The organism is Pseudoduganella sp. GW821-FHT05F09 (genome assembly GCF_059419605.1).
The window spans coordinates 1-56,556 of the sequence record NZ_JBWKSD010000003.1 but is presented as its reverse complement, the minus strand read 5'-3'; the positions used below and the strand labels follow the sequence as shown (position 1 = coordinate 56,556).

Sequence of the window (56,556 nt, the reverse complement as noted above, 5' to 3'; positions counted from 1 at the left end):
GCAGCACCAGCACGTAGGATTCGAGCTTGCCGCCCGCAGTTTCAGCACCTGCGCCCACCGCCATCGCCACGCCGTCGGCGCCGCGCGCCACAGGCAGCACGGCGTTCAGCACGCCGTTGGCGATCAGGCGCTGCTTGCGCAGGGCCATGACGATGGAGTCCACCAGGTAGGGCATGTCGTCGTTCAGTATCAGCAACGCGGTCGCCTTGCCGCCACGGCCATCGGCGTAGCGTAATTTGGCGATCTGCACACCTGCCGAACCGCGCTTGGCCGCCTGCGTGAACCCTTCCCATAGCACCGGCACCAGGCTGTCCGGCGCAACGCCGGCCAGGTCCTCTTCGTCTATGGCCGCGAGCCAGGCGCCGATCAGGGCGGAGACTTGCCCGCTGTCGGCCGATTTGTTCGCGTTGATCAGGTCCAGCGTCTGTTTGCGCAGGTCTTGTGGCATTTGTGTCATCGTTGCTTCTCCAATACGTTGTAAGTATCCGTCTCACCGTGGGGCTTGTGGCTGGACGGCGGGGCGACGCTTTGTTCGGTGGCGGGGGTTGGCCCCGGCACCATATGGGGATGAATCCGGTTTTCTACAACTTACAGATCATACAGCCCTGGCAGGCCGAGGATGCGGCTCAGTTCCTCCAGCGCGGCGTGCACTTCCAGCGCCAGCGCAGGGTCGGCCAGGTCTTTCGGCTCCAGCTGGTCGCGGTAGTGTTTCTCCACCCACGCCACCAGCGTATGGTACAGCGCCTCGGTCATGATCACACCCTGGTGCATGGCCGACGACTCCTCGTCCGTCAGCGCCACGCGCAGGCGCAGGCACGCGGGGCCGCCGCCGTTGCGCATGGACTGGCGCAGGTCGAAGTGGATCAGTTCATTCACCGGGCCGCCGCTGGCCACCAGGCTTTCCAGGTAGCGCGCAACGGCGGCGTTTTCCTGGCATTCCTGCGGAATCACCAGCGCCATCTTGCCGTCGTGCTTGGACAGCAGCTGGGAGTTGAACAGATAGCTGTGCACCGCGTCCGCCACGGCCACGGCGCCGGTGTCCACGCGCACCGCCTGCAGCTCGGCGCCCGCATCCGCCATGGCCGCGCGCAGCGACGCCAGCGTGGCCGCTTCGTCGGCGAAGGCCTGCTCGTGGTAGAACAGCACGTTGCCGTTGCCGACCGCGATCACGTCGTTATGGAACACGCCCTGGTCGATCACGTCGGGGTTCTGCTGGATGTAGACGGTGCGCTCCGCGGCCAGGCCGTGCAGGCGGGCCACGGCTTGCGAAGCTTCCAGCGTCTGGCGCGCCGGGAAGCGCTTGGGCGCGGGCGCGGCGGCGTCGAACTCCACGCGGCCGTAGACGAACATCTCGACCGCCTCGGCGCCGTGCGCGGAGCACAGGCGGGTGTGGTTGGCCGCACCTTCGTCGCCGAAGGCCGGCGTGCCTGGCAGCGCGTCGTGCACGGCGAAGTAGCGCGGGTTGTTGAAGATGGCGCGCAGGCTGCGCGCCGACTGCGCGTGCTCGAACGCGCGGTGCAGCTTGTTGTTCAGGTTCGCCGGCGTGAAATGCACGCGGCCGTCGCCGGTGTCCGCAGACGGGCTGACGGTGGCGGCGTTGGCGGTCCACATCGGCGAGGCCGAGTAGGCGCAGGCCAGGATCACCGGCGCTTCCTTGTAGGCCTTGGCCAGCACGTCGGCGTCGCTGCCGGTGAAGCCCAGGCTGCGCAGCAGGCGGAAATTGGGACGGTCCTGCGGCGGCAGCAGCGCCTGCGCAAAGCCGCGCTGCGCCAGCGCACGCATCTTCGCCAGGCCCTGCAAGGCGGCCTGCTTCGGGTTCGACGCGCTCTTGACGTTGTTGAACGAAGCCACGTTGCCGAAGGAGAGGCCGGCGTAGTTGTGGGATGGGCCTACCAGGCCGTCGAAGTTGAATTCGCGTGCTTGCCGCATGTTGTCAATTCCTTAGAAGTTCATGCCTGGAGACAGCTTGGCCGGCATTTCAAGCACGCTGTTCTCGATCGATGCGACCGGATAGGCGCAGTAGTCCGCCGCATAGTAGGCGCTGGGACGATGGTTGCCGGACTTGCCCACGCCGCCGAACGGCGCGCTGCTGGCCGCGCCCGTGGTGGGGCGGTTCCAGTTGACGATGCCGGCGCGCGCCAGCACCTGGAACTTGTTCCACAGCGCCTCGTCGTTCGAGACCAGCGCGGCGGCCAGGCCGTATTCGGTGGCGTTGGCCACCTTGATGGCGCTGTCGAAATCGTCCACGCGGATAATCTGCAGCAGCGGGCCGAACCACTCCTCGTCCGGGATGCCCTTGGCGCTGGTGGTGTCCACGATGCCGGCCGAAACAAAGCCCGTGCCTTCCTGCAGCTGCTTCATTTCCAGCAGCAGCTTGCCGCCCTTGGCCACCATGTCGTGCTGGGCCTGCACCAGGCGCGCGGCGATGGGCGCCGAAACGACCGGCCCCATGAAGGGCTGCGGCTCGGCGTTCGACGCGCCCACCACCAGCTTGGACGCGACGTCCACCAGGCGCGCCACGAAGGCGTCGCCCGCCGGGCCGGTCTGCACCACCAGGCGGCGCGCGCAGGTGCAGCGCTGGCCGGCCGAGATGAAGGCGGACGACACGGCCATGAAGACGGCGGCGTCCACGTCCTTGATGTCCCACACCACCAGCGGATTGTTGCCGCCCATTTCCAGCGCCAGCAGCTTGCCGGTCTGGCCCGCGAACTGGCGGTGCAGCGCGGCGCCGGTCTGGCTGCTGCCGGTGAACAGCACGCCGTCGATATCCTTGTTCTGGCCCAGGGCGATGCCGGTGTCGCGGCCGCCGTTGACCAGGTTGAGCACACCGGCGGGCAGGCCCGCCAGCTCCCACAGCTGTACGGTTTTCACGGCGGTGCGCGGCGCGTATTCGCTGGGCTTGAACACCACGGTATTGCCCGCGATGAGGGCCGGCACGATATGGCCGTTGGGCAGGTGGCCGGGGAAGTTGTAAGGACCGAACACGCCGAACACGCCGTGCGGACGGTGGCGCAGCACGGCTTCGCCGTCCGCCACCTTGCTGCGCGTTTCGCCGGTGCGGGCGCCGTAGGCCTGCAGCGAGATGTCCACCTTGTTGGCCATGGTGGTCACTTCGGTGCGCGCTTCCCACAGCGGCTTGCCCACTTCCTCGGCGATCAGCAGCGCCAGCGCTTCGGCGTTTTCCTTCAGCAGGTCGCGGAAACGGGTGACGACGGCCACGCGCTGCTCCAGCGGCGCGAGCGCCCAGCCTTCAAAGGCGGCGCGCGCCGCGCTGGCGGCGGCGGCCACGTCTTCCGCCGTGGCTTCGCGGCTGGCCCAGGTCTGCTTGCCGTTGGACGGATCTATGGTCACCAGTTCGGCGCCATGGCCGGCCGACCACTGGCCGTTGATGTAGTTGCTCAGAGCTTGTTCAGACATGGGTGTTCTTCCTCACGTTGAGAGTCAGGGTGCGCACGACGTCGCCGGCGTGCACGCGCAGCAGCTTCTGGTCGTCGGCGGACAGGTCGATCTTGCCGTTCACCGCAGCGGCTTCGGACAGGACCATGCGGAAATCCTTCAGGTTGGTGTTCGACACCAGCACCGGCTCCATCTGCGGCGCGCAGGCATGCGTCATGTCGGTGTCGACGTCGACCACAGCCAGGGCGCTGTCGCGCACCGCGCGCAGTTCGGACACGCGGCCTTGCAGCACCGGCCCCGCGTCGAAGATGTCGACATAGCCTTCGAAGTGCATGCCCTCCTGCTCCAGCAGGCGGCGCGCCGGCACGGTGGACGTGTGCACCTTGCCCACCACGTCCTGCGCGTCCTGCGGCAGATAGGCCACGTACAGCGGCTGGCGCGGCATCAGTTCGGCGATGAAGGACTTCTTGCCCTGCGCGGTGAGCGCGTCGACATGGTCGAACTCCATCTTGAAGAAGTGGCGGCCCAGGCCTTCGTAGAACGGCGAGCGCCCGCTGGACTCCTGGTAGCCGCGCATTTCCGCGATCAGCTTTTCAGTGAACAGGTGCGGGAACTGGGCGATGAACAGGAAGCGGCATTTGGACAGGAACTTGCCGTTGTTGCCGTGGCGGTAGTCCGGGTTCAGGAACAGCGAGCACAGTTCGGTGCTGCCGGTCAGGTCGTTCGACAGGTACAGCGTTTCCATGCGCGTGAACACTTTCAGCTCGCGGCTGGAATGCACCAGGGTGCCGATGCGGTAGTTGTAGAACGGCTCGTCCAGGCCCACCGAGCCCTTGATGGCGCACACGCCGGCCAGGCGGCCGCTGTCGGTGTCCTCCATCACGAACATGTAGTCGCGCTTTTCGGGCGGGATGGTTTCGGCGAAGGAGGCGACGGCGATTTCCACGCGGTCGCCCAGCATCTTCATGTCCGGCTTGAGCGTGGTCATGCCGGAGCCGACCTGGCTGGCCATGTCATACAGGGCGTCCAGGTCGGTGGCTTGTATGGCGCGTACTACTAGCATAAAGGTCTCTTTTCAGATGCGTACACAAATCACGTTGCCGCCTTCGGCAACCTGCAGCACTTCCTGCACTTCCACCGGCAGGGCTATGGTGGCGCTGCTTTCAATCGCAGGCACGGCCACCACCACGGCGCGGAACTCCTGGCCCGCGTTGGCGGCCACCGCGTAAGCCACCACCGGCTCGCCGGAGCGCGAGGGGCGCGGCGTGGCCACGGTGCGCTGCAGCGACGAGGTGCAGGTGCGCAGCGCGTGCTTGTGCGCCTGCAGGATAGGGCCGCCGTCGAAGATGTCGATGTAGTCGTCGGCCTCGAAGCCTTCGGCCGTCAGCAGGCTGAAAGCCAGCTCGCCGGACGGGTGGATCTGGCCCATGACGGCCTGCGCGTCGCCCGGCAGCAGCGGCACGTAGACCGGGTAGTGCGGCATCAGCTCGACGATGAGGGTGCGGTTGCGGGCGCCGCCTATGGTGCGTTCGGCGTCGAGGAAATCCATCTGGAAGAATTTGCGGCCCACGGCGTCCCAGAAAGGCGACTCGCCGTTGGCGCCGGTGGCGCCGGCCAGGGGCACGAAGAAGCGGTCCGCAAAGCGCTGCGGCGCCATGGCGGCGAACAGCAGGCGCGCGCGCGACAGCAGCGCCGCTTCGGGGCGGTTCTGCACCGCTTCGTTGACGTAGAAACTGGACAGCTGCGAATACGCGGTCAGCTCGGAGCACAGCGTCAGGGCGTGCACGCTGTGGCTGATGTTCAGGTCGCGCGAGACCTGCTGGATCACGTCGTTCCGGAAGGAGAAGTAGGTGCCGTTGGAACCGGCCGACGCAAAAATGGCGGCGGTGCCGACGATGCCGTGGTCCGCCAGGGACTCCAGCACGAACAGGTAGGACTCCTCGCTGGGGATGTCTACGTGGGCGCTGAAGGATGCTATCGAAGCCTCGACCGCCTGCGCGATCTTGTCGCGCGTCTTGGGCAAGGTATGGACACCCGGCATGCTTACCGCAGCCAGCTTTTCCAGCGCTGCGATATCCGCAAGTTCTACCGGACGGACAACATACATGTGAACTCCTTTGTTTTTATACTTACGGATGCTGCAGGGACGGACCGGACGGTCCGTCCCTAAGGTATTACGCAGCCAGGCTGTCCAGCGCCGCGCGCAGCAGGCGGCCGGCTTCGGCGATCTGCTCGTCGGTGACGACCAGCGCCGGTGCGAAGCGCACCACGTCGGTGCCGGCGATCAGCACCATCAGGCCTTGCGCCTCGGCTGCCTTCTGGATGTCCTTGGAACGGCCCTTCCATTCATCGGCCACCACCACGCCCAGCAGCAGCCCGCTGCCGCGCACCGTCGACAGGATGGTCGGATAATCCTTGGCCAGGCCTTCGAGCAGCGCCACCATCTTGGCCGACGCTTCGCGCACGCGCGCCAGGAAGGCCGGCTGGTTGATCACGTTGACCACGGCCAGCGCCACGGTGGCGGCCAGCGGGTTGCCGCCGTAGGTGGTGCCGTGCGAGCCGACGCCCAGCGAGGCGGCCAGCTCGTTGGTGGTCAGCATGGCCGCCACCGGGTAGCCGTTGCCCAGCGCCTTGGCCGAGGTCAGAATGTCCGGGGTGATGCCGTAGCCCTGGTAGGCGAACAGGTGGCCGGTGCGGCCCATGCCCGACTGTACTTCATCGAAGATCAGCACGGCGCCGGTCTTGTCGCACAGGTCGCGCAGCTCTTGCAGGAAGGCTTTGTCGCCCGGCAGCACGCCGCCTTCGCCCTGGATCGGTTCCACGATCACGGCGCAGACGTCGTCGCCGATGGCGGCGCGCGCCGCGGCGATGTCGTTGTATTCAATGTGGTCGATGGCCGGCGGCAGCGGCTCGAAGCCTTCGGTGTACTTGGACTGGCCGCCGACCGACACGGTGAACAGCGTGCGGCCGTGGAAGGAGCTGAAGCAGGAGATGATGCGCGACTTGTGCGCGCCGAACTTGGCGTGCGCGTGCTTGCGGGCCAGCTTCAGGGCCGCTTCATTGGCTTCGGCGCCGGAGTTGCAGAAGAAGGCGCGGTCGGCGAAGGTGGCTTCGGTCAGGGCCAGGCCCAGGCGCAGCACCGGCTCGTTGGTGTAGCCGTTACCCAGGTGCCACAGGGTGTTGGCCTGCTGGGTCAGCGCTTCGACGATGACAGGGTTGCAATGGCCCAGCGCCGTCACGGCGATGCCGGAGGTGAAGTCCAGGTAATGCTTGCCGTTCTGGTCCCACAGGTCCAGGCCCGATGCGCGCACCGGCACCATCGCGGCTGGCGCGTAGGTTGGAACCAGTACTTCGTCAAAAGTCTGCCGGGTGACAGGGCGAGTGGTTACAGTCGAATCAAGCTTTGCGTTCATGGCATTCCCTATCAATGTATAGAGGTACGGCCGCAACCAGGCGGCTACGGGTGGTACGACATTATAAAAAGCGGGATGCTAAAACTCTTTTGCGGATGCGACAAGGATTTTCATAATTCAGAAGGTATGCAGGATGCCCGCTTGCGCGCCCCGGATGTCCCCGCCCGGCAGCGGCGAGCGCACTTGCGCCGCCGGCGCCACCACGGCGGCGCCCAGCAGCGCGAAGCTGCTGCGGCCCTCGTCCTGGCGCAGCTGCGCCAGCGCGCCATAGAGGGTGGTGCGGGGCGACAGCCAGTAGCGGTATAGCAAGCCCAGTTGCCGGGCGTCGCCGTGGCCGGCGACTTTCCTTGAGTCAACTTTATCGCGCAGGCCGGCCCAGCCGAAGCCGAGCGCGGCCTGGGGGCTGAAGCGGTACTGGGCAGACAATTGCAACAGGCGCGTGTCCTGCGCGCCGTCGGCGCGGCTTTCCCGGCCAGCAGAGGCGTACAGCGTCCAGCCCCGGCTGGCCCCGGCGCCTGCCAGCGCATAGGAGCCGCCCGCGCTGGCGCGGCGCGCCACCGTGCCCGAGGCCGCCGTGCGCACCGTCTGCCAGTTGGCGCCCAGGTACAGGCCTTGCCTCTCGTACTCGGCGGCCAGGTGCAGATTGCGGTTGGCCGCCGCTTCGTCCAGCGGCGCGGCCCCGCCGGTGGCGCCGCGCGCCAGCAGCGCTTGCAGCCGCACGCCGCCCATGCTGGGCGAAAACAGGCCGACCGCATTGTCCGCACGGGGCGGCGCGCCGAACAGATTGTTCCAGCCGGACGCGTAGGTGCCGCTGGTGAAAGCGTCAAACTTGCCGTTCATGTAAAACTGCGGCGTGTTCTGCCGTCCCAGGCGCAGCTCGCCCCACGGCCCGGACAGCCCGGCCCAGGCCTGCCGGTTGAACAGGCGGTTGCCGTCGGCCTGGCTGCCGTCGTCGCTGTTCAGGCCGGCCTCCAGCAGAAAATTGGCGGCCAGTCCGCCGCCCAGGTCTTCCCGCCCGCGCAGGCCAACGCGGCTGGCCAGCAGGCCGCTGGCGTCGGCGCGGCTGACGGCGGGCAGGCCGTCGGCCCGCACCTGCGCCACATAGGTGTCCGCCACGCCGAACAGGGTGACGGCTTGCTGCGCGCAGGCCAGGCTGGGCATGCATGAAAGCAATAACAGATACCGCATTGTGCACTCCCGGATACGATTCTGCGGCGGCGCTTGTTTCCGTCCCGCATACTCGGCTATGCTGTCCTGACGGCGTCTGCCCAAGGTTACTCCAATGCGAATAGGTCGAACACGTTTTGCCGGCTGGCTATGCGGCCTGTGGCTGCTGGCAGTTGCCAGTACGCTACACACCGCGCCTGCGCAGGCGCAACCGGTAGCGCTAACGCCCGCCGAACAGGCCTGGATGCAAGCCCATCCGCAACTGACGCTGGCGCTGGACCAGTACAACGCCCCACTCAACTTCCGCCGCGAAGACGGCAGCGCAAGCTCCTTTGCCGGCGCCTCCATCGAATACGCGCAGCTGGTGGCGCGCAACACCGGCCTGAAATTCCAGTTCGCCGGCTCCACCTGGGACGAAGCGCTGCGCAAAGGCATGGCGCACGAAGTGGACGGCGTGCTGTGCGCGCGCGAGCGGCCCGAACGCAAGACCCGCCTGAATTTCTCCGCGCCCTACCTGGAACTGCCCATCGCGCTGGCCACCCGGCCCGAGCACGCCGCCGCGCGCAGCCTGTCGGCCTTCGCCGGGCAGCGCATCGCCGTGGTGAGGAACACCGTGCGGGTGCCGGTGCTGCGCGAACGCTGCCCGGACTGCAAGCTGGTGGAAGTGGCGGACGTGCAGGAAGGCATGGCGCGCGTGCTCAAGGGCGAGGCCGACGGCCTGTTCGACGACCTGCCCGTGGTCCAGCGCGCCATGGGCAGCGCCGGCCAGCTCAAGATCAGCCTGCTGTACTACTACTCGGAAGCGGCCACGGTGCGCTTCGCCCTGCGCAACGACGCGCCCGAGCTGCTCTCCATCGTCAACAAGGGACTGGCCGCCATCACCCCGGCCGAGCACGAATTGATACGCTCGCGCTGGCTGGCCGCGGCCGACGGCGTGCACGTGCAGCGCGAGCTGCCGCTCACGCCGGCCCAGCGCGACTGGCTGGCCGCCCACCCGCTGCTGCGCGTGGCCATGGACGGCGGCCGCGCGCCCATCGAATGGCGCGGCGAGGACGGCCAGCAGCGCGGCATCTCGCTCGATTTCCTGCGCCGCATAGAGGAAATGCTGGGCGTGCGCTTCGAGCTGGTGCCCAGCAAGAGCGTGGCCGAGCAGCTGGCCAAGCTGCAGAACAAGGAAGTGGACATCGTCTCGGCCATCACCCAGTCGCCCGAGCGGCGCGCCTACCTGAACGTGACGCAGCCCTTCATGAGCACGCCCATCGTGATCTTCAACCGGGTCGGCACGCCGCCGCCGGGCGGACTGGGCGGGCTGTCCGGCAAGCAGGTGGGCGTCTCGGCCCGCACCAGCGTGGCGGGCTTGCTGCGGCATGACTGGCCCGGCATCCATACCGTGCAGACCGACAATTTCCAGCAAGCCGCAGACCTGCTGCGCAGCGGAAAAATCGACGCCTTTGTCGGCCCCCTGATCACCGGCACCCACCAGCTGGTGGAACAAGGCGCCAGCGACATCCGCGTGGCGGGCGAGACCGATTACCAGTACCACATCGGCTACGGCGTGCGGACCGACTGGCCGGAGCTGCTGCCTATCCTGGACCTGGCGCTCGACGCCATTTCGCGCACCGAGCGCGACGCCATCCGCCAGAAATGGGCCACGGTGCAGTACGCGCACGAGATCGACTACCGCCCGCTGGGCGCGCTGCTGGTGGCGGTGCTGGTGGCGGTGGTGTTCATCGTGCAGCTGCGCGTGATGGTCAAGCGCCGCACGGCCGAGCTGCAGCAGGAAGTGTCGATGCGGCGCGCGCGCGAGGACGAGATTCAATTGCTGAACGCGGCGCTGGAACTGCGCGTGGAGCAGCGCACCATGCAGCTGAGCCGCGCCAACGACGAGCTGCGCCTGGCCGCCGAGCAGCTGGTGCAGACCGAAAAAGTGGCCTCGCTGGGGCGGCTGGTGGCCGGCATGGCGCACGAGCTGAACACGCCGCTGGGCAGCACCCTGACCGCCGCCACCTCGCTGCACGACCTGGTGCGCGAGTTCGGCGGCGCCCTGGCCAGCGGGGGGCTGCGCCGCTCGCAGGCCGACCAGTTTGTGCAGCAGTGCCTGCAGGCCTGCGGCATTATCGAGCGCAACGCCTACCGGGCCTCGGCGCTGATCGACAACTTCAAGGAAATCGCGGTGGACCAGGCCAGCGTGCGGCGGCGCCGCTTCGGCCTGGCGCATATCGTGCGCGAAGTGGTGACCACCCACCACAACGCCTGGAAGGGAACGCCGCACCGCATCGTGGTCGAGATCGCCGCCGATATCGAGCTGGACAGTTACCCCGGGCCGCTGGCGCAAGTGCTGTCCAACCTGCTGGAGAACACGCTGGTGCACGGCTTCGCCGGCCATCCGGGCGGCACCGTGCGGATTGCGGCCACGCCGGCCGGCGAGCGCGTGCAGCTCAGCTATATGGACGACGGCGCCGGCATCCCGGCCGCGCACCGCAACAAGGTGTACGACCCCTTCTTCACCACCCGCATGGGCCAGGGCGGCTCGGGGCTGGGGCTGTACATCGTGCAGACGCTGGTGTCGGGCGTGCTGGGCGGCGCCATCGCGCTGCACAGCGAGGAAGGCAAGGGCACGCGCTTCGAGCTGACCCTGCCGCTGGTGGCGCCGGAGCCCACCCCGGGCACGGCCAGCGCGGCGCATGGCATAGTGGCGCTGCCGGTGGCGGCATCGGCGGGTTACGGCTCCGCCTAAGCCGCCAGCTCAGCCGTTGAGCTTGCGCTGCCGTTCTTCGCGCGGGGTATTGCCGAACAGGGTGCCAAAGGCGGTGGAAAAATGCGAGCCGGACGAAAAGCCGCACATCAGCCCCACCTGCACGATGGACGAATTGGTTTCCAGCAGCAGCTGGCGCGCGCGCTGCAACCGCAGCTCCAGGTAATAGCGCGACGGCAAACTGCCCAGATACTGCTTGAACAGCCGCTCCAGCTGCCGGCGCGACAAGCCCACCAGGTTGGCGATGTCGTCGGTGGACAGCGGCTCCTCGATATTGGCCTCCATCAAGGTCACCGCCTCCGACAGCTTGGGCTGCAAGGCGCCGAAGCGCGCCTGCAAGGCCACCCGCTGGCGCTCCTCGTGGCTGCGCACGCGGTCTATGCACAGCGCCTCCTTCACCTCGGCCTGCACATTGGCGCCGTACAGCGCGTCGATCAGCGTGAGCGCGAAGTCGGCGCTGGCCGAGCCGCCGCAGCAGCTCAGGTGCGGCCCGTCGATTTCGAACAGGTGCGGCGTCAGGATGGCGCGCTCGGTGATGCCCTCGGTGTCCGCATACAAGGCCCACGGCAGCGCAATGCGCACGCCGCCCATCATGCCCGCCTCGGCCAGCCACAGCACGCCCGCGCCCACGCCGCCCCAGTACGGCGCGCTGCGCAGGCGCTCGGCGACCAGGCGCAGCTGCGCCGGCGGGCACTCGGCCTGCTGCTCGTCGGCCACCAGCAGCGCCAGGTGCCAGCCGCCCGGCGGCGCCTCGGCCACCTGCTGCGGGCTGCGGATATCGAGCTCGAACCGGGCGCCCACGCTGCGCGCGGCCAGGCGCAGCGGCTGGACCAGGCCGGCCCAGGTGAGCGTGTCCGCCTCGCCGGCAAGGACCAGCAGCATGCGCAGCGGCTGCTCCCGGGACAGGCGGGACAAATTGGAAAACGGCATCGGCGGATCTAAGCTGGGTGGTTGATTACTCGGGCGCCAGCGCGGTCGGTGGCCGGGCAACGCTCCATTGGCTCACTATCATACCGGAGATCAACAATATCGCGCCGAGCAAGCCGGTCCACGCCAGCGTTTCGCCCAGCCACAGATAGCCGAAAATGGCCGCGCAGCCCGGTTCGAAGGCGTAGATCACGGCCGCCTCGTTGGCCGAGCTGTGGCTCTGGCCCCAGGTTTGCAGCGAAATAATCAGCGCCGTGGCCACCACGCCCAGGTAGATCAGGTTCCAGCGGTACAGCTTCAGGCCCTGCCAGATGTATTCCCAATAGTCGCCCATGTCCTGCGGCGCCGCCACCGGGCCGCGCGGCACTTCGCGCAGCGCGATCCACAGCGCCGCGCACACGGCCACGGTGAGGATTTGCGCGGCGGTCAGGCTCATCAAGCGCTCGGTCTTGCGGGTGAACACCTCCATCAGCTTGATGTAGCAGCCGAAGCACAGCGCGGCCAGCAGCGCCAGCGTGTCGCCCTTGCCCCAGACGAAGGCGCCGTCCCAGCACAGCGCGAACAAGCCCACCAGCGCCAGCGCCAGGGCGGCCACGATGCGGCGCTCCGGCAGCTTGCCCAGGAACACGCCCAGCAGCGGCGGCACCAGCACGTTCAGGCCGCACACGAAGGCGTTGCGGTTGGACGTGGTCAGCGCCAGGCCCTCCACCTGGAACAGATAGCAGAAGAACAGCACCAGGCCGCTGACCAGGCCGTAGCGGCAGTCCGCCCATTTGGCGCGCAGCAGGAAGGGCGACAGGATCAGGCTGGCCATGGCGAAGCGCGACACCACGATCCAGTTGGTGGACAGGTAGTCGGTCATGTCCTTCATGGCGGGGAAGGTCGTGCCCCAGACCAGGGTGACGAGCAGCAGGGCGGCGATGCCCCGGAGGTGGTTAGGCAGGGACGGCATGTCTGTTTGGTAATATTGGCTAGCCGCGTAGTGTACCGCGATTGCCGCCGCGCAGCAGGCGCTATAATCATGGCCTATGGGTGAACGATATTTGAAAAGCATACGGCTGCTGGCCGAGTGCATGCAGGGCTTTGAACGCCTGTCTGGCGAGCACGTGCGCGAGTGCGGGCTGACCCATGCGCAATTCGATATCATCGCCACGCTGGGCAACACCGAAGGCATGTCCTACAAGGAACTCGGCGACAAGACGCTGATCACCAAAGGCACCATGACGGGCGTGATCGAGCGCCTGGAACAGAAAGGCCTGGTGGAACGCCAGCGCAGCCTGGACGACAAGCGCTCGTGGTTCATCCGCCTCACGCCGCAAGGGGAGCAGGTGTTCCGCGAGGTGTTCCCCAAGGTCATCGCCCGAGGCGGCGACGTGTTCGCCGGCTACAGCGACGACGATTTCGCCGCCCTTGAAAAAGTCCTGTCCGGCCTCAAACAAGTGATATCGGCCGGCGACGCCTGAGATCAGGCCCAGACTCCGGCCCCGCACAACGCGCCCATCCCCCCCAACAACCAAGGAACGACATTGAAAACCTCCCTGCTCGAAGGCAAAAAGCCTGCGAAATTCGACAAGCACATCATCGGCAACCTGTTGCTCAACGTGGACACGCCCGACGAAGTGCGCAAGGAAAAGCTGCTGATCGGCGTGCGCAATGAAGACGGCGAAATCTACCGCCTGATCGGCGCCACCAAGCACAACAGCTTCATGAACGCCATCGAGGAGCTGTTCGATCTCGGCCTGGTGGACGAACTGCAAGACAGCGAAGGCACCAGCGAAGGCTGCGACGCCATCTTCAGCGAAGCCGACTGAAACAAAGCAGTCTAAAATAAAGGGGTCAGGGTTAATTATTCAGGAAACATTGCCAGATTAATTAACCCTGACCCCTTTTTGCTGTTGAGTAAGTGTGTCGCAAATAAATTCCACACGGCAATAATTTGCGTATAATTTCCTGATGGACAGACTGGACGCCTTCAAGCATATCGCTGCTCAAGCGAGCCGGGGGGACCTTGCGTTCCCGACCAATGTGAATGCTTCGATCCGGCTGCAGGAGGCGCTCAGCGATCCCAACTGCCACGTCGAGGCGGCGGCCAAACTGATACAGGCCGACCCGCTGCTGGCGGCCCGCACCGTGGCGATCGCCAATTCGGTCGCTTATAACCGCTCAGGGACGGAAATTTCCAGCGTGCGCTCGGCCGTCCAGCGGCTGGGCGTGCGGACTTTGCAGTCGCTGGTGGCTGCGCTCATCGTGCGCCAGCTCGGCAGCAAAATCGTCGATCCGGCCCTGCAGGCCATGTCGGCCCAGCTGTGGGAGCATACCGCCCACGTGGCCGCCCTGGCCCAGGTGATTGCGCGCCGCGTGACCCATGTTGATCCCGATACGGCGCTGTTTACCGGCATTATCCACGAGGTTGGCGCTTTTTACATGCTGGCGCAGGCCGACGCCTACCCCGGCATCATGCAGGGCGAGCCGGAGGACTGGGTCGAGCATGGCGAGGTGGAGATCGGGCGCGGCGTGCTGCGCAAGCTGGTGGTGCCCGAGGCCGTAATGGCGTCCGTGGAGGCGATGTGGGACGGCCTGCGCGCCCTGCCGCCGGAAAACCTGGGCGATACCTTGCTACTGGCCAACGATCTGGCTCCGGTGCCCTCCCCCATGCACCAGCGCCCGGGTGCCACCACGCCGGCCGCCGCCCGCACCCTCGATTTCGCCGTGGGCGAGGGCACGCTGGATGCGATCCTGCGTGAATCGGCCGGCGACGTGCAATCCCTGTTCGCGGTGCTGATGCTGTAGGTTCAGGGCAGTTTAGCGCTGTTTGCGCTATAGTTGTAGCAACATTAACTACAACTCAAGCTTCCCATGTTCTCGCCGCCCACCGTAGACAGCATCAACTCCCTCCTCCCTTCCGAACCATTGCTGATGATGGGCGCCGGTCCGGTGCCGATTCCGCACAGCGTGGCGCAGGCCAATTCCATTGTCATCAACCACCTCGGCGGCACGATGGCGAAGATCATCCACCAGATGAAGGAAATGGCGCGCTATGTGTTCCAGACCGAGTCGCGCTGGATACTGGGCGTGGCCGGTCCCGGCTCGGCGGCGATGGAGATGAGCGTGTGCAACCTGGTGTTCCCCGGCACCCGCGTGCTGAGCGTGTGCAACGGCTACTTCGGCCGCCGCTTCGCCGAGATGGCCACCCGCGTGGGCGGCCAGGTGGAGTGCCTGGACGTGCCGGACGGCGAGGCGGCCCAGGTGGCGGCCGTGCGCGCGCACCTGGAGCACTTCCGCCCCGAGGTGCTCACCATCGCCCAGGGCGAAACCTCGTCCACCGTGTTCAACATCCACCTGCCGCAGATTACGCGGCTGGCGCGCGAGTACGGCTGCTACGTGATCGTGGACGCGGTCTGCACGCTGAGCACCATGCCGTGCGAGATGGACAACTGGCAGATAGACGCGGTGGTGACCGGCGGCCAGAAGGGCCTGTCGTCGATCCCCGGCGTGTCGCTGATCGCGTTTTCGGAGCGCGCCTGGGAGCGCATCAACGCGCGCCCGGTGCAGCCTCCGCACTGGTGCCTGGACGCCAAGCTGGCGGAGCAGTTCTGGCACAACGCGTCCTACCACTACACGGCGCCGGTGTCCGGCATCCTGGCGCTGCACGAGGCGCTGCACCTGATCTGCCAGGAGACGCTGGAGCAGCGCTTCGCGCGCCACCTGCGCTGCTCGCTGGGCTTGCAGCGCGGCGTGGAGGCGATGGGCCTGCAGCTGTACGGCCAGCCTGAGTCGCGCCTGAATTCGGTGGTGGGCATCGTGGTGCCGGACGGGATCAACCGCGCCGAGATCTGCGAGCAGATTTCGCTGAAGTACCGGGTGGAGATTTCCGGCTCCTTCGGCCTGAACATCGTGCGCATCGGCCAGATGGGCGAGCAGTGCCGCGCCCACCATCTGTTCCGCACGCTGCACGCGCTGGGTTCGACCATGAAGGACCTGGGCGCGGACGTGGACGTGGCGGCCGGCGTGGCCGCTCTCGAGCGCCAGCTGCAGGGCGCGCTCTAAGGCGCGCTCGGATACGGCTAGCCCCGCGCCGGCCCTGCGCTCAGCTGCGGCTGGCGCCGCTGCCCCAGGCGGCTTCGCCGTAGCGGAATTTCGGCCGCAGCTCGCGCGCGAACTGCTGCAGCTCCAGCGTGAAGCCGCCCAGCGACAGCTCGCCGTTCATGTAGCGGCCAACCAGCGAAGGCAGGTCCAGGCCGTCGCGGAAATCGATCTCCCTGGTGTCGATAAAGCCGCCGCGCCGCAGGTCCGCCTCCAGCGCTTCGGCGCGCTGCGCGTCCGCCTCGGCGTGCTGGCGCGCGGCCAGCGCGCGTTCGTAATCGCGCCGGCTGCCGGCCAGCTTGTCCTGCAGGTTGACCACTTCCAGCACCAGCTTGTCGTCTTCCGGACTGGGCGTGGCGCGCGCCTGCGCGATCAGCTCAGCGATCGGCAGCGACTTCAGGCTGGCGGCCTGCAGTTCCTGCGCGCGCAGGTAGCGCGGGTCGCGCCGCGCGGCGTAGTCGGCCAGGCTGGCGCGCACGCGGCGCAGGCGTTCGTCCGCTTGCGCGACGGCCGCCTCCAGCGGCGCCACGGCTTGCGCTATGCGTTCGGCGATGGTGGGCGGCGGCGGCGCGAAGGACAGGCGGTCCAGCTCCGCGCGCGCCTCGGCCAGAGCCTGCGCGCTGCGCTCGGCGCGCTGCGGCAGCGCTTCCTGCATGGCGAGCAGGATGTTCTCGTTGCGGCGGTTGTTCGCGAAATTGCACAGGCCCGCGATCCACTCGTCCTTCGCGGGGTCGCCGTCCTCGCTGCGGTAGGACGGCGTGCCGTAGCCTGCGGCCTTCAGGTAGGCGTACAGTTCGTCGCTGCGGTAGCGCGCCAGCTTGGCGCCAATCTCGGCTTCCAGCTCGGCGTTCATGGCCAGCAGCGCCTGGTGCGCCGATTCGGCGCGCTGATAGGCATCGCGCGCGGCCTGCAGGATCTGCGCGGCATCCATCTGCGCGCCGGGGCGCAGCGCGGCCTCGCGGATCTCCGCGCCGCGCTGGCGGATGGCCGCCACGTGGTTGGCGATGTCGCTGCCCACCGTTTGCAGCTCGGCGCGCAGGGCTTGTTCCTCGTCGGCGCGGAAGGCCAGCTCGCGCTCCGCTTCGGCGGCGATGCTTTCGTTCTCGGCCAGGTTCAACCCGGCCACCTGGCGCAGCAGGCCGGCTATCTTCTGCTCCAGCGCCAGTTCGTCGCGGCCCGCTTCGGCGGCGCGCGCGTCGCAGCTTTCCAGCTTGCCCTGATAGATGCGGGTGTTTTCGCAGATGGCTGCAGTGAATTCGGAAGCGAGCATGTTATTTCACGAGCCCCGACAACCAGCGGCGCCAGCCCGACGGACGGCCCTGGCCGGCGCGCCGGGCGGCGATGTATTGCAGCGCCTTTTCGCGCTCGCCTGCGTCGCCGGGACCGGGTTCGAATTCCAGGCGCTGCGCGAAGTAAGCGCGCACGCCTTGGGCGATCAGCTCGTCGTCCACGGCGAGGCCGTTGGCCGCGTAGTACTCGCGGATGCGCGCGCCCACTTCCTCGCGCCGCCGGGGCAGGTCGAGGTGCTCGTCCACCACCATCTGCTTGTGGCGCAGCTCGTCGATGAAGGCCATCGCGCCGAGCTGCTCGGACAGTGCTCCCGCCACGATCGCCACCCTTACGCGGCGCCCTTGTTGAGCAGGGCGATGAAGCGCTGCTTGCTGTCCTCGGTGGCCGCTTCGATTTCCTTCGAGGTGCGGGTCGATTCTTCGCGCAGCTCCTGGATCAGCTTCAGGCTGCTGCCCTGGAATTCCACGATGGCGGTGGCCAGCGCACCCACTGAGCTGGCTTTCAGCGTGGAGCCGTAGCCGGCGCGCAGGCCCGCTTCGAGCTGCTGGCCGCCGGCCTTGGCCAGCGTCTCCAGGCCCTGGTTGATGCCGTCGGTCATGGCGTCCATGGTGGCGGTGGTTTCGGCCAGGCCGGCCATGGAGGTGAACGATGCGGCCAGGCCGGTGAACACCACTTCATTGGTGGCGAAGAAGGTCACGGCGCGCTGGTAGATGCGCTCCTTGATGGTGTGGGTCTGCTGCAGGCGGGCGAACACCAGTTCGGCCGTGTTGTAGGAGGTCTTCAGGTCGTCGGCGATGTCCTTCACGATTTGGTAGGACTTGTCCTCGTCCTGCACCGCGCGCAGCGCTTCGTCGCGCACCAGTTCCAGGCGGGCGCGCTCGACGGCGTCCGCCACGTTCTCGGTGGCCTTGTTGGCCACGTCCAGCGCCTGCTTGCGCTCTTCCAGCGCCTTGGTGGCCACTTCCAGCACCTGCTGCGCTTCCACTTCGGACGACTTCAGCGCCATGCGGAAATCGCGGTAGGCTTCCAGGATGGCGCTCTCGCGCTGGATCTGTTCATTGGCCGACTTGGCCACATCCAGATAAGTGGCGCGGATGTCGTTGAAGCGGTCCGGAATCGAGCCGCGCCGCATTTTCATCCAGCCCATCTGGATGCGTTCCTGGAAGTCCAGCTTGCCGTCCGCCATCCAGCCGGCCATTTTCTCGGCGTCCTCGCGGATGGAGTTGAAGCCGGTGGTGATGTCGGCGTAACGGGTGGAAATGTCCATGCCCGAGATCTGCTCGCGCACGGCGGCATTGAAGGTGGACGAGTACTGCAGCGTGGTGGCGATGGCCGTGATTTTCACGGCATCATATTTGGCGACTTTTTCCAGCAGCGGTACGACCGGCGCGTCCTCGCGGTTGCCCAGGTTGACGCCTATAGTGCGCAGCGCATTGACTGCGCGGTCGAGGTAGCTGATTTGGTTCATTCGAGACTCGCAAGTGATGGGTTTGCTATAAAGAAAGTAGCGTGCAGCACATCTTATAACAAAAACATCCTTGCGAAAATCTCAGCCGGCAGGAATTGCCTTCCTGGCCAGCGGCGGCGCAGGCGGGGCAGGAGGAGTACGGGGCGCGGCCGGCGCTCTGGCCGCCAGCCGCTGGCGCGATTTGCGCGCCGTTTCGCACAGCAGGCACATGGCGTCAGGCCTCCGCGGTTTGCCGCCACGCCGGCAGCTGCTGCATGCGGCCGTACCAGGCCTGGATGTTGACGTAGCCGTTCAGCGGCAGCGCGGCCCGCTCCGTGTACATGAGCGGCGCGGCCAGCGCCAGGTCGGCCAGCGTCAGGCTGTCGCCCACCATCCACTGGCGGCCGGCCAGGTGCTTGTCCAGCACCGTGGCAAAGTCGGCCAGGTCGCTTTCGCCGCGCTCTTCCTCGCGCGCCTCCGGCCCCTGGCCGGTGACGATGCCCTTCCACACCCGCTCCCAGGTCAGCACACCGATGGCTGGCGAGAAATGCTGGCAAGCCCAGAACATCCAGCGGTTGATGTCGGCGCGCGCGCGCAGGTCCTGCGGGTAGACGGTCTGGCCCGGCGTCTTGTCGGCCAGGTATTGCATGATGGCGCAGGATTCCCACAGCAGGAAGCCGTCGTCCTCCAGTACCGGGATCTTGCTGTTGGGATTGAGTTCGCCCAGGCGGCGGCGGTCTTCCGCGCTCATCAGGTTCACTTCGACGAATTCCACCTCCGCGTTCAGGTGGGCAACCAGCATGGCGACACGGCGGGCGTTGGACGAGATCGGGTGGTGGTAGATGCGCATTGCTGTCTCCGTAAGTGATGTGCGATGAAGCTATCTTAGGAGACGGCTGCGACAGTTTCTGTCAGTAGCCTTTGATAAGTTTGCCAAAAAAAATGCCCGCCGGTGAGGGCGGGCCAAGTCCAAAACTAGGGATGTCCTGAAAGAGACAGTTCCACTATATTCCCGCGCGCCGTCCGCCTCTGTGCGCTGCTTAACGTAGTGAATACGTCGTGAACAGCTAGCGCCTAGCTCTCCTCGCTGATGCCGTTTTCCGCGCGCCAGGTCTTGAGCAGCGCGTGCCGCGCCGTGGGGTAGCGCTCGGCTATGGTCTCGGCGGACTGGATGCGGTCCATGCGGAAATGGCGCAGCGCGCCGCGCATTTCGCAGAAGGCGGCCAGCAGGCGCTTGCCCTCGAAATAGGCCAGCGCGAACGGCCACACCACGCGCTCGGAGGCGCGGCCCTGCTCGTCGCTGTAGCAGATGCGCAGCTTGTGCTGGCGCCGTATGGCACGGCGCGCCGGCGGGATGTGCGGATCGTCGTGGTCGTTGAAGCCGATCGGCACCCACAAGCTGGTCTCGGCCATATCGTCGCGCAAGTCTTTCGGGGTGGCGGTGGCGATCTTGGCCAGCGCGCTGGCGGCCGCCTTTGCCAGTTCGGCGTCGCCCTGGCGCTTGACCCAGCGCGCGCCCAGCACCAGCGCTTCCAGCTCGTCGGCGCCAAACATCAGCGGCGGCAGGAAGAAGCCGGCCCGCAGCAGATAGCCCACGCCGGCCTCGCCTTCCAGCGGCGCGCCCAGCTCGGCCAGGGTCTGCATGTCGCGGTAGATGGTGCGCTCGGACACGCCCAGCTGCTCGGCCAGCGCGGCCGCCGTGACGGGGCGGCGGCTGCCGCGCATGGCGTCCATCAGCTGGAATAATCGTCCGGTACGGCTCATGTGCTTCCTCGTGTATAAAAAATGCCGCCAGGCTTGCGCGTGGCGGCATTCTCGGGGGCCGGTGGCTTACACCACGGCGCCGTCGGTTTCGTCTTTCTCTTTGACCGGCTTGATCAGGTCTTCGCGCTTCACGCCCAGCCACATGGCCACGGCCGCAGCCACGAACACGGACGAGTAAATGCCGAAGCAGATACCGATGGTCAGCGCCACCGCGAAGTAGTGCAGCGTCGGGCCGCCGAACAGCAGCATGGACAGCACCATCATCTGCGTGCAGCCGTGGGTGATGATGGTGCGCGAGATGGTGGAGGTGATGGCGTTGTCGATCACTTCATGCACCGAAGCCTTGCGCTGCTTGCGGAAGTTTTCGCGGATACGGTCGAAAATAACCACCGATTCGTTGACCGAGTAGCCCAGCACCGCCAGCACCGCCGCCAGCACCGTCAGCGAGAATTCCCAGCCGAAGTAGGCGAAGAAGCCCAGGATGATGACCACGTCGTGCAAGTTCGCGATAATCGCCGCCACCGCGTACTTCCACTCGAAGCGCACGGCCAGGTAGATCATCACGCCGATAATCACCATCACCAGCGCGTTCAGGCCGTTCTGGGCCAGCTCGTCGCCCACCTGCGGGCCGACGAATTCCACCTTGTTCAGCTGTACCGTCTCGGCGCCGGCCGCGTCCACGCAGGCGTTCTTGGCAATCTGCTCGCCCTTGGGCGAGACCAGCTCCATGCGCTTGATGCTGCCGCCGTCGGTCTTGCACAGCGCCTCGAACACTTTCTGCGAGGCGTTGGCCGAGTCCTTGCCCGCCGCCGCGTGGGCGATGGGCAGTTTCAGCATCACGTCGCGCGCGGTGCCGAAGCTGGTCACTTCAGGATGCTCGTAGCCTAGGCTCTGCACGGTGGCGCGCACGCCTTCCAGGTTGGCCGCGTGCGGGTATTTCACCTCCATCACGGTGCCGCCCTTGAACTCGATCGACAGGTTCAGGCCCTTGTGCAGCAGGAAGAAGACAGCCGCCACGAAGGTCAGCGCCGACACCACGTTGAAGATCAACGCGTGGCGCATGAACGGGATGTCTTTTCTAATGCGGAAAAATTCCATGTTGTTCTACCTTCTGTACGGTTATTTCGACTGGCCTGGAACCCAGACCGTGCCGATGGCGATGGACTGCAGCTTTTTCTTGCGGCCGTACCACAGGTTAACGACGCCGCGCGACACGAAGACGGCGGAGAACATCGAGGTCAGAATGCCCAGGCAGTGCACCACGGCGAAGCCGCGCACGGCGCCCGAACCGAACACCAGCAGCGCCAGGCCGACGATCAGCGTGGTGACGTTGGAGTCCAGGATGGTGGCGAAGGCGCGGTCGAAGCCGGCCGCGATGGCCGCCTGCGGCGAATTGCCGGCGCGCAGTTCCTCGCGGATGCGCTCGTTGATCAGCACGTTGGCGTCAATCGCCATGCCCAGCGCCAGCGCGATAGCGGCGATGCCCGGCAGGGTCAGGGTGGCCTGCATGGTCGACAGCAGCGCGATCAGCAGCAGCAGGTTGACGCCCAGCGCCAGCACGCTGAAGAAGCCGAACATCATGTAGTAGATGATCATGAACACGGCGATGGCGGCAAAGCCGTACACCATGGACAGCTGGCCCTTCTTGATGTTCTCGGCGCCCAGCGCGGGACCGACGGTGCGTTCCTCGATCACGGTCATCGGGGCGTACAGCGCGCCGGAGCGCAGCAGCAGCGCCAGCTCGGCCGAGTTCTCGGCGTTGCCCATGCCGGTGATGTTGAAGCTGCTACCCAGTTCGCTCTGGATGGTGGCCACCGACAGCACTTCCGGCTTGCCCTTCTGTTCGTACAGCACGATGGCCATTTTCTTGCCCACGCGTTCGCGGGTGGCTTCGCGCATCTTGCGGCCGCCGTCGCCGTTCAGGTCGATCGACACGGCAGGCTGCTGGTTCGAATCGAAGCTGGCGGTGGCGCGCGAGATGTAGTCGCCGGTCAGCACGATGTCCTTCAGCAGCACCACCGGCACGCCTTTGCCGACCGTGAACAGCTCGGAGTTGAACGGCACGGCCGCCTGCAGCTCGGTGCCGGGGGTGACGGTTTCGTCCACCATGCGCACTTCCAGGGTGGCGGTGCGGCCGATAATGGCCTTGGCGCGCGCCACGTCCTGCACGCCGGGCAGCTGGACCACGATGCGGTCCGGGCCCTGCTGCTGGATCACCGGCTCGGACACGCCCAGTTCATTGACGCGCTTGGACAGCGTGGCGATGTTCTGGCGCACGCCGTTGTCCATGGCTTCCTTCAGCGCGGCCGGCTTCAGGCTCAAGGTCAGCAGCAGGTCGGCGCCGTCGGCGCTCTCGGCCATCGTCAGGTCGGACTGCTGCTCGGCGATCACGGTTTTGGCGGCCGCGCGGGTGGCGGCGTCGCGGAACTTCACCTCGACGGTGTTGCCCTTGCGCTCGATGCCGGCGTGGCGCACGCTCTTGTCGCGCAGCTGGCTGCGCACGGCGGTCTGGATGCCCTGGACGCGCTTGTCCAGCGCGGCCTGCACGTCCACCTGCATCAGGAAGTGCACGCCGCCGCGCAAGTCCAGGCCCAGGTACATGGGCAGCGCGCGGATGCTCTGCATCCAGCGCGGCGTGTTGGCCGTGAGGTTGTTGGTGACGATGTAGGCCGGGTCTTCCGCATCCGGGTTCAGCGCGCGTTCCAGCGCCAGCTTGGCCTTGAATTGGGTGTCGGTGTCGGCAAAGCGCACGCGCACCGAGGTATGGGTGCCGGCGGCGTCCAGGGTCACGGCTTCATGGGCCAGTTTCTCCTGCTTGAGCAGGCTGTCCACGCGCTCGCCCAGGTCGCTGCCGACCTTGACGGTAGACTTGCCGCTGGTGACCTGCAGCGCCGGCGATTCGCCGAAATAATTGGGCGCCGTATACAGTGCGCCCAGCAGCACGGTAATGGCGATGACGATGTACTTCCAGACAGGATAGCGATTCATATATTCTGCGTTCCAGAGAGACTGAAACGGGCCGCGTATGCTGGATAGGCGGCCCGGTGTGGTTTACAGCGCTTTCAGCGTGCCCTTAGGCAGCAGCGTGGTGACCGATGGCTTCTGCACCACGATCTCGGTGCCGGCGGCCACTTCCAGGGTCACGTAGACGTCGGTCACTTTGGAAACCTTGCCCAGGATGCCGCCGGCGGTGACGACTTCGTCGCCCTTGGCCAGCGCGTCCATCATCGCCTTCTGTTCCTTGGCGCGTTTTTGCTGAGGACGGATCATCAGGAAGTACATGACCACGAACATCAGGACCAGCGGCAGGAAGCTGGTGAGATTGCCACCCAGGCCGAGCATGTCGGTAGGGGCTTGAGCGTAGGCATTGGAAATGAACACAGGGACTCCAGTAATATATTAGTTTGAAAAAATAGCGCTGTATTCTAGCACTGGCCGGTCCTGGCTAGACGTTTGGGCTAGGTTGGGCCTATAAATGTTTTTGCAAGATTGCGGCGCTTTTGCCACGTTTCGCCACGTCACACGCCGCGCGCCCGGTCGGCGTGGAATTGCGCCACCCAGGCCGGGAAGCGGTCCTCGTCCAGCGCCTCGCGCATCTGGCGCATGATGTCGAGGTAGTAATGCAGGTTGTGGATGGTGTTCAGGCGCGCGCCCAGGATCTCCTGCGAGCGGTGCAGGTGGTGCAGATAGGCGCGCGAGAAGTTGCGGCAGGCGTAGCAGGAGCAGGTTTCGTCCAGCGGCTGCGTGTCTTCCTTATAACGCGCGTTCTTGATCTTGACGTCGCCGAAGCGGGTGAAGATCCAGCCGTTGCGCGCATTCCGGGTCGGCATCACGCAGTCGAACATGTCGATGCCGTTCGATACGCCGGCCACCAGGTCTTCCGGCGTGCCCACGCCCATCAGGTAGTGCGGCTTGTTGGCCGGCAGGCGCGGGCCGACATGGGCCAGCACGCGCATCATGTCTTCCTTGGGCTCGCCCACCGACAGGCCGCCGATGGCCAGGCCGGGGAAGTCGATCTCTTCCAGCTTGGCCAGCGACTCGTCGCGCAGGTTCTCGAACATGCCGCCCTGGACGATGCCGAACAGCGCGTTCGGGTTCTCGCCGCGCTTGAACTCGTCCATGGAGCGCTGCGCCCAGCGCAGCGACATGCGCATGGACTTGGCCGCCTCGTCGACCGTGGCCGGACGGCCGTCGATTTCATAGGGCGTGCATTCGTCGAACTGCATCACGATGTCCGAGTTCAGCACGCGCTGGATCTGCATCGAGATTTCCGGCGACAGGAACAGCTTGTCGCCGTTGATGGGCGAATTGAAGTGCACGCCCTCTTCCGTGATCTTGCGCATATCGCCCAGCGAGAACACCTGGAAGCCGCCCGAGTCGGTCAGGATGGGCTTGTCCCAGCCCATGAAGCCGTGCAGGCCGCCGAACTTGGACATCACGTCGTTGCCCGGGCGCAGCCACAGGTGGAAGGTGTTGCCCAGGATGATCTGGGCGCCGATTTCCTTCAGCTCCAGCGGCGACATGGCTTTCACCGAGCCGTAGGTGCCGACCGGCATGAAGATCGGGGTCTGCACCTCGCCATGGTTCAGTTTCACGGTGCCGCGGCGGGCCTTGGTCAAGCCGGTGGTGTCGGTCTTGATGAGTTTAAATTCCAGCATAGTAATCCTTAGTGTGCTCGGGCTTGCGTGGTCAGCAGCATCGCATCGCCGTAGCTGAAGAAGCGGTATTCGTTGGCGATCGCGTGGGCGTAGGCCAGGCGGATCTCGTCAAAGCCGGCGAAAGCCGACACCAGCATCAGCAGGGTCGATTTCGGCAGGTGGAAATTGGTGATCAGGCGGGTCACCGTCTTGAACTGGTAGCCGGGCGTGATGAACAGGTTGGTGTCGCCGCTGCCCGCTTCCAGCGCGCCGCCCTGCGAGGCCGATTCCAGCGCGCGCAGGCTGGTGGTGCCAACGGCAACCACGTCGCGGCCGGCGGCGCGGGCGGCGCGCGCCGCGTCCACCGTGGCCTGCGGCATGGTGTACCACTCGGTATGCATCTTGTGCTCGGCCAGGTTCTCGGTGCGCACCGGCTGGAAGGTGCCGGCGCCCACGTGCAGCGTGACGTAGGCGAAGTTCACGCCCTTGTCCTTGAGCTTTTGCAGCAGCGCTTCGTCGAAGTGCAGGCCGGCCGTGGGCGCGGCGACGGCGCCCGGCACCTTGTTGAACACGGTCTGGTAGCGGGTTTCGTCGAATTCGTCGGCGGCGTGCTCGATGTAGGGCGGCAACGGCAGGCGGCCGTGCGCTTCGATCAGCTCGAACACGTCGTCTTCAAAGTGCAGGGTGTAGAACTCGCCGGCGCGCTCGCCCACGGTGACGTCGAAAGCGTCGGCCAGGCGTATCTTCACGCCGGGGCCGGGCGACTTGGAGGCGCGCACCTGGGCCAGCACGGTGCGGGTGTCCAGCACGCGCTCAACCAGGGCCTCGACCTTGCCGCCGCTGTCCTTGACGCCGAAGAAACGGGCTTTCAGCACGCGGGTGTCGTTCATCACCAGCAGGTCGCCGGCCTGGAGCTGGTCCAGGATATCGGTGAACTGGCGGTCGTGCAGCGCGAGGGCTGCGCCTTGTCCATCCACGTGCAGCAGGCGCGATGCGCTGCGGTCCGGCAGCGGAAATTGCGCTATGCGCTCCTGTGGCAAGTTAAAATCGAAATCTGATAGAGAATACATGACGCACTTCTGAAACTGTTGGGCAACCCTCTATTTTACGCTAGTAGCCCGCAAAGCATCTGAAATATGCCCGTACCGACGCAAAAACCTGTCAAGAAATCGCCCGCCAAGGGCGGCAAGCTCACCGCCGCCAACGCCGAAGCCAAGCTCGCCAAGCTGGGCCTGCGCACCGATATGGACCTGGTGCTGCACCTGCCCATGCGCTACGAGGACGAAACCCAGGTCTTCACCATTGCGGACGCCTGCCTGCGCGGCGGGCAGACCTGGCAGGTGGAGGGCGTGGTCACGAAGAACGAAATCGGCTTCAAGCCGCGCCGCCAGCTGCTGGTGCATATCGCCGACGAAACGGGCGACATCCAGCTGCGCTTCATGAATTTCTACGGCAGCCAGGTCAAGCAGCTGGCCGAGGGCACGCGGGTGCGCGCGCGCGGCGAAGTGAAGCACGGCTTCTTCGGCGCGGAGATGGTGCACCCGGTTTACAAAGTCATCAACGAGGGCGCGCCGCTGCCGGCCTCGCTCACGCCGGTCTACCCGTCCGGCGAAGGCCTGCCGCAGTACATCCTGCGGCGCGCCATCACCGACGCCATGAAACGCGTGGACTGGACCGACACCCTGCCTGCGGAGCTGGTGCGGCGCATGCACCTGAGCGACTTCGAGCCGGCCGTGCGCCTGCTGCACTACCCCACGCCGGAAGTGGACGAGCACGCGCTGATGGACCGCTCGCACCCGGCCTGGACGCGGGTGAAGTTCGACGAACTGCTGGCGCAGCAGCTGTCGCTGAAACGCGCGCAGCAGGCGCGCCGCTCCAAGGGCGCCGCCGCGCTGAAGAAGGTGGGCCAGCTGTCGAAAGCCTTCCAGGCCGCCCTGCCGTTCAAGCTGACCAATGCGCAGCAGCGCGTGCTGGACGAGATCCGCGCCGACCTGCGCCAGCAGTACCCCATGCAGCGCCTGCTGCAGGGCGACGTGGGCGCGGGCAAGACCGTGGTGGCGGCGCTGGCGGCCGCGCAAGCCATCGACAGCGGCTACCAGGCCGCGCTGATGGCGCCCACCGAGATCCTGGCCGACCAGCACTTCCGCAAGATCGCCGCGTGGATGGAGCCGCTGGGCGTGAAAGTGGTGTGGCTGACGGGCAGCCTGAAGAAAAAGGAAAAGACGCTGGCCACCGAACTGGTGGAATCCGGCGAGGCGCGGCTGGTGATCGGCACCCACGCGCTGATACAGGACACGGTGCAGTTCGAGAACCTGGGCCTGGTGATCGTGGACGAGCAGCACCGCTTCGGCGTGGGCCAGCGCCTCACCTTGCGCAACAAGGGCAACGCGGGCGCCATTCCGCACCAGCTGATGATGTCCGCCACGCCGATTCCGCGCACGCTGGCGATGACATATTACGCCGACCTGGAAGTGTCCGTCATCGACGAACTGCCGCCGGGCCGCACGCCCATCGTCACGCGCGCCATCGACCAGAACCGGCGCGACGAGGTGGTGGCCCGCGTGCACGCGGCGGCGCAGGAGGGGCGGCAGGTGTACTGGGTCTGCCCGCTGATCGAGGAGTCCGAAGCGCTGCAGCTGCAGACCGCCACCGAGACCCACCAATTGCTGGCCGAAGCGCTGCCGGACCTGAACGTGGGCCTGGTGCACGGCCGCCTCAAGCCCGCCGAGAAGCAGGCCATCATGGACGCCTTCAGCGCCAACGAGATGCAGGTGCTGGTGGCCACCACCGTGATCGAGGTGGGCGTGGACGTGCCGAACGCCTCGCTGATGGTGATCGAGCACGCCGAGCGCTTCGGCCTGTCGCAGCTGCACCAGCTGCGCGGGCGCGTGGGCCGGGGCTCGGCGGCCAGCGTCTGCCTGCTGCTGTATCAGAGCCCGCTGGGCCAGATCGCCAAGCAGCGCCTGATGACCATGCGCGAAACCACGGACGGCTTCGAGATCGCGCGGCGCGACCTGGAAATACGCGGCCCCGGGGAATTCCTGGGCTCGCGCCAGAGCGGCCAGGCCATGCTGCGCTTCGCCGACCTGGAGACCGACGGCTGGCTGGTGGACCAGGCGCGCGACACCGCCCACGCCCTGCTGCACGACCCGGGCAGCGCGGAAATCGTGGAAACCCACCTGGAGCGCTGGCTGGGCGGACGGGAAGAATTCCTGAAAGTGTAAAACTTGTAAAAAGTTGCAAGCCGGAACAGGCTGTGCGAAACTCGCCCACCTTATGCGCAAAATTTCCACTTCCCTCCTGTCCCTGGCCGTCGCCGCAGCCTGCCTGCAGCTGGCCCAGTCCGCACACGCAGAGCAGCAGGCCGCAGGCGCGGCAACGGCGGCCATGGCAACGGCGGCGGCCACGCCGTCGGCCGCCCCTGCCGGCGCAGCGGCTCCTGCCGCCGTGCCAGTGCCGGTGACGGCGCCAACTCCGGCGCCGGCAGCGGCGGACAAGTCGGCCAAGTCGAAGTGGCTCTGGCCCCTGGAAAGCGCGAAAGCGCGCGTGAGCAGCTTCTTCGGCGCGCTGCGCGGCCGCCGCGCCCATGGCGGCGTGGACATCTCCACCCCGGTCGGCACGCCCGTGAAGGCAACCGATAGCGGCGTGGTGGTGGCCTCCACCAACCGCTACGAAGGCGACAAGAAATACGGCGAAGTGGTGGTGATCGAACACCTGAACGGCTTCAAATCGCTGTACGCGCACCTGAACACGCGCGACGTGAAAGTGGGCGACGAAGTGGTGGCCGGGCAATCCATCGGCCAGTCCGGCAAGACCGGGCACTCAACCGGCCCGCACCTGCACCTGGAAGCGTTCTACAATGGCGCCCGCACCGATCCGAAGAACCTGCTGGCCGGCCTGGAGGAAAGCGCGCTGCCCTCCGCGCTGAGCGCAAAGCAGTACACCTCCACCGACGGCAGTTTTGTCACCAAGGCGCCTTACGTGGCGTCGGCTAAAGCAGGCAAGGCTGGGAAGGCTGGGAAATCGGGCAAGGCCGCCAAAACGGAAAAATCCGGCAAAGCCAAATCCGCCAAGGCTTCTACTCAGAAGCACATCACGAACCGCGCCCCCAAGTCCAGCAAGAAGTCCGGCCGCAAATAAGCCAGGAATACAAGTCCCAGCACGAGCGCAAGCGCGCCCGCTATCGCCGCCCGTATCAGCCAGGTTTTCATACGGCTATGCGGGCTTTAGCGCGCCGCGCGCCAGTGCGCGCTCGTCCACCGGCAGGTTCGCCAGTCCCGCCATCACGCCCAGCGCGATCGCAATGCCCCACACCACGTTGTAATTGCCCTGCAGGGCAAACAGATAGCCGCCCAGCCACACGCCAAGGAAGCTGCCGATCTGGTGCGAGAAGAACACCACGCCCGCCAGCATGGACATGTGCTTGACGCCGAAAATGCCCGCGATGATGCCGTTCGTGAGCGGCACCGTGGACAGCCAGATAAAGCCCATCGCCGCCGCGAACAGATACACCGACATGGACGACAGCGGCGCCAGCAGGAACAGCGTGATCACGATGGAGCGGATGAAGTAGATCCCGGACAGCAGGTAGCGCTTGGGCACCATGCCGCCCCACTTGCCCGCGTAGAAGGAGCCGAAAATATTGAACAGGCCGATCAGCGCCAGCGCCATCACGGCGATCCGGGGATCGGTCACGCCCTTGTCCTTCAGGTAGGCCGGCAGGTGCACCGCGATGAACACCACCTGGAAGCCGCACACGAAATAGCCCGCCACCAGGAACAGGAAGGAGCGGTTGCGCAGCGCCTCGCCGAAGGCCTCGCCTATGCTCTGCTGCGCGCCGCCAGCGTGGACCACCGGCGGCTCGCGCAGGAAGAACGCCATCGGCACCATGGCGATAATCACCGCCGCCGCCAGCAGGTAGAAGGCGCTCTGCCAGCCCACCGAGGAAATCAGATACTGCTCCAGCGGCATCATGAGGAACTGGCCGAAGGAGCTGGCCGCGCCGGACACGCCAAACGCCCATGAGCGCCGCTCCACCGGCGCCACGCGGCCGATGATGCCGCTGACCGCGCCAAACGCCGTGCAGGCCAGGCCCAGGCCGATGAAGACCCCGGAGCCGACGATGAACAGCGTGGGCTGCGTAACGAGCGCCATCCACACCAGGCCCGCCATATAGCTGACCGCGCCCACCAGCACCACGCGCATGGTGCCGAAGCGGTCCGCCGCCATGCCGGCGAAGGGACCGAAGGCGCCCCACATCAGATTCTGCAAGGCCAGCGCCAGCGAGTAGGTCTCGCGGGTCCAGCCGTTGGCCTCCGAGAGGGGCTGCATCCAGAAACCGAAGCCGTGGCGCACGCCCATGGCCAGCGTCAGTACGACGCCGCTGGCGAGCAGCACGGATTTGAGCGACGGCGCGCGGTCGGATGTGAACATGGCTGGTCCCCTGATGGTTTTGTGCTTGTTGTTGTTGTGACTAGCGCTGCCCGTCGGCGCTGTAGCGCACGCCGATCTGCGCGCGCATGGTGTCGAGTATGCCCATCAGCGCCACGCTTTCGTCCAGCGGCATGACCGGGCTTTCCAGCAGGCCGGCGCGCAGGCAGCGCACCACCTCGGCCGCTTCATGCGGGTAGCCGTTGCCGCTGCGCGGAATGTGCAGTTCGGTCTTGCTGCCGTCCAGCAGCCCCACGGTGATGGAGTTGGTGTAGTGGAAGCGAGAGTTCAGGCGCACATAGCCCTTGTCGCCTGAGATAGTCAGTTCGCACGGCGAGGCGGCGCACAGGCTGGAGAGGCAGGACGAAACCGCGCCGCTTTCATGCTGCAGCGTGAACGAGGCCTGCACGTCCACGCCGGTGGCGCCCAGCTCGCCCACCGCCTGCACCGACGCCACCGGGCCAAGGAAGAAGGCCGACAGCGACAGCGGGTAGATGCCCAGGTCGAGCAGGGAGCCGCCGCCCAGCTCGGGGTTGAACAGGCGGTGTTCGGGGCCGGCGTCGGCGGCAAAGCCGAAATCCGCCGTGACGCAGGCGGGCTTGCCGATCTCGCCGCTGTCGACGATGCGCTTGGCTTCCACGATGGCGGGCATGAAGCGGCTCCACATGGCTTCCATCATGAACAGTTTCTTGGCGCGCGCCAGGGTGACGATTTCCTCGGCCTGCCAGCGCGTGATGGTGAACGATTTTTCCACCAGCAGCGCCTTGCCCGCATTCAGGCACATGATGGCGTTCTCGTAGTGCATGGGGTGCGGCGTGGCGATGTAGATGACGTCCACGTCCGGGTCGTCGGCCAGCGCCTGGTAGCTGCCGTGGCAGCGCGGCACGCCGTATGCGGCGCCGAACTGCTGCGCGCTATCAACCGTGCGCGATGCTACCGCTACCAGTTCGGCGCCGTCGGTGTCGCGCAGGCCTTCGGCCATTGCCTTGGCGATTTTGCCCGTGCCCAGAATGCCCCAGCGGATTACCTTGTCCATCGTGTTTCGCTTTCTGCCGCACGGGCGGCGTTACAGTTTTCGTTTCGGGCGGAAGACCGCCGCGTCGCTATAAAATTCCTCGTCCTGCTGCGGCCACCAGCCTGGCACGCCGAGCACCGGCAGCGGCGTGAATCCGGCCTTGCTCAGCCCTTCCTGCGCCAGCGCTTGCGCCACTTGCGCGTCCAGCCAGGCTTGCTGGCCGGCGCGGTCCAGCGCGAAGTAGCCGTCGTCCGCCATCACGATGCGCGTGTGGGCGGTGATGGCCTTGTACGGGGCCACCAGCTTTTCCATCAGCGCATGGCCGAACAGCCAGACCTGCGCGTCCTTGCCGAACAGCTCGCGCAGCTCGACAAAGGCTGCGCGCCATTCGTGGCCGCGCAGCGCCTGCACCAGCGCCCTGCCCTGCGCGCAGTCGCGCACCACCAGCAACGCGGCGTTCTCGTCGAACAGCGTGGCGGCGTCGCGGGCGGGACCGCGCGATTTGCCGACGCCGTCCTGCGCGATCTGTGCGGCCTGCAGGGCGTTCAGCTGGCGCTTGATGAGCGGGAAGCTGAGCCACACCAGCGCGTTGAAGAAGTCGTGCAGGTTTTCGCGCGTGGGCACGCCGCCCGTGGCGCCGATGAACTCCTCGTAGGCCACGCCTTCCGGCAGCGCGCTCTGCGGCACGAAGGCCAGCGGCAGCCCTTGATGATTGCACAATTTTCGCGCGCTTGCTTGCGCGCTGAAGAAGGGGATGATGCTGGCCGCGCCGGAGTCCGATTCGAAGCCCGATTCGAAGTCCATATCGACGCCCGCCGCCGCAGCGGCGGCGCGCACCGAATGCAGCCAGGGGCGCGCCCAGTCGATTGCTGAAAACACGCTGGCTACAGGCCTTAGGCCATCTTCCAGTTGATGGTTTCGCCCGCGTTCAGCGGCACCACTTCCAGGTCGCCCAGCGGCAGCGTGGCAGGCAGCGTCCATTGTTCGCGGCGCAGGGTGATGGTGCCGGCGTTCGGCTCCAGGTTGTAGAAGGCCGGGCCGTTCAGGCTGGCGAAAGCTTCCAGCTTGTCCAGTGCGCCGGCGCGTGCGAAGGCTTCGGCGTACAGTTCCATGGCGTGCAGCGCGGTGTAGCAGCCGGCGCAGCCGCAGGCGTGCTCCTTGAGGCCCTGCGGGTGCGGCGCGGAGTCGGTGCCCAGGAAGAAGCGCTCGTCGCCGCTGGTGGCGGCGGTCATCAGCGCCAGGCGGTGCTCTTCGCGCTTCAGGATAGGCAGGCAGTAGTAGTGCGGGCGGATGCCGCCCTTGAAGATCTCGTTGCGGTTGTACAGCAGGTGGTGCGCGGTGATGGTGGCGGCGATCGGGCCTTCGGCTTCGGCCACGTATTCAGCGGCCTGGCGCGTGGTGATGTGCTCGAACACCACTTTCAGCTCGGGGAAGTCCTTGCGCAGCGGGCGCATTACGCGCTCGATGAAGACGGCTTCGCGGTCGAACACGTCCACCTCCGGGTCGGTCACTTCGCCGTGCACCAGGAAAGGCAGATCCAGTTCCTGCATCACTTCCAGCGTCTTGTAGCAGTTTTTCAGGTCGGTCACGCCGGCGTCGGAGTTGGTGGTGGCGCCGGCCGGGTACAGCTTCACGGCGTGCACGAAGCCGCTGTCGACGGCGCGGCGGATTTCGTCCGGCTCGGTGTTATTGGTGAGGTACAGCGTCATCAGCGGCTCGAACTGAACGCCAGCCGGCAGCGCGGCCAGGATGCGGCTGCGGTAGGCTTCGGCGGCGGCCACGGTGGTGACCGGCGGCTTCAGGTTCGGCATGACGATGGCGCGGCCGAACTGGCGCGCGCTGTGCGGCAGCACGCTGGCCATGGTGGCGCCGTCGCGCAAGTGCAAATGCCAGTCGTCTGGGCGGATGATGGTGATGCTGTCTGGGGTTGCGATGTTGGACATGGCGGCTGCTCTCAGTGAGGAATGCCGCCATTTTACCCTCTGCGCCCGGCATAGCGCATAGTTGCGCAGGCCGTTTGACAAGCCATCGCCGGTGGCGTACCGTGAAATCCCACGTGGAGACTAATCATGGATACGATTTCCGCCCAAGACGCCAGCACCCGCCTTGACCGCCTGATTGACGAAACGGCAAGCAGCCACACTCCAGTAACCATCACCGGGCCGAATGGCAACGCAGTGCTCGTTTCGGCCGAAGACTGGGCCGCAGTCCAGGAGACGCTATTCCTGCTTTCCATTCCGGGCATGCGCCAGTCCATTCGCGCCGGAATGGCTGAGCCGCTGGAAAACAGCAGCGAGGAATTGAGCTGGTGAGCTGGCGCCTGGTCTACACCAAGCAGGCGCAGAAAGATGCGCAGAAGCTCGCCGCCGCAGGCTTGAAAGAAAAAGCGCAGGCCCTGCTCAACATCCTGGCGTCGGATCCTCTTGCCACGCCACCGCGCTACGAAAAGCTGGTCGGCGATCTTGCGGGCGCCTACTCCCGGCGCATCAATATCCATCACCGGCTTGTCTACGAAATCGTCGCGGACCAAAAGACGGTCCGCGTCCTGCGAATGTGGTCGCATTACGAGTAATCACTTCGCCTCGTTCGCAGCCACCCAGGCTTTCACATCTGCCAACATCTTGTCGAGCACGGCGCGGTCGTAGGGGGCGCCTCGGCTGACTACCATGCGGATCTGGCGGGTGGCGGCGATGTCCTGCAGCGGGTCGGCGTCCAGCACCAGCAGGTCGGCGGCTTTGCCTTCGGCGACGCTGCCGTAGCGGTCCAGCTTGCCCAGGAAGCGCGGGCCGGCGATGACCGCGCTTTGCAGCGCTTGCGCCGGCGTGAGGCCGTATTGCACGTACAGGCCGATCTCGTCGTGCAGCGCCTGGCCGGGGTAGTCGAAGGAGTTCAAGAAGCCCGCGTCCGTGCCGGCGACGATGCTGACGCCTTCCTGCGCCAGTATCGGCAGCAGCGAGGCGGATTTCTCGAAGATGGCGTGGCGCAGGGCGATGGCTTCCGGACCGTCCTTGGCGGCGCGCTGCACGCGCCAGTCGTAGGTGGCGCGCAGGCCTTTGCCGATGTATTGCAGGTAGGCGTCCTTGCTGTGGTCGTTCTTGTCCAGATAGGCGGTGACGTAGGAGCCGTACAGCGTGGGCACCACGGCGGTGCCTGCGGCGGCCATGCGCTTGAAGGCGGCGCGCGCGGTGGCTTCGTCATAGCTTTCCAGGCTCAGTTTCACGGCTTCGCGGCCCGTCAGCTTGCCGTCCGCAACCTGCGCGGTCAGCTCGGCTTCGCGCGGGGTGGCGGCGCGCAGCAGATAGGACTGGTGCTCCACCGTGCCCAGGCCGGCGTCGAACATGGTCCCCAGCGTGAGCTGCACCGGGATGTGGCCGGAGGTGCGCATGCCGCGTTCCTTGGCCTGCTTCAGCGTTTCCAGGTACATGGCCGGCGCAAGCGTGTTTTCCGTGATCTTCACGAAGTCCACTTTCTGGCCCTGCAGCTTGTCCAGCGCCGCGCTCACCTCGGCCGGCGTGCCGACTTCGATGGTGCCCTTCCACAGCGGCTTGTAGCCTTCCAGCTTCTGGCCGGACGTGAAGATGGTGGGGCCGCTCATCTTGCCGGAGGCGACCTGCGCGCGCCAGTCCAGCACCGTATCGGCCAGGTCGCCCGCGCAGTCGCGCACGGCGGTGATGCCGTGCGCCAGGTACAGCGGCATGAGCTGCCGGTTTTCTTCGATCAGCTCAGGGCCGCCGCCAAAGTGCATATGGGTGTCCCACAGGCCCGGCATCAAATACTTTCCGGGCAGGCTGATGGTCTTTTTCGGCGCGTAGTTTTTCAGCGCCTTGTCGTCCACCACGGCCAGGATGGTGTCGCCCTTGAGCACCACCGACTTGCCTTTGACGGCCTTGCCGGCGGCAACGTCGATCAGCGTGGCCTGGGTCAGCACCAGGTCGGCGGCGATCTTGTCGGCGGCGTGCGCGCTGGCGAGCAGGCCAAGCGCGAGCAGCGCGGCGGAAAGGGTTTTCATCGATGGCATGGCGGCTCCCTAAAAATTCAAGTGCGCGCATATTACCGGATGATGGCCACCTTGCGCTGCAAGCGGCGCACCAGCCAGGACAGGGAGCTGCAGGCCACGAAGTACACCACCGCCACGAACAAATACATCTCCACCAGCCGCCCGTCGCGCTGCGCCACCTTGCTGGCCGCGCCGACGAAGTCCGCCACCGACAGCACGTAGACCAGCGACACGTCCTGGAACAGCACGATGGTTTGGGTGAGCAGCACCGGCAGCATATTGCGGAAGGCCTGCGGCAGTATCACGTGGCCCATCACCTGCCAGTAGCCCATGCCCAGCGCCTGCGCCGCCAGCATCTGCCCGCGCGCCACCGACTGTATGCCACCGCGCATGATCTCGCAGTAGTAGGCCGCCTGGAACAGGATGAAGGTGATCAGCGCGGACCAGAAGGCGCCCACCTTCACCGGCTCGGGCGAGCCGATAATCCAGGCGCCGATATAGGGCACCAGGAAATAGAACCAGAAGATCACCAGCACCAGCGGCACCGCGCGCATCAGGTTCACATAGCCCGCGGCCAGCAGGGACAGGGCGCGGATGGAGGACAAGCGCCCCAGCGCCAGCAAGGTGCCCAGCACCACGCCGCCCAGCATGGCGAAGACGGTGAGCTCCAGCGTGAACAGCATGCCGACCTGGAACAGGTAGGCCCAGGAGCGGCCGATGACGTCGAAGTCGAAGCCGACGAACATGTCAGCGCCCCCCGCCGGACTGCAAGGTGCCGGGCAGCGCCAGCTTGCGTTCGACCAGGTGCATCAGCCCCACCACGATGATGTTCACGGTGACGTAGATCAGCGTGGCGGCGGAAAACGCCTCGAACACCTGGAAGGAGAATTCCTGGATGGCGCGCGCGCTGGCGGTAAGCTCAATCAGGCCGATCGTGAGCGCGATGGAGCTGTTCTTGATGATGTTGAGGAACTCGCTGGTGAGCGGCGGCAGGATGATGCGGAAGGCCAGCGGCAGCAGCACGTAGCGGTAAGCCTGCCAGCGCGACAGGCCCAGCGCCAGCGCCGCCGTGCCCTGCCCGCCGGACAAGGCTTCGATGCCGGCCGTGACCTGCACCGCCACCCGCGCCGAAGTGTAGAAGCCGAGCGAAATGACGGCCGTGACGAAGGGCGCGTTCGGCAGCGCCTTGAGCCATGCGCCGGTATCGGCCGGCACCAGCTCGGGCATGACGAAATACCACAGGAACATCTGCACCAGCAGCGGCACGTTGCGGAACAGCTCTATGTAGGCGGAGCCGAGACGGCGCAGCAGCGCGCCGCTGCGCGTGGGCGGCAAGGTGCGCGCGGTGCCGATCAATACGCCCAGCGCCAGCGCCATGATCCAGCCGCACAGCGACGCGGCCAGCGTCCACTGCAAGCCGTCCACCAGCGTTTCCCAGTAGGTGTGGACGCCGTCCGGCGAGTCCTCCCAGAAGATGCGCCAGTTCCAGTGGTAGTTCATGCCGGCGGCTTACTTCTTCTTTTTGGCTGCGGCTTGCTGCGCGGCCGGCACCGCTGCCGCATTGGCCACATAGGCGGCGGGATCGGGCGAATCCGTGGGCTTGGCCAGCACGGCCTGCAACTGCAGCGATACGGGGAAATTCAGGTTGATGCCTTTGGGCGGAATGGGCGACATGAACCACTTGTCGTACACCTTCTTGAAATCCTCGCTCTGGTAGAAGCGCGTGAGCGTGGCGTCCACCAACTGCTTGAAGGCGGGGTCGTCGCGGCGCAGCATGATGCCGTAGGGCTCGACCGACAGCGCCTCCTTGGTGATCTCGTAGTCGCCGGGGCTCTTGGACGCGGCCACCTGCGCGGCCAGCAGGATGTCGTCGTTGGCCTGCGCGGCGGCGCGGCCGGTCTCCAGCATCAGGAAGGACTCCGGATGGTCCTTGCCTATCATGATGGTCATGCCCAGGTTCATCTCGTTGTTCAGGATGGTCATCTGCTTGAGCGTGGTGGTGCCGGCGGTGGCCACCAGGGTCTTGCCCTTCATGTCGGCCAGGCTGCGGATGCCGGAGCCCTTCTTGACCAGCAGCTTGTTGGCCACCACGAACATGGTGGGCGCGAACGCCACCTGCTTCTGGCGCTCGGCGTTGTTGGTGGCGGAGCCGCATTCAAGGTCGATGGTGCCGTTGGCCATGAGCGGAATGCGGTTGGCGGGCGTGACCGGATTCATGGTCACCTTCACCGCCGTCATGCCCAGCTGCTTCTGCGCGGCGGTGACGATTTTCATGCACAGGTCGACCGAGTAGCCCAGGTATTGCTGCTTGTCGTCCAGGTAGGAGAACGGCACCGACGCGTCGCGCACGCCCAGCGTGATGGCGCCGGTGCGCTTGATCTTGGCCAGGGTGCCGGTGAGTTCCTGGGCCGTGGCGGAAACGGAAACGGCTGCGCACAGCAGGGCAGCCAGCAGTGATTTCAACGTCATGATGCCTCCGGTGAGAGTCAACAACGTGAAGCGCGCCTACTAGTGGATGATGCGCGCCAAAAAGTCCTTCGCCCGCTCGGAACGCGGTGCGCCGAAGAAGTCGTCTTTCGAACAGTCCTCCAGGATGCGACCCTGGTCCATGAACACCACGCGGTTGGCCACCTTCTTCGCAAAGCCCATTTCGTGCGTGACCACCATCATGGTCATGCCTTCCTGCGCCAGGCCCACCATCACGTCCAGCACCTCGTTGATCATTTCCGGGTCCAGCGCCGACGTCGGCTCGTCGAACAGCATGGCGATCGGGTCCATGGACAGCGCGCGCGCAATCGCCACGCGCTGCTGCTGGCCGCCGGACAGCTGGCTGGGGAATTTGTCCTGCTGCGCCAGCAGGCCCACGCGGTCCAGGTATTTCAGGCCGCGCTCATTGGCCTCGTCCTTGCTGCGGCCCAGCACCTTGATCTGCCCCAGCGTGAGGTTCTCGCGCACCGACAGGTGCGGGAACAGCTCGAAATTCTGGAACACCATGCCGATGCGCGCGCGCAGCGCCGGCAGGTCCGTGCCCTTGGCGCCGACCGAGGTGCCGTCGACGATGATTTCGCCCTGCTGGAACGGCTCCAGGCCGTTGACGGTCTTGATCAAGGTGGACTTTCCCGAGCCGGACGGGCCGCAAATCACCATGACGTCGCCCTTGGCCACGTCGGTGCTGCAGTCGGTGAGCACCTGGAACTGGCCATACCATTTGTTGAGATTTTTTATGGCTATCATTTTTTGCGTTTAAAATTCGCCCCCGCAGGCAGTATTGCGCGCGATGTACTCCACGTGACACAGTTGCCTTGACACGCATCTGGCGCGCAAGGATACTGCGACACTTGCACAGTTATTAATCAGACCAACAACATTCTACCGGCCATTTACCCAATGGCGCGCAGTTTAGAGACACTACCACAGGAAACCCCGCCTATGAAAACACGCAATAATTTGACAACCTACATCATGGTTAGCCTGGTGCTGGGCATCGTCGTGGGGTATTTCGCCAATGTCAGCCTGGCCAATCCAGGCGCCTTTGCCGAGTATATGTCCTATCTGACTACCATCTTCCTGCGTTTGATCAAGATGATTATCGCTCCGCTGGTATTTGCCACGCTGGTGGTCGGTATTGCGCGCATGGGCGACGCCAAGGAAGTGGGCCGCATCGGCCTCAAGACCCTGGGCTGGTTCTTCATCGCCTCCGTCATGTCGCTGCTGCTCGGCCTCATCATGGTCAACCTGTTCCGTCCGGGCGACGCGCTGGTGGGCCACCTGCCTGCGGTGACCACACCGTCCGGCATCGCCGCTTCCGGCCTGTCGCTGAAAGAATTCATCACCCACCTGGTGCCGGCCTCCATCGTGGACGGCATGGCCAAGAATGAAATCCTGCAGATCGTGATCTTCTCGCTGTTCTTCGGCACCGCCGCCGCAGCGGTGGGCGTGAAGGCCGAACCGCTGATCGACGCGGTGGACGGCATTGCCCACATCATGCTGAAAGTAACCGGCTACGTGATGAGCTTTGCGCCGGTGGCCGTGTTCGCGGCCGTGGCAGGCACCATCGCCAAAAGCGGTGTGGGCGTGCTGGGCACATACGGCGTGTTCATGGCCGAGTTCTACCTGAGCATAGGCGTGCTGTGGGGCCTGCTGATCCTGGCCGGCTTTGTCTTCCTGGGCCGCCGCATCTTTGCCCTGATGGGCGAACTGAAAGGCCCGGCGCTGCTGGCCTTCTCCACCGCATCGAGCGAGGCGGCCTATCCGAAAACGCTGGAAGGCCTGGAGCGTTTCGGCGTGCGCAACCGCATCGCCTCCTTCGTGCTGCCGATCGGCTATTCCTTCAACCTGGATGGCTCGATGATGTACTGCACCTTCGCCACCGTGTTCATCGCGCAGGCCTACGGCATTGAAATGCCGCTCGGCACCCAGCTGGCCATGATGGCCGTGCTGATGCTGACCTCCAAGGGCATCGCCGGCGTGCCGCGCGCGTCTCTGGTGGTGATTGCCGCCACGCTGGGCCAGTTCAACATTCCGGAAGCAGGCCTGCTGCTGCTGCTGGGCATCGACCACTTCCTGGACATGGCCCGCTCCGCCACCAACGTGATCGGCAACGGCGTAGCCGCCGCCGTGGTGGCCAAGTGGGAGGGCGAGCTGGTTGCCCCGCTGGACAAGGACCTGTCGGATTCGCCGCTGCCGTAATCGCCGGCGCGGATGCACAAAAGGCTGCCTTCGGGCAGCCTTTTTTATTTATTGTTGTTACTGAACCTTATATTTTCAGTTTCAAGCCTCGGGTGTTCGGTAGCGTACACAGCAATGGAGGGCCAGACGGGATAGTGGGCGCACTCGGCCGAATTCGGCTGCATCACCCAGGAAAGTCCCATGATCACTCTACACCGCGCCACCAGCCGCCTGCTTTGCACGGCAGGCCTCATCGCCACCACCCTCCTCGCCGCTTGCGGCGGTGGAAGCCAGGGCCGCGATCCCATTCTCGGCCTGCCCGCCGCCGCACTGGCCAACGTCTCCGTGACGCCGGCCGCCGCAGCGCTGCTGGTCGGCGCCAAACAGCAGTTGACCGCCACCGCCACCTACGCCGACGGCTCCTCGCAGGACGTAACGGCCACTGCCGCCTGGACCTCGGCGGCGCCCGCAGTGGCCACCGTCGGCGCCACCGGCGGCCTCGCCACCGCCGTGGCGGCCGGCAGCGCCAGTGTGACCGCCACCTTCGGAGCAAAAGCCGGCAACGCCGTGCTGACCGTGACGGCGCCGCCCGTCGTGCCGCCAGTAGTGATTCCACCCGTAGTAGTGCCGCCCGTGGTAGTGCCACCCGTGGTAGTGCCGCCCGTTGTAGTACCGCCGGTGGTCGTTCCGCCCGTGGTAACGCCTCCCGTGGTGGTTCCGCCGGTAGTGGTTCCACCGGTAGTTGTGCCTCCGGTCGTGACGCCGCCCGTAGTGGTTCCGCCAGGGACCAGCGTCAACCTCGGCACAGCCGCCAGCTTCGGCGTCCTGGCCGGTACCTCGATCACCAACAATTCCGGCGGCACCACCCTCGTCACCGGCGATGTCGGTGCGCCGTCGCAGACCACCGATCCAGTGCAGGTGGCCGGCTTCACCAACTATAAATCCGGCGCCATCCTGGCCGGCGCCCTGGCCGACCTGCAAGTCGCGGTCACCGATGCAAACAGCCGCACCTGCACCGTCAATTCCGCCGCCGGCGTCGATCTCGGCGGCCTGGTACTGACGCCCGGCGTGTACTGCTACGCAGGCGCCATCAGCATCACCGGCACCTTCACGATGAACGGCCCCGGCCTGTACATCTTCCGCACCGCGTCCACGCTGAACAGCACTGCCAATTCCATCGTGGCGCTGACCGGCGGCGCAACGGCGGCCAACGTGAACTGGGTGCCTGTGGGCCCGACCACGCTGGGCGCCAACAGCGTCTTCAAGGGTTCTATCCTCGGCCAGGCAGCCGCCATTACGCTCGGCGACAACACCACGCTGCTGAACGGCCGCGTGCTCACCGCCGCCGCCGTCACGCTGCGCAACAACCAGATCGCCAAATAATGGCCCGCATCCATACTCCCCGAAAGCACGTCATGAACATAGCAAAATACCTTGCAGCCCTGGGCGCCGCCGGCGGCGCCCTGTTGATCGGCCAGAGCGCCATGGCGGCAGAAGAACCTTTCGTCAATCCCGACTGGGCCAACAGCGCCTGGTACCTCGGCGCCGGCATCGGCCAGTCGCGAACCACCATAGACAAGAACCGGCTGGTGAACAGCCTGACGGCCAACGGCGCGCAAGTGACCGCCTTCACCACCGACCAGCGCGACCTGGGCTACAAGCTCACCCTGGGCAAGCAGCTGAACCGCTACTTCGCCGTCGAAGCCACCTGGTTCGACCTCGGCAAGTCCGGCTTCCACGCCACCACCACGCCGAACGGCGTGCTCAATGGCGAAGCCGGTTTCCGGGGCGGCAGCCTGGACCTGGTTGGCCAACTGCCGCTGTCCGAGCGCTTCTCGCTGCTCGGCCGCGCCGGCATGAACTACGCCAAGGCCAGCACCCACTTCAACGGCAACCGCCTGTTCGCGGTCACCAATCCGAATCCGAGCCAGAGCAAGCTCAATGCCAAGGCCGGCCTGGGTCTGGAATACAAATTCAGCGAAGCGCTGGCCCTGCGCGGCGAAGTGGAACGCTACCGCGTCAACGACGCGGTGGGCAACCGCGGCGACGTGGACCTGTATTCGCTGGGCCTGGTCTACAAGCTGGGGCGTCCGGCAGCCAAGCCTGTGGTCTACGCGCCGGTGCAGACGCCCGCCCCGGCGCCGGAGGTGATCGCGGCACCACCACCGCCACCGCCAGCACCGCCGCCGCCGGCTCCCGTGCCGGTTTCCGAGAAGGTGACCTTCGCCGCCGAAACGCTATTCGACTTCGACAGCGCGCGCGTGAAACCGGAAGGCATGGCGGCGCTCGACGCCTTGCTGGCCAAGCTGCAGGGGATGAACACGGAAGTGATGATCACGGTCGGCCACGCCGATGCGGTGGGCACGGACGCATACAACCAGAAGCTGTCGCTGCGCCGCGCCGACGCGGTGAAGGCTTACATCATGGGCAAGGGTGTGGACGCAGCGCGCATCTACACCGAGGGCAAAGGCGAAGCCCAGCCCGTGGCGGACAACAAGACGGCGCAAGGCCGCAGCATGAACCGCCGCGTGACGGTGGAAGTGGTGGGCACGCGCACCACCACCCGCTAAGCACCAGGCACGAAAGGCTTAGCCGACCAGCTCCTCGCCGGCCGGCGTAGCCTGTTCCTCTTCCACGCGCGCCTGCTGCCGCTGCCACATCTGGGCGTACAGCCCGTCGGCGGCCAGCAGCGACTGGTGCGTGCCGCGTTCCACCACGCGGCCATGATCGAGCACGATAATCTGTTCCGCATCGACCACCGTCGACAAGCGGTGCGCGATGACCATGGTGGTGCGGTTCTTCGCGATTTCCTTGAGCTGCGCCTGGATGGCCTGCTCGGCCTTCGAGTCCAGCGCGGACGTGGCTTCGTCGAAAATCAGAATGGCGGGATTTTTCAGCAGCGTGCGGGCAATCGCCACACGCTGCTTTTCGCCGCCCGACAGCTTCAGGCCGCGTTCGCCGACCATGGTGGCGTAGCCGTCCGGCAGGCTGGAAATAAAGTCGTGGATGGACGCCGCCTTGGCCGCCGCCACGATGTCCTCCTTGCTGGAACCGGGCTTGCCGTAGGCGATGTTGTACTCGATGGTGTCGTTGAACAGCACCGTATCCTGCGGCACGATGCCGATGGCGTGGCGCAGCGAATCCTGCGTCAGCGCGCGCAAATCCTGGCCGTCGATCGTGATGCCGCCCTGGTTCACCTCATAGAAGCGGTACAGCAGGCGCGACAAGGTTGACTTGCCCGAGCCGCTGTGTCCCACCACCGCCGTAGTGGTGCCGGCCGCGATGGTGAAGTCGACGTCGAACAGGATCTGGCGCTTGGCCTCGTAGCTGAAGTCCACATGCGAGAAGCGCACCTGCGCGCCCTGCGTGTGCAGCGCTTTCGCGTCCGGCGCGTCCGCCACTTCGCGGTTCTGGTCCAGCAGCGAGAACAGGCGTTCCATGTCCGCCAGGCTTTGCTTGATTTCGCGGTAGATCACACCCAGGAAGTTAAGCGGGATATACAGCTGGATCATGAAGGCGTTCACCAGCACCAGGTCGCCCAGGGTCATCTTGCCGTCGATAACGCCCTGCGTGGCGCGCCACAAAATCAGCGTGACGGCGGTGGCGATAATCAGCGACTGGCCCGTGTTCAGCAGGGACAGCGAGGTCTGCGACTTCACCGCCGCCGACTCGTAGCGCTGCAGGCCTTCGTCGTAGCGCTTGGCCTCATAGTCCTCGTTGCCGAAGTACTTCACGGTTTCATAGTTGATGAGCGAATCGATGGCCTTGGTGTTGGCCTTGGAATCGAGGTCGTTCATGGTGCGGCGGAAATGCGTGCGCCAGTCGGTGACCGTGATGGTGAACGTGATGTAGGAAATCAGCGCCACAAAGGTGATGGCGCTGAACCAGATGTCGTAATGCGTGACCAGGTAGCCCAGCACCAGCGTGATCTCCACCAGCGTGGGCAGGATGTTGAACAGCGTGTACGAAATCAGCGAACCGACGCCGCGCGTGCCGCGCTCGATGTCGCGCGTCATGCCGCCGGTCTGGCGGTTCAGATGGAAGCGCAGCGAGAGCGAATGCAAATGGCGGAACACCTTGAGCGCAATAGTGCGCACGGCGCGCTGCGTAACGCGCGCGAACAGGAATTCGCGCAGCTCGGTGAACACGGTGGTAGACAGGCGCAGCAGGCCGTAAGCCACCAGCGCGCCCAGCGGCAGCACCAGCAGCGCCTGCGGGTGGGACGGCGTGATGGTCATGTCGTCCACCAGCTTTTTCAGCACCACCGGCACGCCCACGTTGGCCAGCTTGGCGCCGATCAGGCAAAGCAGCGCCAGCAGCACGCGCCATTTGTACACCCACAGGTAGGGGATCAGGGTTTTCAGGGTGGCCATATCGCTGCGCGGCGGCTTGCCGGCGGCGTCTGGCGGAGGAGGAGAGGTAGCTGAGCGGCGCATGGTGGAACGTGGCTTCCGTGGTTTACAATCAATCCCAATTGTAGCCCTTAGCGAGACTTCACGATGACCACGCCTGAAAACACCACAGTCCCCTCCGCCTCGGAGCCGCAGCAGACTGCGCAAGCCCCCGAGCGGCGCGGCCTGCCGCCGGGGAAAATGCCCGAACTGCGCGTGATGCCCGCCCCATCCGACGCCAACGTCTACGGCGACGTGTTCGGCGGCTGGATCATGGCCCAGGTCGACATTGCCGGCTCGCTGCCGGCCACCCGGCGCGCCAACGGCCGCGTGGCCACCGTGGCGGTGAACTCCTTCGTATTCAAAAATCCGGTCTTCGTCGGCGATCTGCTGTCCTTCTACGCCGATATCATCAAGGTCGGCAACACCTCCATCACCGTCAACGTGGAAGTGTACGCCGAGCGCAACCGCCTGCAGGCCTGCACCGTCAAGGTGACCGAAGCGACGCTGACCTACGTCGCCACCGGCCCGGACCGCAAGCCGCGCCAGGTGCCGCCGCTGGAATCCCTGCTCTAAGCCGCATGCAGCCGGGGCGCCGCATCCTCCTGCTGGGCGGTGCCCGGCTGTCGGCGCTGGCGGCCATGACGGCGGCCGGCGCCACGCTGGCCCGCAGCGCGCCAGAACGCGGCCCGCAGCAGACCGGCTATCCCTTCTCGCTCGGCGTGGCCTCCGGCTCGCCGCTGCCCACCGCCGTGGTGCTGTGGACCCGCATCCTGTACGACCCGTTCAACGCCGCCGCCATGCCGCCGCTGGCCTTCAGCGTGCGCTGGGAAGTGGCGCGCGACGAAGCCTTCCGCAGCATCGCCGCCAAGGGCACGGCGCTGGCCGCGCCCGAACTGGCGCACAGCGTGCACGTGGACGCTGCGGGCCTGGAACCGGACCGCTGGTACTGGTACCGCTTCATGCTGGGCGACGCCGTCAGCCCCGTGGGCCGCACCCGCACCGCGCCCGCGCCGGACAGCATGCCCGCCGCGCTCAAGCTGGCCGTGGCCTCGTGCCAGCACTGGGAATTCGGCAGCTACGCGGCGCACCGCCACATCGCCGCCGCCGCGCCCGAGCTGGTGGCCTTCCTCGGCGATTACATCTACGAATGGGGTCCCTACCAGCGCCAGCATCCCCCGAGCGCAAAGCGGGTGGACGAAAGCCACACGCTGGAGCAGTACCGCGCGCGCTACGCCCAATACAAGAGCGATCCCGACCTGCAGGCGGCCCACCACGCCGCGCCGTGGATACTCACCTGGGACGACCACGAAGTGGCCAACGACTACGCGGGCGAGCGCGACGAACGCCTGTCCCCCGCCTTCGGCGCGCGCCGCGCCGCCGCCTACCAGGCCTACTACGAGCACCAGCCCATCCGGCTGGATCTGCAAAACGGCGGCTACGGCTCGCTGCGCATGCACCAGCGCTACGACTGGGGCCGGCTGGCGCGTTTCCACGTGCTCGACAACCGCCAGTACCGCGCGCCGCAAGCCTGCACCGTGGGGCGCGGCGGCTCCAGTTCCGTCTACTGGCGCGAGTGCGCCGAACTGCGCGATCCGGCGCGCGAGATGCTGGGCGCAGGCCAGCAGCGCTGGCTGGAACAAGGACTGAAGGAATCCAGGGCGCGCTGGAACATCCTGGCGCAGCAGACGCTGATGGCGGGCAGCAGCCAGGTGGCGCTGGAAAAAGACGGCGACGGCCGCTACTGGACCGACGGCTGGGACGGCTACCCAGCCGCGCGGCAGCGCCTGTACGACGCGCTCGAAGCGAGCGGCGCGGCCAACCCGCTGGTGCTGTCCGGCGACGTGCACACCTTCTACGCCGCCGAGCTCACGCGCGACGCGCGCCGCCCGGCCGGCCCCGGCAACCCGGTGCTGGCCAGCGAGTTCTGCGGCACCTCCATCACCTCCAGCTCGCGGCCGCAGGCGCGCACCCAGCAATACGTGGACATGAATCCGCAGCTCAAGTACGGCCGCAGCGACAAGCGCGGCTACATGCTGTTCGACATCCGCCCCGAGCGCAGCAGCGTGCTGTTCCAGGGCCTGGCCGACGTCCGCAACCCCGCCAGCCCCATCGCCCCCCTCGCCTCCTTCACCGTTTCCGCAAAGGAAAAAGGGGTCAGGGTTAATTAAAAGTTGCACTTTTAATTAACCCTGACCCCTTTTTGGGGTGATGCAACTATTTTAGGCGGCTTGCTTCTCGTCTCGCAGCTGGCGGCGGAGGATTTTGCCGACGTTGGTCTTCGGCAGCTCGTCGCGGAACTCGATGTATTTCGGTTTCTTGTAGGCGGTCAGCTCGTGCTTGCAGAATTCCTGGATGTCTTCGGCGGTCAGGTTGGGGTCTTTGCGCACCACGAACAGCTTGACCGCTTCGCCGGAATTTTTGTCCGGCACGCCGATGCACGCCACTTCCAGCACGCCCGGATGCGCCGCCACCACGCCTTCCACCTCGTTCGGATAGACGTTGAAGCCGGACACCAGGATCATGTCCTTCTTGCGGTCCACGATGCGGGTGTAGCCGCGCTCGTCCATGATGCCGACGTCGCCGGTCTTGAAGAAGCCGTCCGGCGTCATGGTCTTGGCGGTTTCTTCCGGACGCTGCCAGTAGCCCGCCATCACCTGCGGGCCGCGGATGGCGATTTCGCCCGGCTGGCCCAGCGCCACTTCCACGCCGTCGTCGTCCAGGATCTTGATTTCGGTCGACGGAATCGGCAGGCCTATGGTGCCGGTGAATTCCTTGATGTCGACCCGGTTGGCGGTGGCCACCGGCGAGGTCTCGGACAGGCCGTAGCCTTCGATGATCGGCGTGCCGGTGAGCTTGAGCCAGCGGTCCGCCACGGCCTGCTGCACGGCCATGCCGCCGCCGTTGCACACCTTGTAGCTGGAGAAGTCCAGCTTGGCGAAGTCGGGGTTGTTGAGCAGCGCGTTGTACAGCGTGTTCACGGCCGGGAACACCACCACCGGGTACTTGGCCAGCTCCTTGACGAAGCCGGGTATGTCGCGCGGGTTCGGCACCAGGATGTTCAGGCCGCCAAAACGCATGCCCATGAAGGCGCTGATGGTGAGCGAGTAGATGTGGTACAGCGGCAGCGCGCACACGAACACCACCTGCTTGCCGCTGGTGTCCAGGCCCAGCCAGGCTTCGTTCTGCAGCACGTTGGAGATCACGTTACGGTGCAGCAGCACGGCGCCCTTGGAAACGCCGGTGGTGCCGCCGGTGTACTGCAGGAAGGCGATGTCTTCATGGCCCAGCTGCACCGGCTGCAGCGTCATGCGCGAGCCTTCGGCCAGCACTTTCTTGAAGCTGACCGCGCTCGGCAGCGAGTAAGCCGGCACCATCTTCTTCACCTTGCGCACCACGAAGTTGACGATGGCGCCTTTCAGGCCCCCCAGCAGGTCGCCCATGCTGCCCACGATCACGTGCTTGACCTTGGTGTTCGCCAGCACCTGCTCCACCGTGGTGGCGAAGTTCTCCAGCACGATGATGGCTTCGGCGCCGGAGTCATTCAGCTGGTGCTGCAGTTCGCGCGGCGTGTACAGCGGGTTGACGTTGACCACCGTGTAGCCGGCGCGCAGGATGCCGGCCATGGCCACCGGATATTGCAGCACATTGGGCAGCATGATGGCCACGCGCGCGCCTTTTTGCAGGCCCTTGCTTTGCAGCCAGGCGCCCAGCTGGCGCGACATCTGGTCCACTTCGCGGTAGGTCAGGAACTTGTCCATGCACACGTAGGCGTTGCGGTCGGCGTACTGACGGAAAGACTCCTCCAGCAAATGCGTCACCGAGCTGTATTGCGTGTTATCGATTTCCGCAGGTACGCCTTCGGGGTAGGAATTCAACCAAATCTTGTCCATCTGTAGCCTCGTTCAATCATTATTCGATAAAAAAACCGCCTGGCCAGCAGGCGGTTGTGCCTGCGGGCCAGCGGTGTTATGCAGCCTTCTTCTGGCCCACGACTTCGTCGCGCAGCACGCGGCGCAGGATTTTGCCGACGTTGGTCTTCGGCAGCTCGTCGCGGAACTCGATGTATTTCGGCTTCTTGTAACCGGTCAGGTTCTCTTTGCAGTAGGCCATCAGCGTGTCCACGCTCAGGTTCGGATCCTTGCGCACCACGAACACCTTCACCGCCTCGCCCGAATGCTCGTCCGGCACGCCGATGCAAGCGCATTCCAGCACGCCGGGGTGGGCGGCGATCACGCCTTCCACTTCGTTCGGGTAGACGTTAAAGCCGGACACCAGCACCATGTCCTTCTTGCGGTCCACAATCTTCACGTAGCCGCGCGCGTCCATCACGCCCACGTCGCCGGACTTGAAGTAGCCGTCCGGCGTCATGACCTTGGCGGTTTCGTCCGGGCGGTTCCAGTAGCCCACCATCACCTGCGGGCCGCGGATGGCGATCTCGCCCGGCTGGCCCAGGGCCACTTCCTTGCCGTCATCGTCCAGGATGGCGATGTCGGTCGACGGCACCGGCAGGCCGATGGTGGCGGTGAACTCGGTGCCGTCGGCGCGGTTGCAGGTGGCCGTGGGCGAGGTCTCGGACAGGCCGTAGCCTTCGATGATGGGCACGCCGGTCACCTTCAGCCACTTGTCGTTGACGGCCTGCTGCACCGCCATGCCGCCGCCGTTGCAGATCACCACGCCCGAGAAGTCCAGCTTGGCGAAGTCGGGATGGTTCACCAGCGCGTTGTACAGCGTGTTCACGGCCGGCAGCATGTTGAACTTGTACTTGCCCAGCTCCTTGATGAAGCCGCCGATGTCGCGCGGGTTCGGTATCAGGATGTTCATCGCGCCCATGCGCATGCCCCACATGGCGCACGCCGTCAGCGCGAAGATGTGGTACAGCGGCAGCGCGCAGACGATGGTGAGCGGCTCGCTGGCCGGCAGCGTCTTCAGGCGCGGCTGGGCCCAGGCTTCGTTCTGCAGCAGATTGGCCACGATATTGCGGTGGGTCAGCGTGGCGCCCTTGGATACGCCCGTGGTGCCGCCCGTGTACTGCAGGAAGGCCACGTCGGAGGCCTGCAGGTCCACCGGCACGAACTTCATGCCCGCCCCCTGCGACAGCGCGTCCTTGAAGCGCACCGCGTTCGGCAGCGAGAAGGCCGGCACCATTTTCTTCACGTTGCGCACCACGAAGTTGACGATCACGCCCTTCAGGCCGCCCAGCATTTCGCCCATGCTGGCCACCACGATATGCTTGACCTTGGTGCGCGGCAGCACCTGCTCCAGGGTGGTGGCGAAGTTTTCGAGGATGAGGATGGCTTCGGCGCCGGAGTCGTTCAGCTGGTGCTCCAGCTCGCGCGGCGTGTACAGCGGATTGACGTTGACCACGGTGTAGCCGGCGCGCAGGATGGCCGCGATGGCGATCGGGTACTGCAGCACATTGGGCATCATCACCGCCACGCGCGCGCCCTTTTTCAGGCTGCGGCTTTGCAGCCAGGCCGCCAGGCGCTTCGAGTAGCTATCCAGCTCGGCATACGTGAGGAATTTATCCATGCACACGTAAGCGTTGCGGTCCGCATACTTCTGGAAAGACTCCTCCAGCAAATGCACCAGCGAGCGGTATTGGTTCGGATCAATCTCCGCCGGCACGCCGGGGGGGTACGACTGCAGCCAAATTTTCTCCATCCTGTGCCTCGTCTCTTAATATGTTTTTTTGGGTGGCAAACAAAAATAGTACGCTCGTACACAAACTGAGTAAGATGCTATCGGGCGCAACGCCAGTATGCAAGCGCTTTTGCAGATTTCGAACCCCTGCTCTATCAATGGCCGCAACGGCCAAATCTGCTGCGGCGCAGCAAATTTCACCGTTCCGGCGAAGCTATCGATTGCGTAGCGACCGTATCGGGCTGGGGTGGCGGCGGCTGCCCCAGATGCAGCAGGCGAGCCTGCCGCTCGGACAGGCTCAGGGTGGACATGCCTTGCACCGCAGCATAAAAGCGCGGGAAGGTTTTTTCCTGCACCAGCAAGGCGCGGAAGCCCGGTAAAAAATCATTATAGGTTGCAACAGATGCAAGATGGGCATTGTTGAGCGGCTCGGCGAAGAAGCGATCATAGCCCGTGTAGCCGCCCCAGCTGTTGATCTTCATCAGCCGGTATTCCTCTTTCAGCGCGGCAAAGATGCGCAGCTTCTCCTCGTGCTTCTTCTTGTCGCTGACCTTGCGCGCATAGTTCGACGCCAGCAGCGCACGGTGCCGCACCAGCAGGTCCAGGAAGTCGCGCCGGCGCGCGCTGTAGCGGTCATAGGCCTCGCGCATGGCCGGGTTGCCGTACATGTCCAGCCAGCGCTGCACGCCGGCCTCCTCCACCGCCGTGGCGAAGGCCTCGTTGAAGCGCGAATCGCCCTGCACATAGGCCACCTGGTGCGCCAGCTCGTGGAACACCATGCGCGCCAGTTCGGCGTCCGAATAGTTGATGAAGGAAGACAGCAGCGGGTCGCTGAACCAGCCTAGCGTGGAATAGGCCGGCACGCCGCCCAGCTGCACGTCGTTGCCTTCCTTGCGCAGCTCGTCGGCATAGGCTTCCGCGTCCTCCTTGCTGTAGTAGCCGCGGTAGCTGACGCAGCCCGCCACCGGGAAGCACCACTGGATGGGGCGCAGCGACAGCGAGGGCGTGGCCACCACGTTCCACAGCACGTAGGGGCGGTTCAGGGCGGCGTAGTTGCGGTAGCTGGCGTTGTCCGGCAGGCCTAGCTCCTTGACGGCGAAGCGGCGTATCAGCAGCGCCTTTTCCAGGCGCGCCTTGAGTTTGGGGTCGGTGGTGGGGTCGCCCAGCCAGTCTTCGATCGGCCGCGCTTCGGACCAGAGCGCGTACTGGCCCTGGGCCGCCTGGAAGTAGTACTTAAACTGGGCGCAGCCGGCCAGCATCAATGCGCACGCCCCCGCCGCCAGCCAGAATCTGGCGCGCATTAGCTGTCGGGCAAATTTGCGCATTGTTCACTCTCAAGCGGCTTTCTCCACTTGGACCAGTGTATCGTAAAAAGTCGGCGCGCGGCCCATATCGGTCAGGCGCTGGCTGGTCACTTCGTTGGCGTTCTTGCCGTCGCCGGCGAGCTTCTTCCACCATACGGACAGGCCCACCACGAGGCCTGCGCGGGCCTTGTCGGTGACCCGTAATTTACATACGAATGAGCCACGATCGTTGTATATGCGCACCATTTCGCCGTGCGCCACGCCGCGCGCGGCCGCGTCGTCCGGGTGCATGTCCAAGTGCGGCTCGCCCTCGGTGGCGCGCAAGCTGGTCACATTGACAAAGGTGGAGTTCAGGAAGTTGCGCTGCGGCGGAGAAATCATCGCCAGCGGGTAGCGCGCGGCAAGCTCCGGATTGCTGGCGCGCGACTCGTAGGGTGCGATATAGGCCGGCAGCGGGTCCAGGCCGTCGGCCAGCATCTGCGCGGAATAGAACTCGCATTTGCCGGACGGCGTGGGGAAGCCGCCCTGCGCGAACGGCGCGGACGGCATGTTCAGGCGCTGCCAGCCCTTGCGCTTGAGCGAGTCCCAGTCGAAGTGGATGGCGCGGCTGTCCTTCGCGTCGAAGCTCTGCGCCGCCAGTTCCTCGTCGCTCTCGCGGAAGCAGGCATCGTCCAGCCCCATGCGCGCGGCCAGCAGGCGGAAGATCTCCGTGTTCGGCTTGGCCTCGCCCATGGGGGCGACGGCGGCGTTGTTGGCCATCATGTACAAATGGCCGTAGGAGGTGTGCACGTCCACGTGCTCCAGCTGCGTGGTGGCGGGCAGCACGATGTCGGCGTAGTCGGCGGTGTCGGTCTGGAAGTGCTCCAGCACCACGGTGAACAGGTCTTCGCGCGCAAAGCCGGCCGCCACTTTCGGCGAGTCGGGCGCCACCGCCACCGGGTTGGAGTTGTACACGATGACAGCCTCGATCTGCGGGCCGAACTCCGGCGACGCGGGGCGCAGCAAGTCGTCGCCTATGGTGGACATATTGATGGTGCGCGGCATGCGGGCGTGCCGGCGCAGCATGTCCGTGCCCTGCAGCAGCGCCTTGTTGGACGGGAAGGAGCCGCTGGACGACAGCTGCACGCCGCCGGCCGCATGGCGCCAGGCGCCCACCAGCGCCGGCAGGCAGGCGATATTGCGCACCGCCATGCCGCCGCCGCGCACGCGCTGCACGCCGTAATTGGTGCGGATGGCGACCGGCTCGCCGTTTTTCGCCATGCCGCCGTACAGGCGCGCCAGCTCCACCACTTCCTGCGCCGTGATGCCGCAGGTTTCTGCGGTGCGCTCCGGCGTCCATTCCGCCGCGCGCGCCTTCAGCTGCTCGAAGCCCAGCGTGTATTGCGCAATGTAGTCATGGTCCAGCAGGTCCTCGGCGATCAGCACATGCATCATGCCCAGCGCCAGCGCCGCGTCGGTGCCCGGCAGCAGGGCGATGTGCTGGTGGCACTTCTCGGCCGTCAGCGAGCGGTAGGGGTCGATGGCGATCAGCCTGGCGCCGTTGCGCTTGGCCGTTTGCGCACGGGTCCAGAAATGCAGGTTGGAGGCGATGGGATTGCCGCCCCAGATAATGATCAGCTTGGCGTCCTGGACGTGTTCCAGGTCGGTGCCGATGGAGCCGCCCACCGTGTATTTGTAGCCGGTGGCGCCGGCCGTGGCGCAGATGGTGCGGTCCAGCAGCGAGGCGCCCAGCTTGTGGAAGAAACGGCCGGACATGGCCTCGCCCTGCAGCAGCCCCATGGTGCCGGCGTAGCTGTACGGCAGCAGCGCTTCCGGCGCGCGGGCAACGATGGGCTTGAGCCGGGCGGCGATGGCGTCCAGCGCCTCGTCCCAGCTGATGCGCTCGAACTTGCCCTCGCCCTTCTTGCCCACGCGGCGCAGCGGATGCAGCAGGCGGTCCGCGTGGTAGGTGCGCTCGGCGTAGCGCGCCACTTTCGTGCACAGCACGCCGCCGGTGGGCGGGTGGTCCGGGTCGCCCTTCACTTCGGTGGCGACGCCGTCCTCCACGGTGACGATGAGGGCGCAGGTGTCGGGGCAATCGTGCGGGCAGGCGGCACGGACGTGGCTGGTGGTGGTAGTCATGGCGTAGGCTGGCGGGTCCGGAAAAACAAATTCGAAAGCGCTATCGTAAACGATTCCGGGCGCCCCCATCCGGCAGCGGCTAAGGCTACAATGGCTATACCGCTATGTGGCATAACGTCTTATCAAGACGTGCAGCAAGAGCACAATACTGGAGAGCCCAGAATGAAACTTGTAGAACCGATTATTGCGTTCCAATCCGAACTGCAGCAGATCCGGCGCGATCTGCACGCGCACCCGGAACTTTGCTATGAGGAAGTACGCACTTCCGACGTGGTCGCAGCCAAGCTGGCCGAATGGGGCATCCCCGTGGTGCGCGGACTGGGCCTGACCGGCGTGGTCGGCATCATCAAGAACGGCAGCTCGGAGCGCGCCATCGGCCTGCGGGCCGACATGGACGCCCTGCCCATGCAGGAAATCAACACCTTCGCGCATGCCTCCCAGCACCCTGGCAAGATGCACGCCTGCGGCCACGACGGCCACACCGCCATGCTGCTGGGCGCAGCGCACCACCTGGCGCAGCAGCGCGACTTCGACGGCACCGTGTACCTGATCTTCCAGCCGGCCGAAGAAGGCGGCGCCGGCGCGCGCCGCATGATAGAGGACGGCCTGTTCGAGCGCTTCCCCATGGAGGCGGTGTACGGCATGCACAACTGGCCCGGCATGCCGGCCGGCGCTTTCGGCGTGTGCGAAGGCCCGATGATGGCGTCCAGCAATGAATTCCACCTGACGATACGCGGCAAGGGCGCGCACGCGGCGCAGCCGCACAAGGGCATCGACCCCATCATGGTGGCGGTGCAGATTGCCCAGGCCTGGCAGACCATCGTCACGCGCAACAAGAGCCCGCTCGACACGGCTGTGCTGTCCATTACGCAGATCCATGCGGGCAGCGCCACCAATGTCATCCCCGACGACGCCAAGATGGTGGGCACGGTGCGCACCTTCACCACCGGCGTGCTGGACCTGGTGGAGCAGCGCATGCGCGTGCTGGCCGAGAACATCGCGGCGGGCTTTGACGCCGAGGTGGATTTCGCCTTCAAGCGCAACTACCCGCCGCTGGTGAACCACGCGAAGGAAACGCAGTTCGCGGTGGAGGTGATGAAGGCCGTGGCCGGCGCGGACAAGGTGGACAGCCAGGTCGAGCCGACCATGGGCGCGGAGGACTTCGCCTTCTTCCTGCAGGAAAAGCCGGGCTGCTACATCTTCCTGGGCAACGGCGACGGCGACCACCGCGACGGCGGCCACGGCCTGGGTCCCTGCGTGCTGCACAACGGCAGCTACGACTTCAACGACAACCTGCTGCCCATAGGCGCCAGCTTCTGGGTGCGGCTGGCGGAAACAGCGCTGCCGCTGGCGCGCTGAGAAACAGGCGGATCACGGCAGCTGATCCGCCCCCGTCCCCACGCGGTGTCCGGTATTGAGCTGCTCCAGCCCCAGCAGCGCCGCCGAATGATCCGCCTGCGGGAACACCTCGGCAATCGCCTCATACCGCCGCGTCACCAGTTCCGTCACCGGCAACTGCACGCCCGCAGCAGCCGCCGCCGCCAGGATGTTGTTCTGGTCCTTGAGCTGGGTGCGCACCTGCCCGCCCGGCATGAAATTACGCTCCAGCATGCGCTGGCCATGTACTTCCAGTATCTTGCTCTCGGCAAAACCGCCCCGTATCGCGGTCCGCACGGCAGCCGGGTCCGCGCCCGCAGCCTGCGCCAGCAGCAGCGCCTCCGCTATGATATTCAGCGTACCGCCCACGATCAGCTGGTTGCACAGTTTCGCCACCTGCCCGCTGCCCGCCGGCCCCACCAGCGTGGCGCGCCCCATGGCGGCCAGCACCGGCTCGGCGCGCGCATAATCCTCCGCATCGCCGCCCGCCATAATGGCCAGCGTACCCGCCTGCGCACCGCCCACCCCGCCCGACACCGGCGCGTCCACGAAGCGGCAGCCGCCCGCCGTCAGCCTCGCATGAAAGGCCTGCGCCTCGGACTGGCGCGTGGAACTCATGTCTATCCACAGTGTCCCCGCCCGCAGCGCCGGCAGCGCGGCATCGATCACCAGGCCCACCACCGGCCCGGCCTCCAGCATGGAAATCACGATGTCCGCCGAGCTGACGGCATCGTCCAGATCGGCCACCGGCATGGCGCCGAATTCAGCCAGCGGCTCAGCCTTGCTGGCCGTGCGGTTCCAGACCGTGACGGCGAAGCCGGCGCGCAGCAGGCAGCGCACCATGGGCTCTCCCATCAAGCCGATACCAAGAAATGAAATTTGGGTTGACAATGTACTGACTCCTGAGTGAACAATATTGAGCATGTACTAACAATATTAGCGCCTCCAGAACGATTTTGTGAATCTCGGTAAAATGAAGGACTGCTATATAACTCGACATATAGCATTGACTCTGAAAGTAGCCATGCAAATCAAAAAACTCCTCGCGGCCACCGCCGCACTTCTGGCGACGCAAGCAGCGTTTGCCGGCGACAAACTGGTCGACACATCCTACGTCGAATACGCCAGCGCCTCCAAAATCCAGATGGCGCGTATCGGCGCCACTTCGGACTGGAACAAGCAGTGGTTCCAATCCAACGGCAGCAGCCTGAGCGGCTACTGGGACGCCAGCTTCGGCGCCTGGCACGGCACCAAGGCCAATAATGTTCCGGGCGCAACCCAGAACCTGGTCGATATCGGCCTGACGCCGGTGTTCCGCTACGGCGCCGACAACAAGAAGGGCTTCTATGTCGAAGGCGGCATCGGCGTGCATGTGTTGTCCAAGCTGTACAACAACAACGACGACAAGCTGGCCACGGCCTTCCAGTTCGGCGACCACATCGGCGTGGGCTATGTGTTCAACAATAACTGGGAAGTGGCCGCCAAGATCCAGCACTTCTCGAACGGCGGCATCAAGAAGCCGAACAGCGGCGTCGATTACGCCGTGGTGAAGCTGGCCTACCGCTACTAAGCCGTAGAACTCCGCTACGGCGGAGTTCTTTTTGGCCTCTGCAGACGCAAAAAAGCCCACCAAGATCACTTGGTGGGCTTTTTAATATAACTAGCCTGACGATAACCTACTTTCACACTGGTTGCAGCACTATCATCGGCGCAAAATCGTTTCACGGTCCT

General features: G+C 65.7%; 50 protein-coding genes (1 of these 50 only partly in view). 16 read left to right on the top strand and 34 right to left on the bottom strand.

What is annotated here, in order from left to right:
- From AC07S4_RS10025 to AC07S4_RS09995, 7 genes are all read right to left on the bottom strand, one after another.
- Positions 1-457: the start of an NAD-glutamate dehydrogenase domain-containing protein gene (locus AC07S4_RS10025; RefSeq protein WP_494986506.1), read on the bottom strand. Its footprint begins 4,280 nt before the window's first position; 457 of the gene's 4,737 nt are visible here — the first part of the coding sequence; the start codon lies at positions 455-457; its stop codon lies beyond the left edge, outside the window.
- Between the two features lie 131 nt (positions 458-588).
- Positions 589-1,929, bottom strand: coding sequence for an N-succinylarginine dihydrolase (gene astB, locus AC07S4_RS10020; protein WP_494986505.1), 1,341 nt, complete (start codon positions 1,927-1,929; stop codon positions 589-591).
- 12 nt (positions 1,930-1,941) lie between these two features.
- Entirely contained in the window at positions 1,942-3,417 is a 1,476-nt protein-coding gene (gene astD, locus AC07S4_RS10015; RefSeq protein ID WP_494986504.1) for a succinylglutamate-semialdehyde dehydrogenase, read from the bottom strand.
- The gene (gene astA, locus AC07S4_RS10010; protein ID WP_161071061.1) at positions 3,410-4,459 is read right to left on the bottom strand and encodes an arginine N-succinyltransferase; all 1,050 of its coding nucleotides are present in this window, start codon (positions 4,457-4,459) and stop codon (positions 3,410-3,412) included. Before astA ends, astD begins: the two co-directional genes overlap by 8 nt.
- Before the next feature lie 12 nt (positions 4,460-4,471).
- Positions 4,472-5,503: an arginine N-succinyltransferase gene (locus AC07S4_RS10005; RefSeq protein WP_494986503.1), complete on the bottom strand. Its 1,032-nt coding sequence runs from the start codon at positions 5,501-5,503 to the stop codon at positions 4,472-4,474.
- A 67-nt stretch (positions 5,504-5,570) separates the two neighbouring features.
- Entirely contained in the window at positions 5,571-6,809 is a 1,239-nt protein-coding gene (locus AC07S4_RS10000; RefSeq protein WP_494986502.1) for an acetylornithine/succinyldiaminopimelate transaminase, read from the bottom strand.
- Between the two features lie 117 nt (positions 6,810-6,926).
- A complete protein-coding gene (locus AC07S4_RS09995; protein WP_494986501.1) occupies positions 6,927-7,997 on the bottom strand; it encodes a porin in 1,071 nt (356 codons plus the stop codon).
- Between the two features lie 223 nt (positions 7,998-8,220).
- Between AC07S4_RS09995 and AC07S4_RS09990 the strand changes: the two genes are divergently transcribed.
- Positions 8,221-10,713 (top strand): transporter substrate-binding domain-containing protein, encoded by a 2,493-nt coding sequence (locus AC07S4_RS09990; RefSeq protein ID WP_494986500.1) that lies wholly within the window; start codon positions 8,221-8,223, stop codon positions 10,711-10,713.
- Positions 10,714-10,722: 9 nt separating this feature from the next.
- Here AC07S4_RS09990 and AC07S4_RS09985 read toward each other — a convergent pair whose 3' ends face one another.
- Positions 10,723-11,661, bottom strand: coding sequence for a GlxA family transcriptional regulator (locus AC07S4_RS09985; RefSeq protein ID WP_494986499.1), 939 nt, complete (start codon positions 11,659-11,661; stop codon positions 10,723-10,725).
- A gap of 25 nt (positions 11,662-11,686) precedes the next feature.
- Positions 11,687-12,610, bottom strand: coding sequence for a DMT family transporter (locus AC07S4_RS09980; RefSeq protein ID WP_494986498.1), 924 nt, complete (start codon positions 12,608-12,610; stop codon positions 11,687-11,689).
- A 76-nt stretch (positions 12,611-12,686) separates the two neighbouring features.
- On the opposite strand from AC07S4_RS09980, the gene AC07S4_RS09975 reads away from it, so the two are divergent.
- From AC07S4_RS09975 to AC07S4_RS09960, 4 genes are all read left to right on the top strand, one after another.
- Positions 12,687-13,121, top strand: coding sequence for a MarR family winged helix-turn-helix transcriptional regulator (locus AC07S4_RS09975; RefSeq protein ID WP_494986497.1), 435 nt, complete (start codon positions 12,687-12,689; stop codon positions 13,119-13,121).
- 63 nt (positions 13,122-13,184) lie between these two features.
- Positions 13,185-13,469 carry a hypothetical protein gene (locus tag AC07S4_RS09970; RefSeq protein WP_494986496.1) on the top strand — a complete coding sequence of 95 codons (285 nt, stop codon included), beginning with the start codon at positions 13,185-13,187 and terminating at the stop codon, positions 13,467-13,469.
- 142 nt (positions 13,470-13,611) lie between these two features.
- On the top strand, positions 13,612-14,448 hold the full coding sequence (locus AC07S4_RS09965; protein WP_494986495.1) for an HDOD domain-containing protein: 837 nt from the start codon (positions 13,612-13,614) through the stop codon (positions 14,446-14,448).
- A 66-nt stretch (positions 14,449-14,514) separates the two neighbouring features.
- The gene (locus AC07S4_RS09960) at positions 14,515-15,705 is read left to right on the top strand and encodes a pyridoxal-phosphate-dependent aminotransferase family protein (RefSeq protein WP_494986494.1); all 1,191 of its coding nucleotides are present in this window, start codon (positions 14,515-14,517) and stop codon (positions 15,703-15,705) included.
- A 40-nt stretch (positions 15,706-15,745) separates the two neighbouring features.
- On the opposite strand, the gene AC07S4_RS09955 is transcribed toward AC07S4_RS09960, so the two are convergent.
- The 10 genes from AC07S4_RS09955 to queA all read right to left on the bottom strand — a co-directional run bounded on the left by AC07S4_RS09955 (position 15,746) and on the right by queA (position 25,949).
- Positions 15,746-17,011, bottom strand: a complete 1,266-nt coding sequence (locus AC07S4_RS09955) for a hypothetical protein (protein ID WP_494986493.1) — start codon at positions 17,009-17,011, stop codon at positions 15,746-15,748.
- Between the two features lies 1 nt (position 17,012).
- Positions 17,013-17,348 carry a DUF6384 family protein gene (locus AC07S4_RS09950; protein ID WP_494986492.1) on the bottom strand — a complete coding sequence of 112 codons (336 nt, stop codon included), beginning with the start codon at positions 17,346-17,348 and terminating at the stop codon, positions 17,013-17,015.
- Positions 17,349-17,359: 11 nt separating this feature from the next.
- On the bottom strand, positions 17,360-18,499 hold the full coding sequence (locus tag AC07S4_RS09945; protein ID WP_494986491.1) for a merozoite surface protein 3b: 1,140 nt from the start codon (positions 18,497-18,499) through the stop codon (positions 17,360-17,362).
- A 214-nt stretch (positions 18,500-18,713) separates the two neighbouring features.
- Positions 18,714-19,328 carry a glutathione S-transferase family protein gene (locus AC07S4_RS09940; protein ID WP_494986490.1) on the bottom strand — a complete coding sequence of 205 codons (615 nt, stop codon included), beginning with the start codon at positions 19,326-19,328 and terminating at the stop codon, positions 18,714-18,716.
- 224 nt (positions 19,329-19,552) lie between these two features.
- Positions 19,553-20,242, bottom strand: a complete 690-nt coding sequence (locus tag AC07S4_RS09935; RefSeq protein ID WP_494986489.1) for a helix-turn-helix transcriptional regulator — start codon at positions 20,240-20,242, stop codon at positions 19,553-19,555.
- 66 nt (positions 20,243-20,308) lie between these two features.
- Complete coding sequence (gene secF / locus AC07S4_RS09930; protein WP_494986488.1) at positions 20,309-21,340, bottom strand: protein translocase subunit SecF; 1,032 nt, start codon at positions 21,338-21,340, stop codon at positions 20,309-20,311.
- A gap of 21 nt (positions 21,341-21,361) precedes the next feature.
- Positions 21,362-23,230 carry a protein translocase subunit SecD gene (gene secD, locus AC07S4_RS09925; RefSeq protein ID WP_494986487.1) on the bottom strand — a complete coding sequence of 623 codons (1,869 nt, stop codon included), beginning with the start codon at positions 23,228-23,230 and terminating at the stop codon, positions 21,362-21,364.
- 63 nt (positions 23,231-23,293) lie between these two features.
- Complete coding sequence (yajC, locus tag AC07S4_RS09920) at positions 23,294-23,623, bottom strand: preprotein translocase subunit YajC (RefSeq protein ID WP_161071078.1); 330 nt, start codon at positions 23,621-23,623, stop codon at positions 23,294-23,296.
- Between the two features lie 137 nt (positions 23,624-23,760).
- Positions 23,761-24,900, bottom strand: coding sequence for a tRNA guanosine(34) transglycosylase Tgt (gene tgt, locus AC07S4_RS09915; protein WP_494986486.1), 1,140 nt, complete (start codon positions 24,898-24,900; stop codon positions 23,761-23,763).
- 8 nt (positions 24,901-24,908) lie between these two features.
- Positions 24,909-25,949: a tRNA preQ1(34) S-adenosylmethionine ribosyltransferase-isomerase QueA gene (gene queA, locus AC07S4_RS09910; RefSeq protein ID WP_494986485.1), complete on the bottom strand. Its 1,041-nt coding sequence runs from the start codon at positions 25,947-25,949 to the stop codon at positions 24,909-24,911.
- A gap of 66 nt (positions 25,950-26,015) precedes the next feature.
- Between queA and recG the strand changes: the two genes are divergently transcribed.
- The gene (gene recG, locus AC07S4_RS09905; RefSeq protein WP_494986484.1) at positions 26,016-28,103 is read left to right on the top strand and encodes an ATP-dependent DNA helicase RecG; all 2,088 of its coding nucleotides are present in this window, start codon (positions 26,016-26,018) and stop codon (positions 28,101-28,103) included.
- Positions 28,104-28,155: 52 nt separating this feature from the next.
- Positions 28,156-29,019, top strand: coding sequence for a M23 family metallopeptidase (locus AC07S4_RS09900; protein ID WP_494986483.1), 864 nt, complete (start codon positions 28,156-28,158; stop codon positions 29,017-29,019).
- A gap of 75 nt (positions 29,020-29,094) precedes the next feature.
- On the opposite strand, the gene AC07S4_RS09895 is transcribed toward AC07S4_RS09900, so the two are convergent.
- From AC07S4_RS09895 to pyrC, 4 genes are read right to left on the bottom strand one after another with little or no spacing between them, the layout of a single operon-like run.
- The gene (locus AC07S4_RS09895; RefSeq protein ID WP_494986482.1) at positions 29,095-30,312 is read right to left on the bottom strand and encodes an MFS transporter; all 1,218 of its coding nucleotides are present in this window, start codon (positions 30,310-30,312) and stop codon (positions 29,095-29,097) included.
- A 40-nt stretch (positions 30,313-30,352) separates the two neighbouring features.
- Entirely contained in the window at positions 30,353-31,345 is a 993-nt protein-coding gene (locus AC07S4_RS09890) for a Gfo/Idh/MocA family protein (RefSeq protein WP_494986481.1), read from the bottom strand.
- Between the two features lie 30 nt (positions 31,346-31,375).
- Complete coding sequence (locus tag AC07S4_RS09885) at positions 31,376-32,203, bottom strand: DUF3025 domain-containing protein (RefSeq protein WP_494986480.1); 828 nt, start codon at positions 32,201-32,203, stop codon at positions 31,376-31,378.
- A gap of 14 nt (positions 32,204-32,217) precedes the next feature.
- Positions 32,218-33,267 (bottom strand): dihydroorotase, encoded by a 1,050-nt coding sequence (pyrC, locus tag AC07S4_RS09880; RefSeq protein ID WP_494986479.1) that lies wholly within the window; start codon positions 33,265-33,267, stop codon positions 32,218-32,220.
- A gap of 126 nt (positions 33,268-33,393) precedes the next feature.
- Here pyrC and AC07S4_RS09875 point away from each other — a divergent pair, with 126 nt between their 5' ends.
- Together AC07S4_RS09875 and AC07S4_RS09870 are read left to right on the top strand one after the other, a co-directional pair.
- On the top strand, positions 33,394-33,636 hold the full coding sequence (locus AC07S4_RS09875) for a type II toxin-antitoxin system Phd/YefM family antitoxin (RefSeq protein WP_494986478.1): 243 nt from the start codon (positions 33,394-33,396) through the stop codon (positions 33,634-33,636).
- Positions 33,633-33,896 carry a Txe/YoeB family addiction module toxin gene (locus AC07S4_RS09870; protein ID WP_494986477.1) on the top strand — a complete coding sequence of 88 codons (264 nt, stop codon included), beginning with the start codon at positions 33,633-33,635 and terminating at the stop codon, positions 33,894-33,896. The genes AC07S4_RS09875 and AC07S4_RS09870 overlap by 4 nt, the downstream gene beginning before the upstream one ends.
- Here AC07S4_RS09870 and AC07S4_RS09865 read toward each other — a convergent pair whose 3' ends face one another.
- Genes AC07S4_RS09865 through AC07S4_RS09845 form a run of 5 tightly spaced genes read right to left on the bottom strand, consistent with a single transcriptional unit; the run spans position 33,897 to position 38,555 of the window.
- A complete protein-coding gene (locus AC07S4_RS09865; RefSeq protein WP_494986476.1) occupies positions 33,897-35,342 on the bottom strand; it encodes an amidohydrolase family protein in 1,446 nt (481 codons plus the stop codon). It lies immediately after the preceding gene.
- A gap of 32 nt (positions 35,343-35,374) precedes the next feature.
- A complete protein-coding gene (locus AC07S4_RS09860; protein ID WP_494986475.1) occupies positions 35,375-36,067 on the bottom strand; it encodes an amino acid ABC transporter permease in 693 nt (230 codons plus the stop codon).
- Position 36,068: 1 nt separating this feature from the next.
- Complete coding sequence (locus AC07S4_RS09855; RefSeq protein WP_494986474.1) at positions 36,069-36,821, bottom strand: amino acid ABC transporter permease; 753 nt, start codon at positions 36,819-36,821, stop codon at positions 36,069-36,071.
- A gap of 9 nt (positions 36,822-36,830) precedes the next feature.
- Complete coding sequence (locus tag AC07S4_RS09850; RefSeq protein ID WP_494986473.1) at positions 36,831-37,790, bottom strand: amino acid ABC transporter substrate-binding protein; 960 nt, start codon at positions 37,788-37,790, stop codon at positions 36,831-36,833.
- A gap of 39 nt (positions 37,791-37,829) precedes the next feature.
- Entirely contained in the window at positions 37,830-38,555 is a 726-nt protein-coding gene (locus AC07S4_RS09845; protein WP_494986472.1) for an amino acid ABC transporter ATP-binding protein, read from the bottom strand.
- A 195-nt stretch (positions 38,556-38,750) separates the two neighbouring features.
- On the opposite strand from AC07S4_RS09845, the gene AC07S4_RS09840 reads away from it, so the two are divergent.
- The 3 genes from AC07S4_RS09840 (at position 38,751) to AC07S4_RS09830 (ending at position 42,559) form a co-directional block, all read left to right on the top strand.
- Complete coding sequence (locus AC07S4_RS09840) at positions 38,751-40,010, top strand: dicarboxylate/amino acid:cation symporter (RefSeq protein ID WP_494986471.1); 1,260 nt, start codon at positions 38,751-38,753, stop codon at positions 40,008-40,010.
- A 180-nt stretch (positions 40,011-40,190) separates the two neighbouring features.
- On the top strand, positions 40,191-41,372 hold the full coding sequence (locus AC07S4_RS09835; protein WP_494986470.1) for an ice-binding family protein: 1,182 nt from the start codon (positions 40,191-40,193) through the stop codon (positions 41,370-41,372).
- Positions 41,373-41,404: 32 nt separating this feature from the next.
- Positions 41,405-42,559 (top strand): OmpA family protein, encoded by a 1,155-nt coding sequence (locus AC07S4_RS09830; protein WP_494986469.1) that lies wholly within the window; start codon positions 41,405-41,407, stop codon positions 42,557-42,559.
- A gap of 18 nt (positions 42,560-42,577) precedes the next feature.
- Here the strand turns inward: AC07S4_RS09830 and AC07S4_RS09825 are convergent, their stop codons facing one another.
- Entirely contained in the window at positions 42,578-44,425 is a 1,848-nt protein-coding gene (locus AC07S4_RS09825) for an ABCB family ABC transporter ATP-binding protein/permease (RefSeq protein WP_494986468.1), read from the bottom strand.
- A 63-nt stretch (positions 44,426-44,488) separates the two neighbouring features.
- Between AC07S4_RS09825 and AC07S4_RS09820 the strand changes: the two genes are divergently transcribed.
- Positions 44,489-44,956, top strand: a complete 468-nt coding sequence (locus tag AC07S4_RS09820; RefSeq protein WP_494986467.1) for an acyl-CoA thioesterase — start codon at positions 44,489-44,491, stop codon at positions 44,954-44,956.
- A gap of 5 nt (positions 44,957-44,961) precedes the next feature.
- Positions 44,962-46,551 carry an alkaline phosphatase D family protein gene (locus AC07S4_RS09815; protein ID WP_494986466.1) on the top strand — a complete coding sequence of 530 codons (1,590 nt, stop codon included), beginning with the start codon at positions 44,962-44,964 and terminating at the stop codon, positions 46,549-46,551.
- A gap of 51 nt (positions 46,552-46,602) precedes the next feature.
- Here the strand turns inward: AC07S4_RS09815 and AC07S4_RS09810 are convergent, their stop codons facing one another.
- The 4 genes from AC07S4_RS09810 to AC07S4_RS09795 form a co-directional block, all read right to left on the bottom strand.
- Entirely contained in the window at positions 46,603-48,273 is a 1,671-nt protein-coding gene (locus tag AC07S4_RS09810; protein WP_494986465.1) for a long-chain fatty acid--CoA ligase, read from the bottom strand.
- A gap of 76 nt (positions 48,274-48,349) precedes the next feature.
- Positions 48,350-50,044 (bottom strand): long-chain fatty acid--CoA ligase, encoded by a 1,695-nt coding sequence (locus AC07S4_RS09805; protein ID WP_494986464.1) that lies wholly within the window; start codon positions 50,042-50,044, stop codon positions 48,350-48,352.
- A gap of 176 nt (positions 50,045-50,220) precedes the next feature.
- Complete coding sequence (locus tag AC07S4_RS09800; protein ID WP_494986463.1) at positions 50,221-51,324, bottom strand: aminopeptidase; 1,104 nt, start codon at positions 51,322-51,324, stop codon at positions 50,221-50,223.
- A 33-nt stretch (positions 51,325-51,357) separates the two neighbouring features.
- Complete coding sequence (locus AC07S4_RS09795) at positions 51,358-53,448, bottom strand: molybdopterin-containing oxidoreductase family protein (protein WP_494986462.1); 2,091 nt, start codon at positions 53,446-53,448, stop codon at positions 51,358-51,360.
- Positions 53,449-53,610: 162 nt separating this feature from the next.
- Between AC07S4_RS09795 and AC07S4_RS09790 the strand changes: the two genes are divergently transcribed.
- Positions 53,611-54,807 (top strand): M20 aminoacylase family protein, encoded by a 1,197-nt coding sequence (locus AC07S4_RS09790; protein WP_494986461.1) that lies wholly within the window; start codon positions 53,611-53,613, stop codon positions 54,805-54,807.
- 12 nt (positions 54,808-54,819) lie between these two features.
- On the opposite strand, the gene AC07S4_RS09785 is transcribed toward AC07S4_RS09790, so the two are convergent.
- The gene (locus tag AC07S4_RS09785) at positions 54,820-55,749 is read right to left on the bottom strand and encodes an NAD(P)-dependent oxidoreductase (protein WP_494986460.1); all 930 of its coding nucleotides are present in this window, start codon (positions 55,747-55,749) and stop codon (positions 54,820-54,822) included.
- Between the two features lie 100 nt (positions 55,750-55,849).
- Here AC07S4_RS09785 and AC07S4_RS09780 point away from each other — a divergent pair, with 100 nt between their 5' ends.
- Positions 55,850-56,395 carry an acyloxyacyl hydrolase gene (locus AC07S4_RS09780; RefSeq protein ID WP_494986459.1) on the top strand — a complete coding sequence of 182 codons (546 nt, stop codon included), beginning with the start codon at positions 55,850-55,852 and terminating at the stop codon, positions 56,393-56,395.
- Positions 56,396-56,556 lie beyond the last annotated feature (161 nt).

What these genes read in the sequence shown, in the direction of transcription:
- astA (WP_161071061.1), bottom strand. Translation starts at nt 4,459, where the DNA reads ATGCTAGTAGTACGCGCCATACAAGCCACCGACCTGGACGCCCTGTAT.
- AC07S4_RS09955 (WP_494986493.1), bottom strand. Translation starts at nt 17,011, where the DNA reads ATGCTCGCTTCCGAATTCACTGCAGCCATCTGCGAAAACACCCGCATC.
- AC07S4_RS09815 (WP_494986466.1), top strand. Translation starts at nt 44,962, where the DNA reads ATGCAGCCGGGGCGCCGCATCCTCCTGCTGGGCGGTGCCCGGCTGTCG.
- AC07S4_RS09985 (WP_494986499.1), bottom strand. Translation starts at nt 11,661, where the DNA reads ATGCCGTTTTCCAATTTGTCCCGCCTGTCCCGGGAGCAGCCGCTGCGC.
- AC07S4_RS09780 (WP_494986459.1), top strand. Translation starts at nt 55,850, where the DNA reads ATGCAAATCAAAAAACTCCTCGCGGCCACCGCCGCACTTCTGGCGACG.
- AC07S4_RS09835 (WP_494986470.1), top strand. Translation starts at nt 40,191, where the DNA reads ATGATCACTCTACACCGCGCCACCAGCCGCCTGCTTTGCACGGCAGGC.
- AC07S4_RS09785 (WP_494986460.1), bottom strand. Translation starts at nt 55,749, where the DNA reads ATGCTCAATATTGTTCACTCAGGAGTCAGTACATTGTCAACCCAAATT.
- AC07S4_RS09935 (WP_494986489.1), bottom strand. Translation starts at nt 20,242, where the DNA reads ATGAGCCGTACCGGACGATTATTCCAGCTGATGGACGCCATGCGCGGC.
- AC07S4_RS09875 (WP_494986478.1), top strand. Translation starts at nt 33,394, where the DNA reads ATGGATACGATTTCCGCCCAAGACGCCAGCACCCGCCTTGACCGCCTG.
- AC07S4_RS10000 (WP_494986502.1), bottom strand. Translation starts at nt 6,809, where the DNA reads ATGAACGCAAAGCTTGATTCGACTGTAACCACTCGCCCTGTCACCCGG.
- secF (WP_494986488.1), bottom strand. Translation starts at nt 21,340, where the DNA reads ATGGAATTTTTCCGCATTAGAAAAGACATCCCGTTCATGCGCCACGCG.
- AC07S4_RS09855 (WP_494986474.1), bottom strand. Translation starts at nt 36,821, where the DNA reads ATGAACTACCACTGGAACTGGCGCATCTTCTGGGAGGACTCGCCGGAC.
- AC07S4_RS09810 (WP_494986465.1), bottom strand. Translation starts at nt 48,273, where the DNA reads ATGGACAAGATTTGGTTGAATTCCTACCCCGAAGGCGTACCTGCGGAA.
- pyrC (WP_494986479.1), bottom strand. Translation starts at nt 33,267, where the DNA reads ATGTCCAACATCGCAACCCCAGACAGCATCACCATCATCCGCCCAGAC.
- AC07S4_RS09845 (WP_494986472.1), bottom strand. Translation starts at nt 38,555, where the DNA reads ATGATAGCCATAAAAAATCTCAACAAATGGTATGGCCAGTTCCAGGTG.
- AC07S4_RS09860 (WP_494986475.1), bottom strand. Translation starts at nt 36,067, where the DNA reads ATGTTCGTCGGCTTCGACTTCGACGTCATCGGCCGCTCCTGGGCCTAC.
- queA (WP_494986485.1), bottom strand. Translation starts at nt 25,949, where the DNA reads ATGTATTCTCTATCAGATTTCGATTTTAACTTGCCACAGGAGCGCATA.
- astB (WP_494986505.1), bottom strand. Translation starts at nt 1,929, where the DNA reads ATGCGGCAAGCACGCGAATTCAACTTCGACGGCCTGGTAGGCCCATCC.
- AC07S4_RS09900 (WP_494986483.1), top strand. Translation starts at nt 28,156, where the DNA reads ATGCGCAAAATTTCCACTTCCCTCCTGTCCCTGGCCGTCGCCGCAGCC.
- AC07S4_RS10005 (WP_494986503.1), bottom strand. Translation starts at nt 5,503, where the DNA reads ATGTATGTTGTCCGTCCGGTAGAACTTGCGGATATCGCAGCGCTGGAA.
- AC07S4_RS09850 (WP_494986473.1), bottom strand. Translation starts at nt 37,790, where the DNA reads ATGACGTTGAAATCACTGCTGGCTGCCCTGCTGTGCGCAGCCGTTTCC.
- AC07S4_RS09890 (WP_494986481.1), bottom strand. Translation starts at nt 31,345, where the DNA reads ATGGACAAGGTAATCCGCTGGGGCATTCTGGGCACGGGCAAAATCGCC.
- AC07S4_RS09940 (WP_494986490.1), bottom strand. Translation starts at nt 19,328, where the DNA reads ATGCGCATCTACCACCACCCGATCTCGTCCAACGCCCGCCGTGTCGCC.
- AC07S4_RS09865 (WP_494986476.1), bottom strand. Translation starts at nt 35,342, where the DNA reads ATGCCATCGATGAAAACCCTTTCCGCCGCGCTGCTCGCGCTTGGCCTG.
- AC07S4_RS09990 (WP_494986500.1), top strand. Translation starts at nt 8,221, where the DNA reads ATGCAAGCCCATCCGCAACTGACGCTGGCGCTGGACCAGTACAACGCC.
- AC07S4_RS09805 (WP_494986464.1), bottom strand. Translation starts at nt 50,044, where the DNA reads ATGGAGAAAATTTGGCTGCAGTCGTACCCCCCCGGCGTGCCGGCGGAG.
- AC07S4_RS09830 (WP_494986469.1), top strand. Translation starts at nt 41,405, where the DNA reads ATGAACATAGCAAAATACCTTGCAGCCCTGGGCGCCGCCGGCGGCGCC.
- AC07S4_RS09960 (WP_494986494.1), top strand. Translation starts at nt 14,515, where the DNA reads ATGTTCTCGCCGCCCACCGTAGACAGCATCAACTCCCTCCTCCCTTCC.
- AC07S4_RS09980 (WP_494986498.1), bottom strand. Translation starts at nt 12,610, where the DNA reads ATGCCGTCCCTGCCTAACCACCTCCGGGGCATCGCCGCCCTGCTGCTC.
- AC07S4_RS09790 (WP_494986461.1), top strand. Translation starts at nt 53,611, where the DNA reads ATGAAACTTGTAGAACCGATTATTGCGTTCCAATCCGAACTGCAGCAG.
- AC07S4_RS09825 (WP_494986468.1), bottom strand. Translation starts at nt 44,425, where the DNA reads ATGCGCCGCTCAGCTACCTCTCCTCCTCCGCCAGACGCCGCCGGCAAG.
- AC07S4_RS09895 (WP_494986482.1), bottom strand. Translation starts at nt 30,312, where the DNA reads ATGTTCACATCCGACCGCGCGCCGTCGCTCAAATCCGTGCTGCTCGCC.
- AC07S4_RS09800 (WP_494986463.1), bottom strand. Translation starts at nt 51,324, where the DNA reads ATGCGCGCCAGATTCTGGCTGGCGGCGGGGGCGTGCGCATTGATGCTG.
- AC07S4_RS09840 (WP_494986471.1), top strand. Translation starts at nt 38,751, where the DNA reads ATGAAAACACGCAATAATTTGACAACCTACATCATGGTTAGCCTGGTG.
- AC07S4_RS09995 (WP_494986501.1), bottom strand. Translation starts at nt 7,997, where the DNA reads ATGCGGTATCTGTTATTGCTTTCATGCATGCCCAGCCTGGCCTGCGCG.
- tgt (WP_494986486.1), bottom strand. Translation starts at nt 24,900, where the DNA reads ATGCTGGAATTTAAACTCATCAAGACCGACACCACCGGCTTGACCAAG.
- AC07S4_RS09945 (WP_494986491.1), bottom strand. Translation starts at nt 18,499, where the DNA reads ATGAACCAAATCAGCTACCTCGACCGCGCAGTCAATGCGCTGCGCACT.
- secD (WP_494986487.1), bottom strand. Translation starts at nt 23,230, where the DNA reads ATGAATCGCTATCCTGTCTGGAAGTACATCGTCATCGCCATTACCGTG.
- AC07S4_RS09965 (WP_494986495.1), top strand. Translation starts at nt 13,612, where the DNA reads ATGGACAGACTGGACGCCTTCAAGCATATCGCTGCTCAAGCGAGCCGG.
- AC07S4_RS09820 (WP_494986467.1), top strand. Translation starts at nt 44,489, where the DNA reads ATGACCACGCCTGAAAACACCACAGTCCCCTCCGCCTCGGAGCCGCAG.
- AC07S4_RS09975 (WP_494986497.1), top strand. Translation starts at nt 12,687, where the DNA reads ATGGGTGAACGATATTTGAAAAGCATACGGCTGCTGGCCGAGTGCATG.
- astD (WP_494986504.1), bottom strand. Translation starts at nt 3,417, where the DNA reads ATGTCTGAACAAGCTCTGAGCAACTACATCAACGGCCAGTGGTCGGCC.
- recG (WP_494986484.1), top strand. Translation starts at nt 26,016, where the DNA reads ATGCCCGTACCGACGCAAAAACCTGTCAAGAAATCGCCCGCCAAGGGC.
- AC07S4_RS09795 (WP_494986462.1), bottom strand. Translation starts at nt 53,448, where the DNA reads ATGACTACCACCACCAGCCACGTCCGTGCCGCCTGCCCGCACGATTGC.